Below are 55,906 nucleotides of genomic sequence, written 5' to 3'. Positions count from 1 at the left end.
ACCTTGATCGGCGTGCCGGTGGCGGGGTGGTCGGCCGACAGGCTGAGCGCGTTGATGTTGTACCGCTGTTTGATCTGCGCGTAGGTGGTGTCGAGTTGGTACAGGGTGACGTCGGTGTCGGTCATCGTCGCGTACGAGACCTTGACCGCGCGCAGGGTGGCGACCTTGCCCGCGGTGGAGTTGAGCAGGCTGAACGTGCGGCTGGACGGCCGGTCGGTGATGACCTCGCCGGCGTCCGGCATGCCGGTCTCCAGACAGTGGCCGTTGGTCATCACCAGGGCGGGGTCGGTGTCGGTGGAGCTGGGCATGCGGATCAGCGATCCGGAGCAGTTGCTGAGCGCGACGGTGCCCGCGAAGTCGACGGCCTTGGGTCTGGCCTTGGCGGCCGCCTGGGGCGCGGCCGTGGCGGTGCCGGCACCGGCCACGGTCGCGCCGGTGAGGAGCAGCGTCGCGAGCGCGCCGACGAGAGGTCGTCTCATGGGGGGTGGTTCCTCTCGGATGGGGGGTGGGTCGCCTCGGAACCGAAGCATCCCTTCAGTTTTGACATGTGCATTGTTGGTGCCGGTGTGGGTGCGCGCAATCAATCGGCCGGGAGAGGAAGGGAAGTTGGCTTGTTCCGCCCTTCGTTCGAGCATTGACGTGCGCATGCCATCTCTCGACACTGGCCACACGCACACCCCCCACTCACCCCCACCTCTCTCCCCCACTCGTCGCACGACCGGAACCCCCCAGGAGACCGCATGCGACTGCGATCCCACGGCAGATGGGGCACCGCCCTGGCCGCCGTCCTCACCCTCGCTCTCGCCGTTCCCGCCGCCTCCCGCGGTGAGGAGCGGAGCTCGCACACGTACGAGGTCACCGGCCCTCGTACCGCCGCCGAGCGCACCGCCGTGGCCGCGACCGGCGCGGCCATCGACGCCGTCCGGAACGGCTCCGTCGTCATCACCGCCGACGCCGCGCAGGCCGAGCGCATCCGCCTGCTCGGCTACCGGGTACGAGCCCTCCCCGGGCCCCCGGACCGCTCGGACGGCAAGGCCGCCAAACCGTTCGACTTCCCGCCGGCCGACGCGAAGTACCACAACTACGCGGAGGCCATGGCCGAGATCGACGCCGGCGTCGCCGCGCACCCGGCCATCATGAGCAAGAAGGTCATCGGCAAGTCCTACGAGGGCCGCGACATCGTCGCCGTGAAGATCAGCAAGAACGTGGCCGCGGACGAGAACGAGCCCGAGGTGCTCTTCACCGCCCACCAGCACGCGCGCGAGCACCTGACCGTGGAGATGGCGCTCTACCTGCTCAAGGAGTTCGGCTCCAAATACGGCACCGACCCGCGCGTGACCAAGATGGTCGACAGCCGTGAGATCTGGGTCGTGCCCGACGTCAACCCCGACGGCGGCGAGTACGACATCGCGAGCGGCTCGTACCGCAGCTGGCGCAAGAACCGCCAGCCCAACGCGGGATCCAGTAGCCGAGGCACCGACCTGAACCGCAACTGGAACTTCAAGTGGGGCTGCTGCAACGGCTCCTCCGGCAGCACCGGGTCCGAGACCTATCGCGGCACGGCCCCCGAGTCCGCGCCCGAGGTGAAGGTCGTCGCCGACTTCGTCCGCGGCCGCGTCGTCGGCGGGAAGCAGCAGATCAAGTCCGCGATCGACTTCCACACCTACAGCGAGCTGGTGCTGTGGCCGTTCGGCTACACGTACAACGACACCGGCCCGGGCATGACGCAGGACGAGCACGACGTCTACGCCACCATCGGCAAGTCCATGGCCGCCAGCAACCACTACACCCCCGAGCAGTCCAGCGACCTCTACATCACCGACGGGACGATCGACGACTGGCTGTGGGGCAACCAGAAGATCTTCGCCTACACCTTCGAGATGTACCCGGGTGAGAACGGCGCGGGCGGCGGCTTCTACCCGCCCGACGAGGTGATCGACCGGGAGACGGCGCGCAACCGCGACGCGGTGCTCCAGCTCCTGGAGAACTCCGACTGCATGTACCGGGCGATCGGCAAGGAGCAGCAGTACTGCACGTGACGTCTTACGGGAGGCGGCCCCGCCCGATCAGCGGATCCGGCGGGGCCGCGCTCCCGCGCGTGCCGACGCGCGTCAGTCGAGGACGGCGAGCGCGTCCATCTCGATCAGCAGGTCATCGGGCAGGCCGACATAGACGGTCGTACGGGCCGACGGGACCTCCTTGAGGTCGGCGAAGTAGTCGTTGTAGAGGGTGTTCAGCTCGGCGAAGTGCGCGGGGTCGGTGAGGTAGACGCGGAGCATCACCACGTCCTCCCACGTCGCGCCGCCCGCTTCCAGGACGGCCCGGACGTTGGCGAGGGTCTGGAGGGTCTGCTCGCGCAGGGTCGGTCCGGCGACGGTGGGTGCCCCGCCCGGCTCGGCGGGCAGGAAGCCGACCTGGCCGGCGACCTGGAGGATGTTGCCCTTGCGTACACCGTGCGAGAACTTGGCGGGCGGTGCGGTGTGGCCGACGGGGGTGACGGCGGTCTTCCGAGTCATGGCGCTGCCTTCGTGGGTGTCGTGGGTGAGGTGGTGCCGGAGTACTCCGCGCTGATGGCGTCGGCGGTGCGGCGCAGCAGCGGCAGGAGGGCGATGAGTTCCTCGGCGGTGACGACGACATTGGGCGCGGAGATCGAGCAGGCGGCGACGGTGCGCCCGTCCGCGCCGCGAATGGGCGCCCCGACGCAGTTGATGGACTCCTCGTGGCCGCCGAGGTCGGTGGCCCAGCCCCGCTCGCGCACGGTCGCCAGCTCCTTGAGGAAGGCGGCGGCGTTCGGCGTCGAGCGGGCGGTGTAGGCCGGGTAGTCGAGCCGCTCGGCGACGGCCCGCCGCTCGGCCTCGGGCAGATCGGCGAGGAGCAGCTTGGCGACGGCCGCGACGGTGATCGCGACAGGCTTGCCGATGCGGGAGTACATCCGTACGGGGTAGCGGCTCTCGACCTTGTCGATGTAGAGCACCTCGTTCTCCTCGTACACGGCGAGGTGCACGGTGTGTCCGCAGCTCTCGTTGAGCGCGACGAGGTGGGGGTGGGCGATCTCCCGTACGTCGAGGCTCTCGACGGCCTGCTGGGCGAGGGCGAACAGGCGGGCGCCGAGGCGGTACCGCTGGTCCTGCTGGCGGTAGACGAAGCCGTGTTCGTGCAGGGTGCGCAGCAGGCGCAGCGCGGTCGACTTGTGGACGCCGAGTCGGTTCGCCACCTGTTCGAGGTTGGCGGGGCCCTCGGCGAGGAGCGGCAGGATGCTCAGGGCCCGGTCGACGGTCTGGCTCATGGGAGGGGTCTCGCTTCTGGTGCGTGGGGCGTGGTTCATGAGGTGCGGGACCGCCCGGCGGTGTCGGCGCGCCCGGTCCAGCCCCGGCCGAGCCGCAGCCTCCCCCACGCGCCGTCGTCGAGGGCCACGAGCCGGTCGGCGTGCTCCCGCGAGGGCGGCCCGGCGAGGTCACCGGGCGCGGTGAGCACGGCGGCGGCCATGAGATGCCCGTGCCGCAGCCGCTCCACCACGGGCAGCCCGCGCAGCGTCCCGGACAGGAACCCGGCGGCGAAGGCGTCCCCGGCACCGACGGGCGCGACGACGTCGACGCGGGGCGCGGGGGCGGAGACTACGTGGTCGGCGGGGGGCCCTGGGACGGCGGTGATCCCAAAGGCAGGCGGGGCTCCGGGCGGGGGCGCGACGGCGTCGGTCGACGCCGCGAGAGCGAGGTCGGCCGGGGTTCGTGGAGGCAGCGGCCCGAGGCCGGTCCCAGAGGTCCACGCGTCGGCGCCGGACTCGCGGACGTACGCCGTGGCGCCCGCCGCGCCCCGCTTGACGACCAGGATCCCCGGTTCGGGCAGCGCCGCCCGGATCGCGTCGGCGCCGCGCAGCCCCCACGCCGCCTCCGCCTCGTCCTCACCGACGAGGACGAGGTCGCAGCGGCGCGCGAGCTCGGCGAGGACGTCCGCGCCGCCGTCGGCCCCCTGCCAGAGTCCGACGCGGTAGTTGACGTCGAAGGAGATGAAGGGCCGGCCGGCACCGCGCCCGGTCAGCTCACGGAGCAGCGCGAGGCAGTCGGCGGAGAGCGCGGCCGTGATGCCGGTGAGGTGCAGGACGCGGCCCGCCCACGCCGTCGCGCGCGGGATCAGCGCGGGCGACATGGCCGAGGCGGCCGAACAGGCACGGTAATAGGCCACTTCGGCGAGGGGTGCGGGGGCGCTCGGGACCGGGAAGGGCGCGGGCGCCGTGCCCTCGGGCGCGGGCCGGTCCGCCGCGCCCGCGTACGGCGTCACGCCGGGCGCGTCCTCTCCACCCCACGCCTCCCGCTCCGCGATTCCGCCCCCGCCCGCGTCCGTGACCCGCCGCTCCCCCGCCGTGCGGAAGTAGATGCCCGTGGGCCGCCGCGGATCGCGCCGCACCGCCGAGACGTCCACCCCGTACGCGGCGATCGTCTCCACCACGTGGTCGCCGAAGCCGTCCGTACCGACCCGCCCGATCCACCGGGTCCGGTGCCCGGCCGCCGCGAGGACACAGGCGACGTTCGATTCCGCTCCCCCGATGCCCCGGTCGAAGGACGGCACCTCGGCGAGGCGCCCGGGCCGTGAGGGGCGGAAGGTGACCATGGACTCGCCGAGGCACACGACGTCGATGTCCGACGCGACGTCCGACGGACGCGGATGCGGACACGAACACGGACTCGGACTCGGGTCGCTGGCGGTCACGGTCGGCTCTCGCTCCTTGATCGACGCATCCTTGCTCGACGCATCCTGGTCGGCGTGCCCTTGCTCGACGCATCCTTGTTCAACGCGTCCTCGCTCGACGAACCCTTGCTCGACGCATCCTGATCGGCCGGCCCATCCCGACCAGTGGTTCCTTGATCTGCGCTTTATGCGGTTTGTGTGACGGTCTCCCGGACGGCCTTCCGGGAAGCCCGGAGGACCGTTGACCCGGCCCCAGCCGGGATGTTAGACAGCGCTGAGCGTTATATGCAATGAGCGTTGCGCATACTGCAACTCTATTTTCTGGAGACTCCATGGCCGCCGAACTCTTCGACGAAGCCGCGGTCGCCCGCCTCGCCGAGGACCGTCTCGACCACCGCTTCAAGGGCCTGCCGCCCGACGCGGAGGGCCTGACCGTCGGCGAACTGGCCGCCGAGCGCCGCTCGCTGTTCACCGGCGGCTTCACCACCCCCGTGCTCGCCCTCTCCGCCGAGGCGCTCGATCACAACCTCGCCCTCATGGAGCGCTGGTCCGCCGGGCACGGCCTCGCCTTCGCCCCGCACGGCAAGACCTCCATGGCCCCGTGGCTGTTCGCGCGTCAGCTCGACCACGGCGCCTGGGGGATCACCGCCGCGACCCCCGCCCAGGTCCGCGTCTACCGCGCCTTCGGCATCCGGCGGATCTTCCTCGCCAACGAGGTCGTGGACGCCGCCGCCCTGCGCCTGCTCGCCGCCGAGCTCGCCGCCGATCCGGACTTCCGGCTCATCACCTACGTCGACTCCGTGCGCGGCGTGGAGCTGATGGACGCCGCCCTGCGCGAGGCGGGCGCCCCCCGCCCCCTCGACGTCGTCGTCGAGCTGGGCGCCGATGGCGGCCGTACGGGCGTGCGCACCGAGGCCGAGTGCGTGGCCGTCGCCGACGCGGTGGCCGCCGCGAGCACTCTGCGTCTGGTGGGCGTCGGCGGCTACGAGGCGGAGATCCCGGACGCCGACGGCGAGCTCGTACGGGCCTGGCTGCGGCGACTGACCGGGCTCGCGGTCGAGTTCGACAAGGCGGGACGGTTCGCTGACGTCGAGGAGATCGTCGTCAGCGCGGGCGGCAGCGCGTGGTTCGACGCGGTCGCCGAGGTCTTCGCGGAGCTTCCCGCGCTGTCCGCGCCGGTGCTCAAGCTGCTGCGCTCCGGCGCGTACGTCACCCATGACGACGGCACGTACCGCCACAAGACCCCCTTCAACCGCCACCCCGACGAGGGTGTCCTGCGCCCCGCCTTCCGGCTGTGGGCCCAGGTCGTGTCGCGGCCGGAGCCGGGCCAGGCCTTCCTCAACGCGGGCAAGCGCGACGCCCCGTACGACCTCGGCCTGCCCGAGCCCCAGGTCGTACGCTCCGCCCGCGACGGCTCCCTGCGCCCGGCCGAGGGCATGACCGTCACCCGGCTGGCCGACCAGCACGCGTTCGTGGAGCTCGAAGGCGGCGCGGGTACGGAGCTGGAGGTCGGGGACTGGGTGGGGCTGGGGCTGTCGCACCCGTGCACGGTGTTCGACAAGTGGCAGCTGATTCCCCTGGTGACGGAGGACGGCACGGTCACGGATTACGTCCGCACGTTCTTCTAGACCCGGCCGTCGATGGGCCGGACGGGGTCGACGACCGAGCCCGTCCGGCGATCGGGGACAGCCTTCGAGTCTTCGACGGATTCGAGTCTTCGACAGACAGGCATCCACATGGACTTGGTCATCCGCGACGCCCACGTCATCGACGGCACAGCAGGCCCCGCCTACCGGGCGGACATCGGCCTGACCGGCGGCCGGATCGCCGAGATCCGACGCGAAGGCGACGGCCCCCGCCCGACCGCCCGACGCACCGTGGACGCCGACGGCCTCGCCCTGGCCCCCGGGTTCATCGACATGCACGCCCACAGCGACCTCGCCCTCCTCACCGACCCCTCCCACGAGGCGAAGGCCGCGCAGGGGGTGACCCTGGAGGTCATCGGCCAGGACGGCCTGTCGTACGCGCCCGTCGACGACCGGACCCTCGCCGAGGTCCGCACGCAGATCACCGGGTGGAACGGCGACGGCTCCGGCGTCGACTTCACCTGGCGGAGCGTCGGGGAGTACCTCGACCGTCTCGACCACGGCTTCGGCGGCGAGGGGATCGCCGTCAACGCCGCCTATCTCGTCCCGCAGGGCACCGTGCGGATGCTCGCCGTCGGCTGGGATGACCGCGCGGCCACGGACGGCGAACTCGCGCGCATGCGGCGGCTGGTCGCCGAAGGGATGGAACAGGGCGCCGTCGGGATGTCGTCCGGGCTCACCTATACGCCCGGCATGTACGCCGGTGACGCCGAGCTGACCGAGCTGTGCCGGGTCGTGGCGGCGTACGGCGGCTACTACTGCCCGCACCACCGCTCGTACGGGGCGGGCGCGCTCGCGGCGTACGAGGAGATGGTCGCCCTGACCCGCGAGGCCGGCTGCGCGCTGCACCTGGCGCACGCGGTGCTGAACTTCGGCATGAACAAGGGCCGCGCCCCCGAGCTGCTGGCCCTCCTCGACGCCGCGCTCGCGGACGGCGCCGACATATCCCTGGACACCTATCCGTACACGCCGGGCTGCACCACGCTCGTCGCCGTGCTGCCGAGCTGGGCGACCGAGGGCGGCCCGGAGGCGACCCTGGCACGGCTGCGGGACGACGCGGCGGCCGAGCGGATCCGGCGGGTGCTGGAGGTCGAGGGCGCGGACGGCTGCCACGGCGTGCCGATCGACTGGGACACCGTCGAGATCTCCGGCGTCGCGCACCCGGAGCAGGCGGAACACGTGGGCAGGACCGTCGCCGCCACCGCGCGCGAGCGCCGCGAGGAGCCGTGGGACACGGCGCGCAGGCTGCTGCTCGCCGACCGGCTGGGGACGACGATCCTCCAGCACGTCGGCCACGAGGAGAACGTACGGGCGATCATGCGGCACCGGGCGCACACCGGCGGCAGCGACGGCATCCTCCAGGGCGCCAAACCGCACCCGCGCGCGTACGGAACGTTTCCGCGGTACCTGGGCCGCTACGCCCGTGAGCTGGGCGTGCTTCATCTGGAGGAGTGCGTGGCGCATCTCACGTCCCGGCCCGCGGCCCGGCTGAGGCTGCCGGACCGGGGGTTCGTACGCGAGGGATACCGCGCCGACCTGGTGCTCTTCGATCCCGAGACGGTGGCCTCGGGTGCCACTTTCGAAGCCCCTCGGACGCTTCCGACCGGCATTCCTTATGTCCTGATTGCCGGACGCTTTGTGATGGAAGACGGGCACCGGACGGACGCCCTCGCCGGGCGGACGGTGCGGCGCGCCCCGGTGGGCTGATCCACCCGGAGCGAGCTCTTCCGGTGTGACGGGAAACCCCGCGCGACGACTCCGGCGCGCCCGTATGGTGGCCGTCATGCAGGTGATCCAGTCAACGAAGCTCGCCAATGTCTGCTACGAAATCCGTGGCCCGGTGCTCGAGGAGGCGATGCGGCTGGAAGCGGCAGGTCACCGCATCCTCAAGCTCAACACGGGCAACCCCGCGACGTTCGGTTTCGAGTGCCCGCCCGAGATCCTCGAGGACATGCTGCGCAACGTCGGTGACGCGCACGGCTACGGCGACGCCAAGGGCCTGCCGTCCGCCCGGCGCGCGGTGGTGCAGCACTACGAGACCAAGGGCATCGAGCTGTCCGTCGAGGACGTCTACCTCGGCAACGGCGTCTCGGAGCTGATCCAGATGTCGATGCAGGCGCTCCTCGACGACGGCGACGAGGTCCTCGTCCCGGCGCCGGACTATCCGCTGTGGACGGCGTCGGTGTCCCTCGCGGGCGGCACGGCCGTGCACTACCGCTGTGACGAGCAGGCGGACTGGATGCCGGACCTGGCCGACATCGAGCGCAAGGTCACCGACCGCACCAAGGCCATCGTCATCATCAACCCCAACAACCCCACGGGTGCGGTCTACGACGACGAGATGCTGCGCGGCCTGACGGAGATCGCCCGCCGCCACAACCTGATCGTCTGCTCCGACGAGATCTACGACAAGATCCTCTACGACGGCGTGACGCACACCCCGACCGCCGCCATCGCCCCGGACCTGCTGACGCTCACCTTCAACGGCCTGTCGAAGTCCTACCGGGTCGCGGGCTACCGCAGCGGCTGGATGGCGGTCTGCGGTCCGAAGGCGCACGCCGACAGCTACATCGAGGGTCTGACGATCCTCGCCAACATGCGCCTGTGCGCGAACATGCCGGCGCAGCACGCGGTGGCCACCGCCCTCGGCGGCCGGCAGTCGATCAACGACCTGGTGCTGCCGGGCGGGCGGCTGCGGGAGCAGCGCGACGTCGCGTACGAGCTGCTGACCCAGATCCCGGGCGTGAGCTGCGTGAAGCCCAAGGGCGCGCTGTACGCCTTCCCGAAGCTCGACCCGAAGGTCTACAAGATCAAGGACGACCGGCAGATGGTGCTGGACCTGCTGCGCGCCGAGAAGATCATGGTGGTGCACGGCACGGGCTTCAACTGGCCGGAGCCGGACCACTTCCGCCTGGTCACGCTGCCCAGCACCAAGGATCTGGCGGACGCCGTGACGCGCATCGGGACGTTCCTGGACGGCTACAGCCAGCCCTGAGCCGGCCCCCGCGGTGCCTCCGACCAAGATCTGATTTGTAAGCAAAACAACTTTAGACGCCGTCTAAGTTAGGATGGCCTTCTCAGTCATTGCAGGAGGCCATCCATGTACGAGCCGATCCGCACGAAATCGGTCCACACCATGGCCGAGCCGGGACGCGGGGGCCGCGGACCGCACCGCTCCCGCGAGGAGGAGCTGGACATCCGGCTCGCCGGACATCTCACCGCGCTGCTGACCGTCACCGACGAGCTGCGCGCCCTGGCACCCGACCCCGATCTGGACCAGGCCGCGCAGCGCCTGGCGGACCGGGTCGCCGCCCTGAACGACGGTCGCTCGCCCCTGAGGGCCACCCCCACCACGACGGGCGCCGGCCCGGACCGCGTCACCGCCCTCCACCAGCGCGCCCACACCCTGGCCGGTCAGGCGCTGGTCGTGGCCACGTCCCGCGCGGACGAGACGGGCACGAAACTGGCGGCCGAGCGCCTGCGCTCCCACGCGGGCGCCCTCGGCATCCCGGACGCGGCGTGATCTGAAACCGCCGAGGCGCGGCCCCCCTGTCCCGGGGACGAGGGGGCCGCGCACGCTCCGCCCGCTCAGTAGCGGAGGTCGACCCGCACCGTGGCCGTCGCCGACGAGCCCTCGTGCGCGTCGTCACCGTTCCAGCTGACGGTGTACGTCGTGGGGCCGCCCGCCCGGGGGGTGTCGACGACGTGGAACGTACCGTCGGCTGCCAGCATGCAGGGGCCACGCGCCTTCTGGTGAGGCGTCAGACTCCGTGCGGGGCCGGGCACATGGGGAGCCGGTGCCCGCCCCGGGGAGCCGGGGCGGGCCGGGCGGGAACGGTCAGCCCAGGCGCTTGATCAGCGCGCGGTACTCGTCCCACAGCTCCTTCGGCGTGTGGTCTCCGAAGGTGTTGAGGTGCTCGGGGATCAGCGACGCCTCCTCGCGCCACACGTCCTTGTCGACGGTGAGCAGGAAGTCGAGCTCGCTGTCGGTCAGGTCGAGACCGGCGGTGTCGAGCGCCTCCTTCGTCGGCAGGATGCCGATGGGGGTCTCGACACCCTCGGCCTTGCCGTCGAGGCGGTCGACGATCCACTTCAGCACGCGGCTGTTCTCGCCGAAGCCCGGCCACACGAACCGGCCCTCGGCGTCCTTGCGGAACCAGTTGACGTAGTAGATCTTCGGCAGCTTGGCCTGGTCCTTGCTCTTGCCGACCTCCAGCCAGTGGCCCATGTAGTCGCCCATGTTGTAGCCGCAGAACGGCAGCATGGCGAAGGGGTCGCGGCGCAGCTCGCCGACCTTGCCCTCGGCGGCGGCGGTCTTCTCGGAGGCGACGTTGGCACCGAGGAAGACTCCGTGCTGCCAGTCGAAGGACTCGGTCACCAGCGGCACGGCCGAGGCGCGGCGGCCGCCGAAGAGGATCGCCGAGATCGGCACGCCCTTGGGGTCCTCCCACTCGGGCGCGATGATCGGGCACTGCGAGGCGGGGACGGTGAAGCGGGCGTTGGGGTGGGCGGCGGGGGTCCCGGACGCCGGGGTCCAGTCGTTGCCCTTCCAGTCGGTCAGGTGCGCGGGCTGCTCCTCGGTCATGCCCTCCCACCACACGTCGCCGTCGTCGGTGAGGGCGACGTTGGTGAAGACGGAGTTGCCCCACATGGTCTTCATGGCGTTGGCGTTGGTGTGCTCGCCGGTGCCGGGCGCGACGCCGAAGAAGCCGGCCTCGGGGTTGATGGCGTAGAGGCGGCCGTCCTCGCCGAAGCGCATCCAGGCGATGTCGTCGCCGATGGTCTCCACCGTCCAGCCGGAGATGGTGGGCTCCAGCATCGCGAGGTTGGTCTTGCCGCAGGCGGACGGGAAGGCGGCCGCGACGTACCGCGACTCGCCCTGCGGCGGCGTGAGCTTGAGGATGAGCATGTGCTCGGCGAGCCAGCCGTTGTCGCGGGCCATCACGGACGCGATGCGCAGCGCGTAGCACTTCTTGCCCAGCAGGGCGTTGCCGCCGTAGCCGGAGCCGTAGGACCAGATCTCGCGGTCCTCGGGGAAGTGCGAGATGTACTTGGTGGTGTTGCACGGCCAGGGAACGTCGGCCTCGCCCTCGGCGAGCGGGGCGCCGAGGGTGTGGACGGCCTTGACGAAGAAGCCGTCGGTGCCGAGCTCGTCGAGGACGGCCTGGCCCATGCGGGTCATGGTGCGCATCGACACGGCGACGTAGGCCGAGTCGGTGATCTCCACACCGATGGCGGACAGCGGCGAGCCGACCGGGCCCATGCAGAAGGGCACGACGTACAGGGTGCGGCCGCGCATCGAGCCGCGGAAGATGCCGCCCTGACCGTCCTTGCCCGCGAAGATCTCCCGCATCTCGGCGGGGGCCTTCCAGTGGTTGGTCGGGCCCGCGTCCTCCTCCTTCTCGGAGCAGATGAAGGTGCGGTCCTCGACGCGCGCCACGTCGCTGGGGTCGGAGGCGGCGTAGTAGGAGTTGGGGCGCTTGACCGGGTCCAGCTTCTTGAAGGTGCCCTTGGCGACGAGCTCCTCGCACAGGCGCTCGTACTCGGCCTCGGAACCGTCGCACCAGACGACCTGGTCCGGCTCGGTGAGGGCGGCGATCTCGTCGACCCAGGAGATCAGCTCCTGGTGGTTGGTGAGGGTGGTGGGAGCCGCATTGCTGCGCGCCACGATCGCTCCGTCCCGCCGGAAACCACGCTGCCCCGGCGTCAGATGTTGAGGGTTGCCGAACCTCGCCGTTTCGCCCGCTCGGTCCGCTGCTGGAAGGTGCCCCTTGGGGGCTGCGACCCAGACGCTTCGTGACCGCTCATCCGGTGCCGCCCGCACTCATTTGATCATCCGACTCCATTCCGGTTCTGTCCAGGGGGCGCTCCCGTGACCATCGCCACGTGATACTGATCCGTAACTTACGGTGCCGTAGGTACCATGGCCGCCATGACTTCCGCGCCCGACGCAGCGCTTCCCGCGCAGCCCGCTCCCGCCGGCGCCGCGGCCGCCGCCCTCGACGCCGCCTCGCATCCCGACCCGTCGACGCCCGTCAAGCCGCGACTGCGCGGCTGGCTGCACGCCGGGATGTTCCCCGCCGTAGTGATCGCCGGCATCTTCCTCACCGCCCTCGCGGACAGCACCCGCGGCCGGATCGCGTGCGCGGTCTACGTGCTCTCGGCCTGCCTGCTGTTCGGCATCAGCGCCCTCTACCACCGGGGCGACTGGAGCCCACGCGTCAACGCCGTGCTCCGTCGGCTCGATCACGCCAATATCTTCCTGATCATCGCCGGCACCTATACCCCGCTGACCATGCTGCTCGTCCCCGGCGGCCGGGGGCAGGTGCTGCTGTGGGCCGTCTGGGGCGCCGCCATCGCGGGGATCGCCTTCCGCGTCTTCTGGGTCGGCGCGCCGCGCTGGCTCTACACCCCCTGCTACATCGCCATGGGCTGGGCCGCGGTCTTCTTCCTCCCGGACTTCATGCGCAAGGGCGGCGTCGCCGTGCTCGTCCTGGTGATCGTCGGCGGCCTGCTCTACAGCGCGGGCGGCGTGATCTACGGGATGAAGCGCCCCAACCCCTCGCCGCGGTGGTTCGGCTTCCACGAGGTCTTCCACTCACTGACCCTGGCGGCGTTCATCGTGCATTACGTGGGCATCTCTCTGGTGGCCTATTCGCACGGTTGAGCGGCCCGGCGCCGGGCGCGCCGGAGTGCCCGACACCGACGTCCCCAGTGGCCGTGGCCGTGAGGCCACGGCCACTCGCCATGTCAGGACACCCACACCGGCCAGCACCACCAGCAACACCGCGATCTCCCCCACGACCACGAACCCGCCGATGCTCAGCGCCCCCATCAGCACCGCGACGGCGTTCACCATGGCTCCCATAGCCACCCCCTTCGATCGTCACTGACCGAACCCCTGCCCACCACACAGCGTTACATACTCCACTGACAATCAGCGTCCCATCAAGAACCGGTGCTCGATCGAGGCGGCCGACGCATGGTCACCGAGCGAGTCGTCGCAAGGGCCACGACGTGGTCCCCGAGAAGGCCGATGCCCGAGAATGTCTGTCATGGCCTCCGCAGACACCTCGTCCGCCGTGCCGCCCGAGCCCCGGCTCGGGCTGCGCGAGCGGAAGAAGATCCAGACCCGTCAGGCGATCCGCCGCGCCGCCTACCGGCTTTTCGAGAAGCAGGGATACGACGCGACCCCGGTCGACCAGATCGCCGAGGCCGCCGACGTCTCCCCCAGTACCGTCTTCCGCTACTTCCCCACCAAGGAGGACATCGTCCTCACGGACGAGTACGACCCGGTGCTGGCGGCGGCGATCCGGGCCCGGCCGGCGAGCGAGTCACCGGTCGAGGCCATCCGTCAGGGGGTCCTGGCCTCCATGCGCCACGTCATCGACCACGATGTAGTCGAGCTCAAGCAGCGCACCAAACTCGTCCGCGAGGTGCCGTCCCTGCGCGGTCGGCAGGCCGAGGGCATGGGCGAGTCGGCCCGCACGCTGTGCGCCGTCGTGGCCGAGCGCACCGGCCGGCCGGCCGACGACATCGAGCTGCGGGTCGTCATCGCCGCCGTCCTCGCGGGGATGCAGGAAGCGCTGATGCACTGGGTCGAGCGGGGCCAGAACGAGGACCTCGTCGAGGTCATCGGCCGCGCCCTGGACGTACTGGCCCGGGGACTCACTCTCTGAGCCACCCGAATCAAGGGGTCCATCGGCCCGGCGCACGGGGTGGCTCGCCCAGGCGCCGGGCGAGCCGCTCGATTTGCGCGTCGGGGTCGTCCGTCCGCGCCGGATGACTACCTCACCGGGCCCGGCTCGGCGTCACTCGCCACCCTTCAAGCTGTCCGCGAGCGCCTCGGGATCGGCCGTCGGAGCCTGGCAGGTGAAGTTCCGGCAGACGTACGCGGCCGGCCGGGCGTCGAGGAGGGGGCGGTCCGCGAGCAGCGGCACCTCGTCGGATCCCGGCTCGCCCACGGCGACGGCGAGGCCGGGGGCGGTGGACAGCAGTGCGGTGCGGTGCAGTTCACGGGTGGCCGGGTGGTCCTGCGGGCCGACGACGGCGACCTCGCGGGGCCCGTCGAGCAGCGCCTCGGTGACCGCCAGCCCCCAGCTGATGAAGCGCGGCGCCTTGGGGCCGAGCACCCGTACGACGGCGAGGGCGCGCTCCGCCGCCTCGCGGTGGGGGGAGCTGCCGGTGTAGGCGGCGTACGTCAGGAGGGCGCCGCACGCCGCGGTCCAGCCGGACGGGGTGGCGGTGTCGGTGGGGTCCTGCGGGCGGCGGATCAGGGTCTCGGCGTCGTCGGCGGTGTCGAAGAGGCTGCCGTCCGCGCCCCGGAAGTGGACCAGGACGGAGTCCAGGAGCAGCCCCGCGAAGTCCGTCCAGACCCCCTCGCCGGTGACCGCGGTGAGCGCCAGGAACCCCTCGGCGACATCCGCGTAGTCCTCCAGGACACCCGCGTGCGAGCCCGCCGCACCGTCCAGGGAGGTGCGGAACAGCCGCGCGTGCCAGTCCATATGGGTGCGTACGAGCAGGTCGGCGGCGTCGGTGGCGGCCTGGATCAGGTCCGGGCGGTCGAAGTAGGCGCCGGTCTCGGCGAGCGCGGCGATGGCCAGGCCGTTCCAGGCGGCCACGACCTTGTCGTCGCGGCCGGGCCGGGGCCGCTCCTCGCGCGCCGCCAGCAGCTTCCGGCGCACGGAGGCGAGCTTGCTCGCGTCGAGGAGGAGCGCGGTGTCGGGCAGTTGGAGGACGGAGGCGCCCTCCTCGAAGGTGCCGTCCTCGGTGACGCCGAAGTGGGCCGCCGCGAGCGCCGCGTCCTCCGCGCCCAGGACGTCCTGCAGCTGATCGGGCGTCCAGACGTAATAGGCGCCCTCGGTGTGCCGGCCCGTGCCGTCGTCACTGTCCGCGTCCAGCGCGGACGCGAAGCCGCCCTGCTCGGTGCGCATCTCGCGGATCAGGAAGTCGGCCGTCTCCAGCGCGACCCGGCGGGCGAGGTCGGAGCCGGTGGCCCGCCACAGGTGCGCGTAGACCCGGCACAGCAGGGCGTTGTCGTACAGCATCTTCTCGAAGTGCGGCACGGTCCAGGTGGCGTCCACGGCGTACCGGGCGAAGCCGCCGCCCAGCTGGTCGTAGATCCCGCCGCGGGCCATGGCCTCGCACGTGGCCTGCACCATTTGCAGCGCGGCCTCGGAGCCCGTACGGGCGTGGTGGCGGAGCAGGAACTCCAAGGTCATGGACGGCGGGAACTTCGGCGCCCCGCCGAAACCGCCGCGCACGGCGTCGAATTCCCGGGTCAGCCCCATCAGCGCCTGGTGGACGTCCTCGGCGGCGGGCGGTCGGGGGGCGGCCTCCTCGCCCTCCTTCGCCGGGGGCAGGCCGAGCACGAGAGTGCGCTCGGACAGGTCCCGCACGATCCGGCCGGCGACCTCCCCGACCTCCTCGCGGCGGTCCGCCCAGGCGGCCCGTACGCCCTCCAGGATCTGTGGGAAGGACGCCGTGCCGTGCCGGGGCGCGGGCGGGAAGTACGTGCCGAAGTAGAAGGGCTCGGCGTCGGGGGTGAGGAAGACGGTCATGGGCCAGCCGCCGTGGCCGGTCGCGGCCTGCACGGCTTCCATGTACACGGCGTCGATGTCGGGCCGCTCCTCGCGGTCGACCTTGACCGAGACGAAGTGCTCGTTGAGGTAGTCGGCGGTCGACCGGTCCTCGAAGGACTCATGGGCCATCACATGGCACCAGTGGCAACTCGAATACCCGACGCTCAGCAGCACGGGCACATCGCGGCGCCGGGCCTCGTCGAATGCCTCGGGCGACCACGGCCACCAGTCGACCGGGTTCTCGGCGTGCTGGAGGAGGTAGGGGGACGTCTCATGCGCCAGGCGGTTCGGCATGGCCCCCATCCTTCCCCAACCGGGCCCGATGATGAGTTATCCACAGGCCTGCCGGAAATCTCGCCGAGCCGTAAGACTTGGGACACACGGCAATCGCTGGTGGAGGGGGAACCATGGCGGGAGCGCGGACGGAGCTGCGGGTCGGTCACCGTACGGAAGTCGAGGGTCTGCTGGGGCGCGCGGCGGAGGAGGAGTTGCGCCGTTCGGGTGGTTCGGCCGATGGCGCGGCGCTGCTGCGCCGGGCGCGTGCGGAGCTGGACGCCATAGCGGCCACGGCCGCCGAGGAGTACGCCGCGTATGTGCTGGCCCTGGATGAGGAGGCGGCGGCCCGGCGGCCTCTGTCGACCCGCCTCAACCGCTCCTCGCTCGCGACTCCTTCGCTGGTCACGGCCGTGGCGGCGGCCGCGGCGTTCGGCGCGGACCTCGGCTTCGGCACCTCCGCCGGCACGGCCCTGGGCGCCGGGTTCGTGGTGGCCGTGGCGGGTTCGGCGGCCGCGGTGGCGAAGCTGACGGCCGCTCACTGGCCGGCGGCGCACCGGCGGGCCGGTCTGCGGGGGCAGCCCGGCGGTGCGGAGCAGTTGCGGCTGGCGTGGCTGACGGCCCTGGAGGTGCGGGGTGTACGGCCGTTCCTCGATCAGCAGCGGATGCTGTCGGCGGCCACGCGCGCCAATGGCACGGCCTCGGCGCGCGGCGCGGGCCCGGACCGCACGATCCGGGCCGCCCCGCTGCGGGGGCGGGACCGCAGTGCCGCGGCCCGGCGGCGCAGCGTGCTGGAGCAGTCCTTCGACCACATCCCGGAGGCGGCGGACCCGTTCGCGGGCCGCAGGGAGCACCTGACCCGGATCGCCCAGTGGGTGCACCAGGCGCGGGCGAGCACGGAGAGCAAGCCGACGGTGGTGGTGCTGCACGGCCCGCCCGGCTCGGGGCGCTCCACACTCGCGGTGCGGGCGGCACACCATCTGCGCGACCAGTTCCGTGGCGCGTGCGTGGTGGATCTGCGCGGCGAGTCGGAGGGCGACCCACCGCTGCCGACGCGGGACGCGCTGCTGCATCTGCTCAACCGCCTCGGGGCACCGCGCGACCAGCTGCTGTTCCGGGAGCGGTCCTCGCAGGAGCAGCACCTCAGAAGGCTGTCCGAGCTGTACCGCCAGCACCTCACGGGACTGCCGGTGACGGTGGTGCTGGACGACGCCTCGGACGTGGAGCAGGTCCGCGCGCTGATCCCGGAGCGGTCCGAGAGCCTGGTGCTGGTCACGGCACGGACCCCGCTGTCCCTGCCACCCGATCTGGTGGCCTGGGTGCACGAGCTGCCGGTCGGCCCGCTTGACGAGGCGGGCGCGGAGGAGCTGCTGCGCGAGGCCGCCGAGGAGCCGCAGCCGGAGCCGTACGACGAGAAGGCGCTGGCGCGGGTGCGGGAGCTGTGCGGCGGGCTGCCGCTGGCGCTGCGGGTGGCGGGTTCCTCCCTGGGGGCACGCGCCGCGCACACGCTGGCCGCGGAGCTGGCGGCGGCCGGCCAGGACGACCCGATCGGGCGGGCGCTGTGGCTGCGCTATCTCGACCAGGGCGACGACGCCCGCCGGCTGCTGCGCCGGCTGGCGCTGGCGGGCCGGGCCTCGCTGGGCGCGGCCGCGGCGGCGGCGCTGCTTGCCGAGGGCGAGCAGCCGGCGGCCAGGGAGCTGGCGGCGCTGGCTCGGGCGGGCCTGATCGAGCCGGTCCGGCCCGGCCGGTATCGCATGCACGACCTGGTGCGGGCGTTCGCGCACGCCCGGCTGCACGAGGAGGAGGAGCCCGGCGAGCGGGGCGCGGCGCAGGAGCGGCTGATCCGCAGCTATGCCGAGCTCGCCGACTCGGTGATCCGGATGGTGGACGGCAAGACGTCGACGCGGGCGGGGGCGTTCGCCGGCGGCCATGGCTTCACCTCGCTGGACGCGGCGCTGCGCTGGCTGGACGACGAGTCGAGCTTCATCACGGCGGCGCTGCGGCACACCGAGGGCGTGGACCAGTCGGCGGTGCTGCACCTGCTGGGTGCCCTGTGCGACTACTGCCTGCTGCGCGGCGACCTCTACCGGCTGGGTGAGCTGAGCGAGCTGACCCAGGCCACGGACCGGGGGCTGCTCGTGCGCTCGGTGCAGTGGCGGACCGGTGTCGCGGCCCGGCAGCTGGGCGAGCTGGACACCTCGCGCACGACGCTGTCGTCGGTGGTCGACCTGTATTTCGACGCCCAGCACCCGGCGGGTGCCGCCCGGGCGCTGCGGGACCTGGGCGTCACCCTGCAGCACCAGGGCAATCTCCGGGAAGCCTCGGGCAAGCTGCGGGAGGCGCTCGTGCTCCAGGGCGCCCGGGAGCTCAGCGGCGACCGGGCCTGGACGCTGCACGCCCTGGGCGCCGTCGAGCGGGACCGGGGGCGGATAGCGGAGGCGCTGGAGCTGCTGGCCGAGGCGCTGGAGCTGCACCGGGAGAGCGAGAGCCTGCACGGCCAGGCGTGGGCGCACTTCCAGCTCGGCCAGGTGCGGCTGCGGATGGGCATGGTCGCCCCGGCGGAGGCGGAGCTGCGCGAGGCCCTGGAGCTGTACGGGCGCACCCAGGACGGGCGCGGCGAGGCGTGGGCGCTGACCCAGCTGGCGCGGGCCCGGCTGGTGGCCGGGGACGCCGCCACGGCGGAGGAGGAGCTGCACCGCGCCCTGGCCCGGCACCGGGAGAACGAGGACGCGCGCGGCGAGGCGTGGTCGCTGTACTACCTGGGCCAGTCGCTGGAGGAGCGCGGTGATCCGGCGGCGGCGGTGCGGGCGCTGGAGCGGGCCAGGACGATGTTCAACCGCATGCGGGATGTCTACGGGCTGGCCTGTGCCCGGCATCACGCGGCGCGGGTCACCCGTGACCTGCGGGCGGCGCAGACGGGGTCCCTGCGCAACAGCGGCTTCGCCCGGCAGCTGCTGCAGGACGCGCGGACGGACTTCCGCCGACTGGACGTGGCGCACGGCGAGGCGTGGTCCTGTGTGGAGCTGGCCGTCGTCGACGCGGGCAACGGCCGGTCCGCCCCGGCGCTGGAGCTGCTGGAGGAGGCGGAGCGCCTCTTCACGGGCTACGGCGACCGGCGCGGCGCGTCCTGGGCGCGCTTCCTGCGCTGCACGCTGCTGCCGTTCGCCTCACCGGGCGGCTCGGTGGTGGGGTCGGCGGTGGCCGAGGAGGAGCTGGGCCGGCTGCTGCTGGAGCTGCGCTCCGCCGACTGGTCGACCGACCCGCCGCTGGAGGACTGCGTCGAGACGTACGCCTTGATGCTGGAGCGCGGCATAGAACCGGAGGCGGGATGGCAGGCATGGCGACTCGGCATGATCCCGAGCCGCCGTGCCCGTCAGGTCATGGCGGTGCTCCCCCGCGGCGGCTGAGCCGTAGGGGCCTGCCAAGGGCCCACCACGGCGCCACCACCGGGCCACAGCAGCCACCAGCAGCCACCGGCAGGGGGGCCGGACCGGCCCGGTCGGGCCGGGGTGGCGTCAGCTCTTGGTGGCGCTGCCGGCCTTGGTCGTGGAGGCGACCGCCGGCTCCGCCTCGGGCTCCTCCTCGAAGTCCACCCGCTTCATGTGCTTGTTCATGCTCTTCATCAGCAGCCAGACGGCCCCGCCGATGACGGCGAAGACGAGGAAGCCGAGCACACCGGGCGTGACCTTGTTCTTGTCCAGTTCCTCGGCGGCGAACGGCACGAGGTGGGTGGCGGCGAGGGAAGCAGTCGCGCTCATCATGGGGTCAATTGTTGCGGATGCCCGCGAAGAGGTCGTCCTCGGGGAGGGAAGTTCCGACGAGGGACTTCGCCAGTTCGTACTCCTCGGTCGGCCAGACCTCCCGCTGGAGGTCCAGCGGCACCCGGAACCAGCCGCCGTCCGGGTCGATCTGCGTGGCGTGCGCGATCAGCGCCTTGTCGCGGATCTCGAAGAAGTCGCCGCACGGCACGTAGGTGGTCAGGGTGCGCTCGCGGCCCAGGGTGTGCCAGCGCTCCAGCCACTCCCCGTACGGGGACTCCATGCCGCGGGCCAGCAGCGCCTCGTGCAGGGCGAGCGTGCGCGGCCGGTTGAAGCCCTGGTTGTAGTAGAGCTTGAGCGGCTGCCAGGGCTCGCCGGCCTCGGGGAAGCGGGACGGGTCGCCGGCCGCCTCGAAGGCCACCATGGAGATCTTGTGGGTCATGATGTGGTCGGGGTGGGGGTAGCCGCCGTTCTCGTCGTACGTGGTGACCACGTGCGGACGGAACTCACGGATCAGCCGAACCAACGCCTCGGCTGCTTCATCAACGTTCTGGAGCGCGAAGCAGCCCTCGGGCAGCGGCGGCAGCGGGTCGCCCTCGGGCAGCCCGGAGTCGACGAAGCCCAGCCACTCCTGCTTCACCCCGAGGATGTCGCGCGCCTCGTCCATCTCCTTGGCGCGGACCTCGTGGATGTGCTCCTCGATGTAGGGGTCACCCTGGAGCTTGGGGTTGAGGATGGAGCCACGCTCACCACCCGTGCAGGTCGCGACCAGCACGTCCACCCCCTCGGACACGTACTTCGCCATCGTGGCCGCGCCCTTGCTCGACTCGTCGTCGGGGTGGGCATGCACGGCCATCAGTCGCAGCTGCTCAGTCAAGGCTCGATCCTCAGTCACTGGTCATGGCCCGTCTTATCGGTGTGTCGGGGCGCCTCCTATAGTGACCGAAGCGGGACTCGATTCATTCCGGTTCTCAACGACCGGTCCCCGACCAGGAGGAAGATCATGGCTGCGGCACGCGAAGGGCTGCCCGAGGGTCGTTACGGCCGCTCGGCGGACGAGCGCGCCGACCGCAAGCTGAAGATCGTCGGCGCGGTGCTGGGCGCCGGCCTGGTCGGGGTGATCGCCTGGTCCGGGATCCACTACATCACCAAGACGGACGTCAGCGGCCAGCTCGTCCGGTCCAAGACGATCTCGGACGACAGCGTTCAGGCGGTCCTGGAGATCCGCAAGGAGAAGGACGCGACCGGCGTCTGCACCCTGCGCTCGCTGGGCGGCGACGGCTCCGAGGTCGCCCGCAAGGACGTCACGTTCGACCGCCGCGAGACCCACTTCACCGAGCTGGTCACGCTCCGTACCACGGGCCACGCCGCCGCCACGGAGCTTGAGGGATGCCGGGCCGCGTCACGCGGCTGACCAGCCCTGACGCGTTTCTTGCACGATTCGTCCCGCTCGCTGCTTCCCCCTTTACGGACGTAATTGTTAGGCTCGTGGTTTCGCCCACCTTTGAAGGCGCACCCTTCTGAGTAGGGCGTTCATTTGTATCCCCTCTGTATCCCCAAGTTTTTCCCCAGTACCGACGAGGAGCACCTGTGACCCAGACCAGCGACAACGTCACCTGGCTGACTCAGGAGGCGTACGACCAGCTCAAGGCCGAGCTGGAGTACCTGTCTGGTCCCGCTCGCACCGAGATCGCGATGAAGATCGCGGCGGCCCGCGAGGAGGGTGACCTGCGAGAGAACGGCGGGTACCACGCGGCCAAGGAGGAGCAGGGCAAGCAGGAGCTCCGTGTGCGCCAGCTCACGCAGCTGCTGGAGAACGCGAAGGTCGGCGAGGCACCGGCCGCGACCGGCATCGTCGCGCCCGGCATGGTCGTCACCATCGCCTTCGACGGCGACACCGACGACACGCTGGACTTCCTGCTCGCCTCCCGTGAGTACGCGAGCTCGGACATCGAGACGTACTCCCCCCAGTCCCCGCTGGGCACCGGCGTCAACGGCAAGAAGATCGGCGAGGACGCCGAGTACGAGCTGCCGAACGGCAAGAAGGCCAAGGTCCGCATCCTGGAGGCCAAGCCCTACCAGGCGTGAGCCCCCCGGAGCAGCCCTGGGAAGAGCCCCGGACCCCCACGGGTCCGGGGCTCTTCCGCTGCCCGTACGGGAGGGCTCAGCCGCCCGTAGGGGTGGCTCAGGCCGTCGCCGACCGGTACTTCCGCACCGCCAGCGTCCGGAAGACCACGATGATCACCACCGACCAGATCAGCGACGCCCACACCGGATGCTGCATCGGCCAGGCTGCCGGCACCGGATAACCGTCCGGCAGATTGCCGAAGAGCTGCCGCGCCGCCTGCACCGTGGCGCTGAAGGGGTTCCACTCGGCGATGTTGCGCAGCACCGTCGGCATGTTGTCGGACGGGACGAAGGCGTTCGAGATGAACGTCAGCGGGAAGAGCCAGATCAGCCCGCCCGAGGTGGCCGCCTCCGGGGTCCGCACGGTCAGCCCGATCAGCGCGCCGATCCACGAGAAGGCGTAGCCGAGCAGGAGCAGCAGGGCGAAGCCCGCCAGCGCCTTGGGGATGCCCGCATGCGTTCGCCACCCCACGATCACCGCGACGACCGCCAGCACCACCAGTGTCAGCGCGGTCTGCACGAGGTCGGCGAGGGTCCGGCCCGTGAGCACGGCCCCGCGCGCCATGGGCAGCGACCGGAACCGGTCGATGAGCCCCTTGTGCATGTCGTCGGCGATGCCCGCGCCCGCGCCGGCCGTGGCGAAGGTGACGGTCTGCGCGAAGATGCCCGCCATCAGGAACTGGCGGTACGTGGAGGGGTCGGTGTTGCCGTCGACGGCAATCGAGCCGCCGAAGACATAACTGAACAGCACCACGAACATGATCGGCTGGATCAGCCCGAAGATGACCATCTCCGGGATGCGGGCCATGCGGATCAGATTGCGCTTGGCGACGACCAGGGAGTCGCGCACGGACTGGCCGACGCCGCCGTACGCCCGGAGGGGCGCGGTGGGCGTGGAGCCGCTGATGGAGGTCATGAGCCCGCCTCCCTCGGCTCGGACCGCTCGGAAATCCCTTCGGACCGCTCGGAAATCCCCTCGGACCTGCTCTCGGACGAACCGGCCCTGCCCGGCCTCTCCGCCCCCTTCCGCGCAGGCCCACCCTCCGGCTCCCCTTCCTCCTCCGCCGCCTCGGCCGCGTGCCCGGTCAGCGATATGAAGACGTCGTCCAGCGTCGGCCTGCGCAGCCCGATGTCGTCGATCTCGATGCCCCGCGCGTCCAACTCCCTGATGACCTCGGCGAGCAGCTTCGCGCCGCCGGAGACGGGGACGGTGACCTTGCGGGTGTGTTCCTCGATCTTCGACTCGCCCTTGCCGAAGCCGCGCAGGACCTCGACGGCGGGCGCGATCTGCCCGGCTTCATGGACGACGACCTCCACCCGCTCCCCGCCCGTACGGGCCTTGAGCTGGTCGGAGGTGCCGCGCGCGATGACCTTGCCGTGGTCGACCACCGCGATGTCGTGCGCGAGGTGGTCGGCCTCCTCCAGGTACTGGGTGGTGAGGAGCAGGGTCGTACCGCCGGCGACCAGTTCCTGGATGACCTCCCACAACTGCTGCCGGTTGCGGGGGTCGAGCCCGGTGGTCGGCTCGTCCATGAACATCACGGGCGGGCTGACGACGAGGGCGGCGGCGAGGTCGAGGCGGCGGCGCATGCCGCCGGAGTACGTCTTGGCGGTGCGGTCCGCGGCGTCGCCGAGGTGGAAGCGCTCCAGCAGCTCGCCCGCCCGCACCTTGGCGTCACGGGCGCTCATCTGGTAGAGCTGACCAACCATCTGGAGATTCTCACGGCCCGTCAGATATTCGTCCACGGCGGCGAATTGGCCGGAGAGGCCGATGGCACGGCGGACCTCGTTGGGTTTCTTCAGGACGTCGATGCCCGCCACGACGGCCCTGCCGCGGTCGGGCCTGATGAGGGTGGTGAGTACGCGTACGGCTGTGGTCTTGCCGGCGCCGTTGGGGCCGAGCAGTCCTAGAACGGTTCCTTCCGGAACGTCGAGATCGACGCCGTCCAGAGCCCTGACATCGCCGAAAGTCTTGACCAGGCCTTCGGCAAAAATGGCGCCTGGCATGGAGGTTCTCCCCGCGTGGGTTGACGTATCACAGGATTTTACGGTTGTCGTAGCCGTCGCGCCCTGTGAATGAACCTCCCGACGCCCTCAGCTCATCACGAGATAGCCCGCCTCGCGCAGCGCCGCTCCCACCTCCGCGCAGTGCTCCGGCCCCTTGGTCTCCAGATGCAGCTCGACCTCCGCCTCCGTCAACCCGAGCCGCGGATCGGTCCGTACGTGGCTCACGTCGAGGACGTTGGCGTCGACCTCCGACAGCACCTCCAGGAGCGCCGCCAGCGCCCCGGGCCGGTCCGTCAGCCGCAACCGCAGCGACAGATAGCGGCCCGCCGCCGCCATGCCGTGCCGCAGGATGCGCTGCATCAGCAGCGGGTCGACATTGCCGCCCGACAACACCGCGACGACCGGTCCCTCGAACGAGTCGGGCGCGGAGAGCAGGGCCGCAACCGGGCTCGCGCCCGCCGGCTCCACCACCAGTTTCGCCCGCTCCAGGCAGAGCAGCAGCGCGCTGGAGAGCTCGTCCTCGGAGACCGTACGCACCTCGTCCACCAGCGCGTCGATGATCCGGAACGGTACGTCGCCGGGGCGGCCCACCTTGATGCCGTCGGCCATCGTCGCCGGCGCCTCTATGGCCACCGGGTGCCCGGCCGCCAGCGACGGCGGATAGGCGGCCGCGCCCGCCGCCTGCACGCCCACGATCCGCACGTCGGGCCGCAGCGACTTGACCGCGACCGCGATACCGGCCGCCAGCCCACCGCCGCCGATGCCCACCACGATGGTGCGCACCTCGGGGCACTGCTCCAGGATCTCCAGGCCGACCGTGCCCTGACCGGCGATGATGTCGGGGTGGTCGAAGGGGTGGATGAACACCGCCCCGGTCTCGTCGGCGTACTGCCGGGCGGCCCGCATCGTCTCGTCCACGATCTGCCCGGACAGCCGCACCTCGGCGCCGTACTCACGCGTCGCCGCGACCTTGGGCAGGGGCGCGCCCTCCGGCATGAACACCGTGGAGCGCACGCCCAGGAGCGAGGCCGCGAGCGCCACGCCCTGCGCGTGGTTGCCCGCGCTGGCGGCCACGACCCCGGCCGCGCGCTCCCGCTCCGAAAGGCCCGCGATCCGCACATACGCGCCGCGCACCTTGAAGGAGCCGGTCCGCTGGAGGTTCTCGCACTTCAGGTGCACCGGGGCGCCGACCAGCCCGGACAGATGACGGCTGCCCTCCAGGACGGTCGTACGGGAGACCCCGGAGAGCATCTTCTGGGCGCTGCGCACCTCGTCGAGAGATACAGGCAAGGACATCCCGGACATCGACGGAGACATCTCGGGCAGGGGGGACGTACCGCTTCCGCCCGTGTCATCAACTCGTGCAGCCATGCCGCCAGTCTCGCAGCTCGTGTCCGGGAACCCCCGGTTCGCGCCCCCGAACTCGCAGCTCGCATCCGCGACGACCGCCACAGGACGTACACATCCGCGCATACCGGTGCAGGCCCAGAAGAAGGCATACCGTGCGGTTTGCGCAGCACCCGTACGGCCGCGCGCCGGGCCGCGTACTCTGTCCCCCAATCCTCAGCGATTCCCTGCCCGCCGCACGAAGTGAGCCCCAGGCCATGCCCACCCATCCGGACATGACGACCGACCTCGCACCAGGCGTCCTCGACGCTCTCCAGCACGAGGTGGCCGTCTTCGCACGCCGCGCCGAGCAGACCCGGCTCGGCGGTGTCGGCCAGGTCCGCAATTCCATGGACCGCGCCGCATATCTCCTGCTCAACCGCCTCGACCAGGAAGGCCCGATGGGCGTCAAGGCGCTCGCCGCGGGCATGGGAATCGACTCCTCCACCGTCACCCGCCAGGTGGCGCCGCTCGTCGACACCGGCCTTGTGAAGCGCACCTCGCACCCCGAGGACGGCCGGGCCGTCGTCCTTCAGCTGTCACCGCGCGGCAAGGCCCGCCTGGAGGAGGTGCGCGCCTCGCGCCGCGAGCTCATGGCGCTGGTGACGGAGGGCTGGACCGAGGACGAGCGGGACGCCTTCTGCACCCTGCTCACCCGCTTCAACTCCGCCCTCTCCGAGGTGCACAACGCCCTTCCCCCGGTCGCGCCGACCTCTTGACCCGGCCGCGCCGCCTGCCCTCTCCTGGTGCGTACGACAGGAGCGCGGAGGCGCGGTGCGAGAGCGGCAGGCGGCCAGGGAGCGCCGTCGCGCCCGGGAGTTCGAGGCATTCGTCGGGGGCGCGGGCGGCCGGCTGCTGCACGCCGCCGTGCTGCTCACCGGCGAGACCGGCCGGCGTACGGGCGAGGGGCCGGGCGCGGACCGCGGCGCCGCCGAAAGGCTGTTGACGGCCGCGCTGGCCGTCACCTACGCCGACTGGGACCGGCTGGGCGGCGAGGATCCCTACGACCGCACGCGGCGGGAGCTCGCGGCCCGTTTCGCGCGCTCCGCCCGCCGCCACCGCCGCCCCCACGGGGGCGTCCTCGCCCGGCTCGCCCCGCGCGAGCGCCTGGTGCTCGTCCTGCGGCTGTACGAAGGCGTCGCCGAGGAGCAGACCGCGGCGTGCCTGGGCCTGTCCGTGGAGCGCGTACGGACGATCTGCACGCGCGCGGTCACCACGCTGCGCGCCCGGCCGGAGCCGGCCCGGCGATGAGCGGGCACGACCGCGCGGAGGAGGAGGTCCGGCGGCTGCTGGACGTCCCGCGTGCGCCGGTCCCGCCCCGCCTGGCCGCCCGCGCGGCCGAGCGCGGCCGCCGCGTCCTGCGCCGGCGCCGGGCCGTACGGGCCGTGGCATGGGCGCTGCTGCTGACGGCCGTCGTGGCGTTCTGCGTGTGGGCGGCCGTCGTCGAGCCGTGGATGGCGCCGCCCCAGAAGACGGCGCCACCACTGCGGGGCCGGTGACGGCCCGGGGAACCCCTAGCCCAGCGCCTGGGTGAGGTCGGCGACCAGGTCGTCCACGGCCTCGATGCCCACCGACAGGCGGACCAGGTCGGCCGGGACCTCCAGGGCCGAGCCGGCCGTCGAGGCGTGCGTCATCCGGCCCGGGTGCTCGATCAGCGACTCGACGCCGCCGAGGGACTCGCCGAGGGTGAACAGCTCGGCGCGGTTGCAGACCTCGACCGCCGCCTCCTCGCCGCCCGCGACGCGGAAGGAGATCATGCCGCCGAAGGCGCGCATCTGCTTGGCGGCGACCTCGTGGAGGGGGTGCTCGGGCAGGCCCGGGTAGTAGACCTGGGTCACCTTGGGGTGCGAGACCAGCAGCTCGGCGATGCGCGTGGCGTTGGCGCTGTGGCGGTCCATGCGCACCGCGAGCGTCTTGATGCCGCGCATCGTCAGCCAGGCGTCGAAGGGACCGGCGACGGCGCCCATCGCGTTCTGGTGGAAGGCCAGCTCGTCGGCCAGGCCCGTGTCGGCCGTGACGAGCGCGCCGCCGACGACGTCGGAGTGGCCGCCGACGTACTTGGTGGTGGAGTGCACGACGACGTCCGCGCCGAGCGAGAGGGGCTGCTGGAGGTAGGGGCTGGCGAAGGTGTTGTCGACCACCAGCCGCGCCCCGGCCGTGCGGGCCACGTCGGCGACGGCGGCGATGTCGGTGATGCCGAGCAGCGGGTTGGACGGCGTCTCGACCCAGATGACCTTCGTACGGGGCCGGATCGCGGCCCGGACGGCGGCCGCGTCGGAGGTGTTGGCCACCGACCATTCGACGCCCCAGCGCTCGACGACCTTGGCGAAGAGGCGGAACGTTCCGCCGTAGGCGTCGTTCGGGATGACGACGTGGTCGCCGGGCGACAGGAGCGTACGCAGCAGGCAGTCCTCGGCCGCCAGGCCCGACGCGAAGGCGAGGCCGCGGCGGCCGCCCTCCAGCGCCGCCAGGTTCTCCTCCAGCGCGGTACGCGTGGGGTTGGCGCTGCGGCTGTACTCATAGCCGCCCCGCAGGCCGCCGACGCCGTCCTGCTTGTAGGTGGAGACCTGATAAATGGGCGGGACGACGGCCCCGGTCAGCGGGTCCGGCTCCTGACCTGCGTGGATGGCGAGGGTTTCGAAAGAGTGCTGGTCGCTCATGCCCCGAGCGTAGTACCCCGACTACATGAACACTCCTGTTCACTTGTAACCGGAGGATGAACGATCCGCGAGGCTGCCACGTTGTCACGGCGTGGGCGGCGGCCGTCCACCGAGGTCACGCACCGAAAATTCACCACTTCTCTCTCATTTCCGTCAGGACAGCTCATGGAGTTTCTGTTCATCCTGCTCGCCATCGTCATCGTCTGCGGTGTCCTCATCGGGCCCGCGATGCGCCGCCGACGCGCCGGGCAGGACGCGCTGCGGGGGCACATGACGGCGGTCGATCCGGTCGGCGCGTACGGCTTCGTCCCCGCCGAGCGGCTCGACGTGCGGCTGCCCGGCCCGGACCCGGAGCTGCTGGCTGCCGTCGAGGAGGCGCGCCGCACCCAGGACTGGAAGCCCGCCGCCGAGCTGCTGGCCCGCACGGACGCCAAGGCTGCCGCGGAGCTGCGCTGGCAGCGCGTGCACACGCTGGCGGGCGCGGCGGCCCAGGAGCTGGCCGAGACGCCCGGCACCGGCGGGATGTGGCTGCGGCACTGGCGGGTGGTGGCCCCCAAGGACGCGGGCGGCGCGGCCGTGCAGGCCGAGTTCCTGGTCCAGCAGGCGCTGCGCGACCCCGCCTCGCAGGACTACCGGATGATCCTGGAGGAGGCCCGTACGGTCTGCGAGGAGGCGGCGCTGCTGGCGCCGGGCGACCCCGTCCCGTACATCGTCCAGCTGGGCATCGCCCGGGGCCTGGGCGCGAGCGAGGCGGAGTTCCAGTCGCTCTGGGAGACGGTCCAGGCCCGCGCCCCGCACCACATGGGGGCGCACCTGACGGCACTGCGCTACTGGAGCGCGCGGTGGCACGGCTCCCAGGAGCGGGCCGACGCGTTCGCCCAGAGCGCGGCGGCCGCCGCGCCGCGGGGCAGCCTGCTGCCGGCGCTGCCGCTCTTCGCCGTCCACGACCACCTGCCGGACATCGACCTCGTGCCGGGTGTGTATCGGGGCGTGGTCGTGTCGCAGGCGGTCGAGGCCGCGCAGTTCGCCGTGACGAACGCGCCCGCCGATCACCCGGTGCTGCCGCACGTACGCCACCTGCTGGTGTGGTTCCTGGTGCGCGCCGAGCGCTACCCGGAGGCGATGGAGCAGCTGCGGGCGGTCGACGGGCACATCGGCGCGGTGCCGTGGTCGTACGAGCCGGATCCGGTGGCGGCGTACGCGACGTACCGGGCGCTGGCCGTGACGGGCTGGGAGCGGTCGAGGCAGGGCTGAGACGGCGGCGGGGAATCCCGGCCGCTCACCGCACGTTGACGGGGAAACGAACGCGCCCTCTCCCCTGGAGCCGCAATGCTCTTCTCCCGCCATGAGACCCGTCTCCCCACCCCCGAGGAAGCGCTGAAGGGCCGCCCGGCACCGGAATTCCCCCTCCCGGAGCGCCACACGGTCCTCGGCAACCCGCTGGCGGGCCCCTACCCCGAGGGCCTGGCCGTGGCGGACTTCGGCCTGGGCTGCTTCTGGGGCGCCGAGCGCAAGTTCTGGCAGGCCCCGGGCGTCTGGACGACCCTGGTCGGCTATCAGGGCGGCCACACGCCCCACCCCGCGTACGAGGAGGTCTGCAGCGGCCTCACCGGCCACACGGAGGCGGTTCGCGTCGTCTACGACCCGGCCCTCACCTCCTACGAAGCCCTCCTGAAGCTCTTCTGGGAGTCCCACGACCCCACCCAGGGCTTCCGCCAGGGCAACGACCGCGGCACGCAGTACCGCTCGGCGATCTACACCCACTCCCCCGCCCAGCAGTCGACGGCGGAATCCTCCCGCGAGGCGTACCAGTCGGTCCTCCGCGCCTCGGGCTACGCCACCATCACCACAGAAATCCTCCCGGCGGGCCCGTTCTACTACGCGGAACCCCACCACCAGCAGTACCTGGACAAGAACCCGGGCGGTTATTGCGGCATCGGGGGGACGGGCCTGAGCTGCCCGATCGGGGTCGCCCCGGCCAACGGCGGTGCCTGAAGCCGGATCCAGGCGCCCGAGCACGGGCGCCCCCTCAGCCGGAGGCGCCCGGCGCTAACGCAGTTTCGCCGTGTCCGCCGCTTCCTCGCCGCGCGCCCAGCCCTCCGCGTCGCGGCCCTTGAGCCGGTGCGAGGTCATGGCCGGGAAGAGGCGTTCGGTGGATTCGCCGACGGCCACGTCGCGCGCCGCCAGCACCGGCAGCACCTCCGCCGCCGTCTCCGCTCCCTGGGCCACCACCGCCTCCGCGGCGGTCGTCAGCCGGTCGCGGATCCGGGCCGCGTAGGCGATCAGGAAGGACTGGCGGAAGTCACGCGTGCGGCGCGAGCGGCCCCGGGCGTGGTGGTCGTCGCCGGCGCGCCGCATCGCCGTGGTGGCCTGGACCAGCAGCGACGTGTACATCAGCTCCACCAGCTCCAGGTCACCCTCGAAGCCGACGACGGTGGAGAAGTCGTACTCGCTCGTCCACACCGCCCGGCAGTGGTTCGCCTCGGCCACCGCGCCCAGGAGCAGGGCCTTGGCCGACTCGTACGGGCCCTCGACGCCGATCCGGCAGGTCGCCGGGGCGTCGACGGGCTCCGCCGAGTGGGCCGCGAGGAGCGCCTCGTCCATCGAGTACCGCGCCATGAGCTCCTGCGCCTTCGCCGACAGCGCCTCGGCCTCCTCCGCGAACTCCGTCGACTCCGCCTTGGCCAGCAGCGCCCGGATCCTCGTGAGCATCCGCGGCTCGACGGCGACGGCGGGCCGCGCGTGGGCGGCCCCGGGCAGCGGCCCCGCCGCGCCGATCCTCGGCAGCCCGCCGATCAGCCGCAGCGCGCCGAGCGCGCACGCGGCCGTCTCGAAGCGGCTCAGCCGCTCCCGCCCCGCGAAGCCCTCCAGGAACGCCTCGTCGCCCTCCCACCACACCCGCGCGTCCAGCTCCCGCAGCTGCGCCGCCCAGCGCGCGCCGAGCGTCTCCGGCGCGTACCGCCGGGCCTCCGCCGCGACGGCGTCGATGGCGAACCGCACCTCGGTGGCGGTCAGCTCCCGCCGTACGAGCCGGATGACGTCAGCGGGCTGCCAGCCGCCCTCCCAGCACCGCCGCAGGGCCCGCTCGCCGGCGCGCAGCACGGCGCGGCTCACGGCCTCCGGGCCGGCCGGGGCGGCGGCCAGGGACGAGGCCGCGGCGTAGACGGCGTCGTCGAGCGCGTCCGGGCCCTGGGCGCGCAGGGAGGCCAGCGCCGTCTCGACGGTCGCCAGCAGCTCGGCGTCCTCGGGACGCTCCTGCCGCCTCTTGCTGCGCTTGGCCACGGGGCTCTCTTCCTCGGAAAGTAGGGGCGGGCGCGTCCGCGCGAGGGCGGCGGACGGCCGGAAGGTGTACGCCCCATTCTCCTGGAAGCGGGAAGCCCACGGCTTCACCCGAACGGCATCCGCGCCTCGTAGACGCCGACCGACCGTTCCGGGCGATAGCCGAGCATCTTGTTGACGGCGCGCATCGGGCCGTTGTCGTCGGCGACGGTCGTGGCGATCTCCCGTACCGCCGGTCCCCGCTCCCGCAGCAGCCCCAGCATGCGCAGCTTGACCGCGCGGCCCAGGCCCCGGCCACGGTGGGCGGGGAGGACGGCGGTGTCGTACTGGACGGCGCGTACGTCGTCCGGGGAGCGCAGCACCAGCTCCGTCCAGCCCGCGTACGTACCGTCCGGGGCCACCGCGACGACCGTGAGGGGGACGCCGCCGCGGTCGATGACGGTGCGCTCCCTGTCCCATCGGAGGGCGGGGCGGCCGTGGCGGTCACCCGGCGCGGTCCCGCCCATCGCCGCGCGGGCGGCCGCGAAGGGCGGCGCGAGTGCGGCGGGGGCGGCACCGGTCCACTCCAGGAAGCGGTAGCCGGCGGGCAGGACGGGTTCGGCGGTCTCGTCGGCGACCCGCTGGACGTACCGCACAAGCGGCAGCGCGCGGGTGAAGCCATGCGCCTCGGCGAACCTCTCGCCCGCCCCGCCGATGTCGGCGCGGCCGGACACCGCCGTGCGCCGCTCCCGTTCGAGCACCGCCCTGATCTCCTCCCACAGCCGGGTGCCGACGCCGCGGCGGCGGTGGTCCGGGTGGACGGTGAGCCGGCCGATCCGGGCGTACGAGCGGTCGGCCCCGTCGTCGAAGAGCCGCAGCCGGGCGACTCCGGCGTACGCGCCGGGCGGCCCGCCGGGCAGCGGCACGGCCAGCTGTACGTACCGGCTCCGCGGGGCGGGTACGCGCAGCAGACCGGCCTCCTCGGTGCGGCCGGGCGGGGGGACGGCGGCGGATATGTCGTGGGTGTGCGCGGCGGTGACGACGGTGTGCCAGGCGTCGATCTCGGCCTCGGTGGGGGGCGCGCTCAGTCGCGGCAGATCGCTCATCCTGCGGACGGTATGCCGTGCCGGCAGCCCTGTCCTGCGGTTTTCCGGGCGGTCCCGGGCACCCCGGACAACGAGAATCGCCGGGCGGGCCCGGGAATCGGGCCCGCCCGGCGATCCGGGACGAGAGTGTCGCTACCTGGGGCGGCGGTACCGCTTACGCGCCGGTGGCGCTGCCCGCGACCCAGGCGTTCCAGTCCATGTTCCAGCCGTTGAGGCCGTTCTCCGGAGCGATGGTCTTGTCGTTGGAGTTCTTGACCTCGACGACGTCACCGAGCTGGGAGTTGGAGAAGAACCAGGCACCCGAGGTGTTCGGGTCGTCCGCGCCCTGCTTGTCCTCCAGGCCGATGCAGCCGTGGCTGGTGTTGGCGGTGCCGAAGATGCCGCCGCCCCAGTAGTTGCCGTGGATGAACGTGCCCGACTGGGACAGGCGCATGGCGTGCGGCACGTCCTTGATGTCGTACTCGCCCTTGCCGTCGCCCTTGGTGAAGCCGACGGTGGAGCCGTCCATCCGGGTCTCCTTGAACTTCTCGGAGATCACCATCTTGCCGTTGTACGTCGGGTTCTCCGGGCTGCCGGCGGAGATCGGGATGGTCTTGAGCTCCTTGCCGTCGCGCATGACCGTCATCTTGTGGGTCTTCACGTCGACCGTGGAGACCTGGGAGTGACCGATCTTGAAGGAGACCGTCTTCTTCTGCACGCCCTTGAGGCCGGGAGCGCCCTCGACACCGTCGAGGTCCAGCTTCAGGGTGACGTCGGAATTGGCCTTCCAGTACTCCTGCGGGCGGAAGTCGATGCGCTGGTCACCGAACCAGTGGCCGACGACCTTCTGGCCGCTGCTGGAGTTGACCGAGATGGCCGACTGGACGGCCTTGCGGTCCTTGATCGGCTTGTCGAAGTTGATCGACACGGGCATGCCGACGCCGACGGTCGAGCCGTCCTCCGGCGTGAAGGAGCCGATGAAGCTGTTGGTGGGCGAAACGGTGGAGAACGAGGAGTTCTCCGTCGCCTTGCGACCCTCGGAGTCCTTGGCCTCGACGACGACCTTGTACTTGGTCGAGCGCTCCAGCGGCTTGGCCGGCTGCCAGGACTTCTTGTCCGGCGATATCGTGCCCTCGACCGGGGTGCCCTTGTCGGTCGTCATCTTGACGCTGGTGAGCTCGCCGTCACTGACGGTGACCTTGGCGGCGTCGGTGGTGATCCCGGCGTTGGTCGAGCCGTCCTTCTGCGCGATCTTGATCTGCGCCTTGGAGGCTTCCTTGGCCGCGGCGGCGTCCACCTTGTTCTGGGACTTGCCACCGCTGGAGCCGCTCTTGCCGTTGTCGTCCCCGCCACCACAGGCGGCGAGGGTCAGCACACCACCGAGCAGAGCGGCCGCGGCCACCAGGCCCTTGCGGCGCTTGCCGTCCGTCATCACACGCTTCTCCATTGCTCCTGGACCCCGAAATCCCCGAGCCGAATCGTGGGGCAACACGTATCCCGGCTACTACTTGAGGAACGCCTGCACCGATACGTCCGTTCCACTCCTCGGGAAAATGTGGGGAAGACCACCCCAGTAAAGCCCTTCACGGGGCCGACATGGTAGCCGGGACGCTGGTACAAGTCCGGTTTCCATGGTGCGGTCGGGGCGGGTGTGGCTGCCAGGGTCATGGTGCCCTTGACTTTTGCCCACAGATGCTCGTTTTACGTCTACTTGACGAACGTACGACGTCGACTTCGCGCCGATCTCGGCGGCGGGGCGCGCACGGGAACCTCACCCGAAGCGCCTCCGGCTTCGCCCCGACTTCCCCCGGCCCGTTCGTATCACTAACATTCGGTCAGCTGGGACCCGCCGAAGCGCGGTGGGGCCCCAATCTCCGCCGCCCCGAGGGGGATTCGTTTCCGTGACCGCACACCGCCCGCTGCTGACCGCCGTCGCCGCAGGTGCGCTGCTGTGTGCGGTGTGGTTCGTACCGACGGCGAACGCCACTCCCGAGCACCCGCCGTCCGGGCAGCACGCCGCCGCGCCCCGGGAGGCCGCGGCGTCCCAGCGGTCCGCCGCCGCGACACAGGAGTTGTCCCTGGCGGACTCGGGCAGCATCGACACCACGCCGTACGTCTTCGGCGGTGTCGCGTTCGTCGCGGCGGGCGGCGCGCTGGTCACCGCCGCCGTGCGCAGGTCGCGCACGGCGGCTCGGTAAGGCCCTTCCGTCAGGCCAGCTTTCCGGTCACCGACTCGACCGCCTCGACCAGCTTTCCGGACCGTACGAACGCCTCGGCGGCCGCCAGGTCGGGGGCGAGGAAACGGTCCGCCCCGGGGCCTTCGACACCCGCCTCGCGGACCGCCCGTACGACCTCACGGGTGGCCGGAGCCGCCGTCAGGCCCTCGCGCAGCTCGATCGCGCGGGTCGCCGCGACGAGCTCCACGGCGATGACCTTGGCCAGCGCGTCCATGGCCGTACGCAGCTTGCGCGCCGCCGACCAGCCCATGGAGACGTGGTCCTCCTGCATCGCGGAGGACGGGATCGAGTCCACGGACGCGGGCACGGCGAGCCGCTTCATCTCGCTGACCAGGGCGGCCTGGGTGTACTGCGCGATCATCAGGCCGGAGTCGACGCCCGGGTCACCGGCCAGGAACGGCGGCAGCCCGTGCGAACGGTTCTTGTCCAGCAGCCGGTCGGTGCGGCGCTCGGCGATGGAGCCGAGGTCGGCGGCGGCGATGGCGAGGAAGTCCAGGACGTACGCGACCGGGGCGCCGTGGAAGTTGCCGTTGGACTCCACCCGGCCGTCGCGCAGGACGACGGGGTTGTCGACGGCGGAGGCCAGCTCGCGGTCGGCGACCAGCAGGGCGTGCGCCAGGGTGTCCCGGCCGGCGCCGGCGACCTGCGGCGCGCAGCGGATGGAGTACGCGTCCTGGACGCGCGGCGCGTCGTCCTGGTGGTGCCCGGTGAGCCCGGAACCGGCCAGTACGCGCAGCATGTTGCCGGCGCTGGACCCCTGGCCGGGGTGCGGGCGGATCGCGTGCAGCTCGGGGGCGAGGACCTTCTCGGAACCGAGCAGGGCCTCCAGGGAGAGCGCGGCCGTGATGTCGGCGGAGGTGATCAGGCGGGAGAGGTCCGCACAGGCCATGACCAGCATGCCGAGCATGCCGTCGGTGCCGTTGAGGAGCGCGAGGCCCTCCTTCTCCCGCAGCTCGACCGGCTCGATGCCGTGTTCGGCCAGCAGCTCGCCGGCCGGGCGCAGCTCGCCGTCGGGGCCCTCCGCGTCTCCCTCGCCCATGAGGGTGAGCGCGCAGTGGGAAAGCGGCGCGAGGTCGCCGGAGCAGCCGAGGGAGCCGTACTCGTGCACGACGGGGGTGATGCCCGCGTTGAGGATCGCGGCCATGGTCTCGACGACGAGCGGGCGTACGCCCGTGTGGCCGGAGGCGAGGGTCTTCAGGCGCAGGAACATCAGCGCGCGGACGACCTCGCGCTCCACGCGCGGGCCCATGCCGGCGGCGTGCGAGCGGACGATGTTGCGCTGGAGCTGGGCGCGCAGCTCGGTGCTGATGTGGCGGACGGCGAGGGCGCCGAATCCGGTGGAGACGCCGTAGACGGGGTCGGGCTTGGCGGCGAGGTCGTCGATGACCTGCCGCGCGGCGGCGACGGCGGCCAGCGCTTCTTCCGACACGACGACGCGCGCACCGTCGCGCGCCACGGAGATCACGTCTTCCGCGGTCGTCCCGGCCGTCCCCACCACCACAGTGTGCATATCCATATTCAGGCACCCTAGAGACTGAATCGCTGCCTGTCACCATCTGTCTGCCGACGGCTTTGCGGGGTGTCCTCCGGACGGGGCCTGATTCCCGGGCGCGGCCCGGCGTCGGGGTGTCCTCAATCGCCGGACGGGCTTGATTTGGCTGAGGCCCGCTGACGTCCGGCGCCGGACGGACTCGATTTGGCTGAGGCCCACTGGCCTCAAGCACCGGACGGGCTTGATTTGGCTGACGTCCGCTGGCCTCAAGCGCCCGACGCGCTCGATCCGGCTGACGCCCACCGGCCTCAAGCGCCGGACCGGCTCGCTCCGGCCGGAGGTCGCCGTCACGGTCTCCGGCCCCGGAAGCGGCGGCGTTCCGCCGTCGGGGGGGCCGGGGGGTGGTCGGCCAGGCGGATGATCGGGTCGCGGGCGCCGCCGTCGCGGCCGGCGACCACGGGGCTGACCGCGCGGGCCGCCTTCGCCCGGTACTGGGCCGCGTCCGCGAGGCGGAACAGGCGGCGGGCCGTGCCGACGGCGCCGATCGGGTCACCCGTGGAGGCGACTCCGCACGCGACGCCCTCGCCGAGTTCCAACTCGGCGGCCCGGCGGCACAGTTCGTCGGCGACGCGGACCACCTCGTCCGCCGGCGGACCCACTGTCAGCAGGCAGAACTCGTCCCCGCCCAGCCGCGCGGCCAGCGTGCCCGGCAGCATCGCCCCGCACAGGGACAGCACCGAGCCGAAGCGTTCCAGGAGCCGGTCGCCGACCGCGTGGCCCAGGGTGTCGTTGACCCTCTTGAGGCCGTTGAGGTCGCAGACCACCAGGCTGACGACCACGCCGTCGGCCAGATGCCGCTCCACCGCCTCGTCCAGGCGGGCGTCGACCGCGCGGCGGTTGCCCAGGCCCGTGAGGGGGTCGGTGAAGGCGAGCCGCCGGACCTCCTCCAGGCGCTCGGTCTGCGCGATCCCGGCCGCCGCCACGGCGGCCAGGACGGTCGCGAAGTCCGCGTCCGTACGGTCGAAGGCGGCCGCGCCCGGCGCCCGGGCCACGTACAGCTCGCCCCACGCCCGCCCGTGCAGCACGATCGGCGCGACGACGCAGCTGCCGCGACCGCGCCGGAGCAGTGCGGCCACCCGCTGTTGGCGGCGGGCGTCGGAGCCGCCGTCGCAGGTCTCCACCCACGCGTGCGGCTGCCCGCCGACCCAGCGCTCGTGCAGGAACTCCGTGATCTCGGGGAAGTCGTGCACGGGGTAGGACTCGTCCTCGGGGAAGCGCTCCTCCCCCTCCGTCCGCTCCCCCGCGTTCACCAGCACCCGCAGGCGACCGCGCTCGCGCTCCCACACCGAGATCGCGGCGAACGTGCCGTCCAGCGCGCGCCGCGCGCCCTCCGCCGCGGCCTCCACGCTCTCCAGCGGGGTGTGCGCCGCCGCCATGGCCTGTGCCAGCTCCACCACGGCACGCAGGCGGTCGTCGCACTCCCCGTCAGCTGCCACCCGAGCCTCACATTCCGTCACTGCGTGCAGATCTTGCACTCCAGCGTATGAATGTCGGGCCCATTCCGCCCCACGACCGGCTCGTCGACCGGTTTTGGGCGGGATCAGCCGAGCCGGGCCGTCACGCGCGCGCCGCCGTCACTCCCCCGGCCACTCCGGCGTCCGCTTCTCGTTGAAGGCCGCGACGCCCTCGGCCCGGTCGCCGGAGAAGGCCACCGTGCGCCACGCGGCGTCCTCGATCTCCAGGCCCGCCCGCAGGTCCTGTCCGTGCCCCAGCCGCAGCGCGCGCTTGGCGGCGCGCAGGCCCACCGGGGAGTTCGCGGCCATCCGCGCGGCAAGGGCCAGCGCCTCCGCGCGGTCCTCGCCCTCGTCCACGAGCAGGTCGACCAGACCCAGCTCGCGCGCCTCCTCGGCGGGCACCCGCCGCGCCGTGAAGATCAGCTCGGCGGCGCGGGCGGCGCCGACGCGGCGCGGCAGCAGCTGGGTGCCACCGCCGCCGGGGATCACCCCGACCGACACCTCGGGCAGACCCACCACGGCGGTGCCGTCGGCCACGATCACATCGCAGGACAGCGCCAGCTCGAACCCGCCGCCGAGGGCGAAGCCGTGCACGGCGGCGATGGTGGGCATCGGCAGCTCCAGCACGCCGGTGTACGCGGCGCGGGCGTGCGGGCGCTGGCGGCCGAGGTCGGCATCGGTGAAGGAGTTGCGCTCCTTGAGGTCGGCGCCGACGCAGAACGCGCGCTCGTGGGTGGAGGTGAGCACGACGACGCGTACGGAGGGGTCGTCGGCGAGGGCGCGGGTGGCCTCGGCGATGCGGCGGCCCATCTCGGTCGAGACGGCGTTCATGGCCTTGGGTCGGTCGAGGACGAGCTCGGCGACATGGCCGTCGCCGGGCCGGCGGACGGCGATCCATTCCCCGAAGCGCTGCTCACTCACGTGACCTCCCGATGACGTTAACGACCGTGAACCTGCCGCGACGGATCATCGCACCGGCGAGGGATCTCCTCAACCTCCCCCAGCTACCGCTGGGAGGTGCCCCAGGGGCTTGATTTTTCCGGCCGCCCGGTGTCGGCCTCCCGGCGGGGAGCGGACGTCAGCTCGATCTCCGGCTCAGCAGCCACGGCTCCACCACGCCGAGACCTCGCACCGGCCGCTGCCACATCGGCTGCAGCGCGAACCGGTACTTCTCCGCCTCCTCGGCGGACGCCGAAGCCGCGGCCTCCACCTCGGACTTCGGCGCGTCGCCGTTGCGGGCCAGCTCCTCCGCGAAGGCCCCGTCGACCAGGACGGCGTCCTTCGGCGCTATCGACGTCAGGCGGGACGCCAGATTCACCGTCGTGCCGAAGACGTCGCCCATGCGGGTCGTGACCGTGCCGAAGGCGAGCCCGACGCGCAGCTCCGGCATCGTCTCGTCGTGGGTCATGGTCTCGATCAGCCGCAGGCCGATCTCGGCCGCCGTGCCCGCGTCGTCCGCCGAGTACAGCACCTCGTCGCCGAGGGTCTTGATGAGCCGGCCGCCGTGCGCGGCGACCAGGTCGGCGGCGGTCGTCTCGAAGGCCTCGACCAGCTCGCCGAGCTCCTCCTCCTCCAGACGGCGGGTCAGGCGCGTGAAGCCGACCAGGTCGGCGAAGCCGACGGCCAGCCGGCGGTCGACCATCTCCGCGTCGTCCTGCGCCTGGACGACGCGGCCGGTGGCGGCGGCCAGCTGGCGCCGCCAGACGTAGATGAGGAACTCCTCCAGCTCCGGCAGCAACAGCTCGACCAGCGGATACGTGATCTCCGTGCGGGTCATGCCCGGCTCCTGAGGCTCGGTCAGGCCCTCCAGGAAGGAGTCGATCTGCCAGTCGGCGAGCCGGGCCGTGGTCTGGCCCGTGGAGCGGGCGACCTGTACGGCCATGGGCTCGCTGAGCAGCCCGGCCTCGACCAGCCCGGCGAGCCGGCGCAGCGCCAGGACGTCCGCCTCGGTCAGCGCGCGGGCCTGGCCGATGTCCGCGAAGCCCATGGCGCGCCAGAAGCGGGAGGCCAGGTCCATGGAGACGCCGGCCGCGCGGGCGGCCTGGAAGGGGGTGTAGCGGCGCTCGGCGCCGAGGATCAGCGCCTCCAGCCGCAGCGCGATGGGGTCGCCGCCCTCGTCGCCGTAGTCCTCGTCGACGCTCTTGGCGGGCCGGCCGGAGTCGTCGCCTCCGTCGCGCGCGCCACGGGGGCCGACGTTCTCGGCGTCCCCGTGCGCGGCGCCGTCCTCGCCCGTAGCCTCCACGGCACGGGGGGTACCCCCACCGTCGGCGGTCACCGCCCGCCCCCTGTCCGATCCGTGCGCACTGCCCTGCCGATCACTGCTCGCTTAGGTTCTGGGCACAACGATACGACAGGTGTGCCGTAGCTCACTCTTCCGACGGGGCGGGCCGTAGATGAACGATGTCTCCGGCGCCCACCGGCCGCTGCACTCCGTCGGCCGTCGCCAGCACCAACCGGCCGTCGCCGTCGACGGCCACGGCCTCCCCGACCAGGTCACGGCCGCCGGGAAGTTCGGCGCGCACGGTGCGCCCGAGGGTCGCGCACCCGGCGGCATACGCCTCCTGGAGCTGGCACGCGCCGGGGTCGCCTCCGGCGCGTCGCCACATCCCGTACCACTCCTCCAGCGACCGCAGGACGGCTCGCAGCAGGGGGTCGCGGTCGACGACGCGGGCACCGGCCAGCGCCAGGGAGCCCGCCGTCGGCACGGGCAGCTCCTCGGCGCGCAGCGAGACGTTCAGGCCGATGCCGACGACCACGCCGTCCCCGGCCCGTTCGGCGAGGATCCCGCCGGCCTTGCGCTCGGCGCCGTCGACGGTCACCAGCAGGTCGTTGGGCCACTTCAGGGCCGTGTCCACGCCGGCCGCCCGGGACAGCGCGGACGCCGTCGCCACCCCGGCGAGCAGCGGCAGCCAGCCCCACCGCTCGACGGGCACGCCGGGCCCCGGCGTGAGCAGGACGGAGAAGAAGAGCCCGGAGCGCGGCGGCGCCGACCAGGTGCGGTCCAGCCGCCCGCGCCCGGCCGACTGCCCCTCGGCGACGAGCACCGCGCCCTCCGTCGCCTTCCCGGCGGCGGCGTCCGCGACCAGGTCGGAGTTGGTGGACCCGGTCGCGGTGACCACGTCCAGGGAGGTCCACAGGCCGTCGGGGCGCAGCAGCGCGCGCCGGAGCGCGGTGGTGTTCAGCGGCGGGCGGTCGAGATCGGACCAGCGGTTGCCAGGGGCGTCGGAGGGCGTCATAAGAGCCACCATAGGAGGGGATTCGGACGGAACAGCGGCAAAAAGGTGTGGCCAACGACGCACTGCCGCAGCGCACCCGCGCGGATACGCTACGAACCGGTAGCCCAGTCAGCCCACCCCTCAGGACGAGCAGGAGCCGCATCCCGTGTCCGAGCCGGAATACGACATCCATACGACCGCGGGAAAGCTCGCGGACCTGCAGCGCCGGATCGAAGAGGCCACGCACGCGGGGTCCGCGCGAGCGGTGGAGAAGCAGCACGCCAAGGGCAAGTTGACGGCCCGTGAGCGCGTCGAGCTGCTGCTGGACGAGGATTCCTTCGTCGAGCTGGACGAGTTCGCGCGGCACCGCTCGACCGACTTCGGCATGGAGAAGAACCGACCCTACGGCGATGGCGTGGTCACCGGCTACGGCACGGTCGACGGCCGGCCGGTCGCGGTGTTCTCGCAGGACTTCACGGTCCTCGGCGGCTCGCTCGGCGAGGTCTTCGGACAGAAGATCATGAAGGTCATGGACTTCGCGCTGAAGACCGGCTGCCCGGTCGTCGGCATCAACGACTCCGGCGGCGCCCGCATCCAGGAGGGCGTCATGGCCCTCGGCATGTACGGCGAGATCTTCCGGCGCAATGTGCACGCGTCGGGCGTGATCCCGCAGATCTCGCTCATCGTCGGCCCGTGCGCCGGCGGCGCGGTCTACTCCCCCGCGATCACCGACTTCACGGTGATGGTCGACCAGACCTCGCACATGTTCATCACCGGACCGGACGTCATCAAGACCGTCACCGGTGAGGACGTGGGCTTCGAGGAGCTGGGCGGCGCCCGCACCCACAACTCCACCTCGGGCGTGGCCCACCACATGGCCGGGGACGAGAAGGACGCGATCGAGTACGTCAAGTCGCTGCTCTCGTACCTGCCTTCGAACAACCTGTCGGAGCCGCCGGCCTTCCCGGAGGAGGCCGACCTGGAGGCGTCGGACACCGACCTGGAGCTCGACACCCTCATCCCCGACAGCGCGAACCAGCCGTACGACATGCACACCGTCATCGAGCACGTGCTGGACGACGGCGAGTTCCTGGAGACCCAGGCGCTGTTCGCGCCGAACATCCTGACCGGCTTCGGCCGCGTCGAGGGCCACCCGGTGGGTGTCGTGGCCAACCAGCCGATGCAGTTCGCCGGCTGCCTCGACATCAACGCCTCCGAGAAGGCGGCGCGCTTCGTGCGGACGTGCGACGCCTTCAACATCCCGGTGCTGACCTTCGTGGACGTCCCGGGCTTCCTGCCGGGCACCGACCAGGAGTACAACGGAATCATCCGGCGGGGCGCCAAGCTGATCTACGCGTACGCCGAGGCCACCGTCCCGCTCATCACCGTCATCACCCGCAAGGCCTTCGGCGGCGCGTACGACGTCATGGGCTCCAAGCACCTCGGCGCGGACCTCAACCTGGCCTGGCCGACCTCCCAGATCGCGGTCATGGGCGCGCAGGGCGCGGTGAACATCCTGCACCGCCGGACCATCGCCGCCGCCGAGGACCAGGAGGCGACCCGCGCCGAGCTGATCGCCGACTACGAGGACACCCTGCTCAACCCGTACGTCGCGGCCGAGCGCGGCTACGTCGACGCGGTGATCATGCCGTCCGACACCCGTGCGCACATCGTGAAGGGCCTGCGCCAGCTGCGGACCAAGCGCGAGGCGCTGCCGCCGAAGAAGCACGGCAACATCCCGCTCTAAGGGCGGCATCGCCGCAGAGGAATCGCTTCGTCTTCGCTTCGAGGAGCTGACGTGATCAAGGTCGTACGGGGCAACCCGACCCCGGAGGAGCTGGCCGCCGCACTGGCGGTGGTCCAGGCCCGCGCGGCGGCCCGCGCCACCGCCGCGCCGGGCGAGGGCGGCGGCCCGGCCCGCCCGGAGTGGTCGGCTCCGGCCCGCCGCCTGGCGGCCATCCGCATCCCGCCAGCGGGCCCCCGCGCCTGGCGCACCACGTACTGGCCGGCGTAAGAGAGCAAGGCCCGGAGGCTCAGCCACTCTCTTCACTTCGGCGCACCGAACCGCCTCGTAGAGGACGGGAAGGGCGGAGGGACAGTTACCCTCCGCCCTTCCCGTCCGTTCAGCAACTCGCCATGAGGTCAGCGACCAGCCGCCCTGGCAGAGCGATACACGCCGTGCGAGCGCTCACAAGCGGGCTACTTGGGCCCAGGAACCAGCGTGTATTCCCTTCCCAGTCCACTGCTGGACGTGTTGCCGTACATGCTCACCTCGCCGTCCGACCAACGGATGACCAGATCGTCCTGCCAAGAGTTGTTCCCGTACTCGCCTACTGCCGCGACCTGAGCATGGGTCCAGAGACTATTCGCAGCCAGCAGTTTCTTCTCGCTGTTAAGCTTCTTGTGTCCGATGTCCTCATATATGGACACACTTCCGTTCACCCATCGCACGAACAAATCAAAATCGTCCGGTTCGCCATCGAAGTCACCCACGGTCATCACCGTCGCATTGGTCATGACATTGTTAGGGTCAGCGAGCTTGGTTTCCGAGTGAACACCCGACCCGTCAAAATCAGGATAGAGAGTCATTTCTCCGTCGGACCAGCGCACTACGAGATCATCGGGCCACTTGTTGTTCCCGTCTCCGAAACGCCCCGTACCGAACGAAAGCGCATGCGTCCAGTGCGTATTAGGGTTTTCAAGGGTTATCTCTGTACCGAGCTTCCATTTTTCATTCACATCCTGATAGATGGTGAGCTCTCCATCGGACCACCGGACCAAGAGATCGAATGTGTTTGCCCCCGTGAAGTCCCCGGCGGTTATCACGTCGGCATGGGTCCAGGTGCCGTTGGGGCCGACGATCTGGAACTCCTTGTCGAATCCGTTGTTCTGGTCCCCTTGGTACAAGGTGAGTTCGCCGTCGTCCCAACGCACGATCATGTCGTCAGTTCCGTTTTTTACCGACTCGGTGGAGAACATGCCGGAAGTCATGACAGCAGCGTGCTTCCAGGTTCCAGGGCCTCCCAGCGCGCTACCCTTGTCCGGCGGGTAATCGTTCACGGCCTGCGTATAGAGCCTATTCACGTCGGCATCGAATTGTGAGGCAAAGGAGGTATTGTCTTCCTTTCCTCCGGTGAGGTAGCCACCGATGACGCCGACGATGTTCCCTCGGTCGCCGTCAAACTTTTCCAGGAACGGGCCGCCGGAGACGCCAGGCTTGAACCCGTCGCACTCGATGCGCATGAAACGACCCTTGAACTCGTGCGTGTCGTTTTGACAGACGAGGGGAGTTTTATCCCCACCTGGATATCCGATCAGCGTCACATCTTTGCGTGACAGGTTCGCGGAGTGGACGAAGGTCAGCTCGTTGCCCATACCTACGGCGTTTTCCAGGAAAACGCCGCTGGAATTAGGCCCCACCCTCATAAACGCGAAGTCCAGGTCGTCGGCCTTGACCGGACCATCCGTCAGATAGGCTCCACTGATCCAAACCTTACCTTTCTTCATGGGGAAAATACCGTACGGTCGCTCCCCCAACTGCCCGGGTTTACTCGATCCAGCTCTGTACCCGGGAGCGAATGAGACTTTCCTGAATCGGTCACTGTCGTTGAGGCAGTGCGCCGCCGTTATCACCAAACTCTTGTTGGGTGATGCGACAGAGCTTGCGGTGCAGAATTGATCGGGCTTCTCCGGCTCGTCATCGTTGCGGACGAGGAAGACTCCGACCGTCTTGACGCCCTTGCCCTCGGGATGACTGGGCGCCTTCAGCCCGTTGCCCTGGGCAGACCCAGGAGCTTTGGGGTCATCCATGGGGACTGCCTTGGCGATGCGTTCAGGAGTCCAATATCGCTCGGCCTCCTGGGCTTCGCGGATCTCTTCGGGTGTGGCTGTGAAGGAAGGTGGTGAAGGCTTGGACGAAGGTGCAGGAGAAGAGGAAGGATCAGTAGGAAAAGATTGCCTTGTCGGCGGCGCTGACGGGCCCTCACTGGGCAAGCGGCCGTCGCCGGGATTCGACCCTTTGGAGGGAGGCATGATGGGTATGGCGCTTTGCCCCCGTTCGGGCCTGGACGTACGTGGCTGTGTACGCCCCTGCTCCGGATCTGCGGGCAGGATCTGCCCGCGAGATGGACTAGGCGCCGGAGTAGCCGCGGCGGCCGGCACTGCCCACGCAATCGTCACGCATATGCCCATGACGGCAGAGCGTAACCATCTACTTTTTGCCTTTTTCATGCGCCCACTTCCCTGTGGAGAGATTCGATGAGAGCCTTGACGCGATAGGACTGGCCGCATCCACTGCAAGCCGATCGGGGTATGACGTGAAATTCTGCTCACCGTCGCTATTTATCACTTCCCTCGCTCTGGTCCTAGTAGCGGCCCCATCGGCTCTGGCCGACAGCCCAGCCAAGGGTTATGAAATATCCGTCAATGGGGCTCGGAATCTTCGACAATGCACGACTGCGGACGTTAAAATCTCCCTCCCTAGGGGCATGGCCAAAGACGCCGAGCTGAACATCGAGTCCAAGGCCATCAGGAAGGGCGGAATCACCCTCATGAACGAGGAAGACGGCCTGGATCCCAATGATGACGGGCAATTGGATACCACGTTCTACGTCTACGGAGAGCCTGGCTCCTACTCGCTGCAATTGAATGACCAGAAGGGTCAGGTGCTGGCCCGCACGGAAGTCACGATAGTCGGGAAAAGCGCAGAAACAGAGCCGATTGATTACCCGCCTTCTGCCACTTTGTCGATCGCCAAGGCCCAAGTACAGAAAGGAGAGGAAATCGATGTTGAGTGGCTGGACGAGTGGATGGACGACGAAGAGAAGACCGTAGTCCTCAGGTCCCCGGCTTTCGAAAAATCGGCCGCATTGGCCTTCCAGGGGCGCCAATACTCGGGGAAGGCGAGGATCAGGCGGGACGCCAAGCCAGGCCCGCAGGAGGTCACACTCACGAGCCACCGAGGCTGCGGTGAATTCACAAGGACATTCACCGTCATAAGCAAGGATGGCGGGGAACCGAGTGGCGGAACAGCCGGGGGTGACAAGAACTCCTGGCTGTGTGCCCCTGTGCTAGCTGCCGGCGGCGCAGCGATTACTATCGCTATTGGGGCTGTCGCTGTCGTCAGGCGGAAGCGCCCGAATTCCTGACCATTCCCTCTGGCACCGACATACAGGCTGCCAGCGGTAACGGGGGGTCTAGGTCACGCTTCCCTGAGCGTCGAACATCCGCTTGACAGCCATATCAAAGCGCGGGCTTTGATTTCGGCCACTGCTGTCAGTTGCCCCTATAGAGCCACTTACGTACCCCAGGCCGGTGGCGTCCAGACGATGCAGCCACGGCGCGCCACTGGCTCCGTCGCCAAAGGCGCATTTGATACCTTCCACAGGTGAAGGTGAACTGCCGAGCAACCCCTTGCACCACCACTGGGTTTGACCCTCGTCCTTGTTTTCGGGGTACCCGAGAACGGTGATGCGCTGCGAAGATGGGTGGTTCCAGCTGAGTCCGTGGCCACCGGCGAGCTCGACAAGCTTCTGGCCACCCCTAGGCCAAGTGGTCACCATGGCCACATCACGTGAGCTATTGCTTTGCTCAGTCCACCCGACGAATGTCCTGAATTCTTTTGCCGGAAAAATACCGAGCGGAGTTCTGCCATCTCGATAGCGGGGGGCATAAGCCCAGTTGCGCATCCATGTCCCCCCGACCCCTTCGTGGGTACAGCGGCCCGAGGTGAGCACCATTTGCTTCGATGGGGTGTTGACGGAACTTGCTGAGCAGACGTAATCCCGTCCGTCCGTGGGGCTAGTGAAGAACACCTTCCCCACAGCATCCGATTCAGTGGTATCGAGCGCTGCTGATGCCGGAACCTTCGCCTTTATCGGCGGAGTTGATCCTTCCGCTCTGCTGAGCTCTTCGCCTCCGCTCGCAGGACCATCAGAAACGATGCCCGTAGCAACAGGAATCGCGCGCCGCATGCGTTCCTGGTTCCAGTAGCGTGCCACCTCGCCGGAAGATGCCATATCGACATCCGTGCCCGTAGCGAGCTTTGCCGGAGACTTTACCGTGGCAGCTGGATCATTCACATTTCCCGCCTGCGCCGAAGCAGAACCAACCGTTCCAATGCCGACCAGCACAGCCATAGCAGCGGCCAAGGGTAAGTGTCGCCTTCGTTGCACCTATTCACCTCTTCGACTGTGCGCTCACGGGAGGTCGAGCTGCCGCATTACGCAAGATTGAATTGACATTCACATACTCCCCATCACCATCAACTGGCGCAAGGGGATTATCTCTTCACGTCTGAAAATGGAGCCCTGCCAGCCGCATAGCCTGGCCTAGAAACACAGTCCAGCGGCAGCGAATCGGAGGAGTAGCGATGGCCTGGATATCGACTACGCGGGCAGGTAGGAGGGCCAAGCGGAATCTTCTCGTGACAGGAGAGGCAACCAGGGGTCGAGCATCCCGATGAGGCTTATATAGCCTTTTGGGGTGATGTACTGGAACGGCTGGATCCGAGAGGCGCGAGCCGTACCGCTCATGCCGCGAGCGGCCGATCGCGGCATGATCTCTCTCCCTCAGAGGCACGCTGATCCGCTTGCTTGTCCAACGACTTTGCAGCGAAGCGCTAACCAACGACTTGATCAAGGTGCCGGCCCACGGCGTACCTCTACTCGCCTTGGCCCCATGCTGAGTATGCGTACTCAGGCGCCGGTGATGCGTACCCGGCAGCATGGGGAGCGATGCTGTGGTCGGATCCACCCGAGGAACCGCCCGAGGAGCTGCGCGAAGCGCAGGCGATGCTCCGCCGGGCGGGTTTCGTGCTCGCCATCGGCATGGTGATCGCCTTCATCCTGCTCGGCCTGCGCTGACAGGCCGGCAGTGCGGATGGGGCGTACAGGTGGGGTGTGGGGCGGCGCCGGAGGCGAGTGCGCCCAGGTGGTCACGCCCCGCGACTACGCCGACTCCGGCGGCCGCACCGTCCGCATCGCGTCTCCCGGATCACCGCCATCACCCATGCCTGCTTCCCCAGGTACCTCCGGACCGACCGACACCGCGCTGACCCGTAGCGGCATCATCAGCACCCTCGCGCGACCTCCGCACCGTTCCTGCGTGCCTGCCTCCTGCGCCCCGAGCAGTTCGCCGCCATAGAGTCCACGGTCCCCGCCCCCGGCTGCATCCGACCCCCGGTGTCCGCTAAAGCCTGGGCATCGCCCGGCGCCCCGCCCCAGGAGACCTCCAGGGCATCTGATTCCTTGGCGGCACCCACCTGGACGGTCTCGGAGGAGACCGCCGTCACCCCGGACGGCAGTCGTGCGACGCGGCAGCGATCTTCACCCCTCCCACGTCCGAGAAACCTACGAGACCCAGACCTGGCCTTCCTGACCTTGATCAACGACGCCCGCGGCTCCCGCGCCGCGCTCCGGCCTGCCCGATTCCGGACCTGACTCGTCCCGGCCGCAACCAGAATCTCCCCATTCACGTCATCACCAGTGAAATGCCCGCGAACCGGGGAGTGCGTCTCACCATGAACAGGCCCGTCCGGCACATATCCGCCTTCGTCGGGGTGCTGGTGCTCGCCCTGCTGGTCCAGGCCACCTGGGTCCAGTTCGTCCGCGGTGACGAGCTCTCCGGTCACAAAGAGAACAAGCGAGTCCGCTTCGCGAGCTTCGCCCAGCCCCGCGGCGACATCATCGTCGGCGGCAAGCCGGTCACCGGCTCCGAGGAGACCAAGGACAGCGACTTCAGGTACAAGCGCACGTTCACGGACGGCGAGCTGTACGCCCCGGTCACGGGCTACTCCTCCCAGAGCTATGGCAGCAGCCAGCTCGAGAATCTCAACAACAAGCTGCTCAGCGGCACGGACGACAGGCTCTTCCTGCAGCGCACCACCGACGTCCTCACCGGCGGGAAGCCGCGCGGCGGCGACGTGGTCACCACGATCGACCCCAAGGCGCAGAAGGCCGCCTTCGAGGGCCTGGGCACGTACAAGGGCGCCGTCGTCGCACTCGATCCGCGCACCGGCAAGGTGCTCGCCCTCGCCTCCACCCCCTCGTACGACCCCTCGCTCTTCGCCGGGGACCGCAACAAGGACAAGGCGGCCTGGGACCGGCTTCAGGCCGACAAGAACAAGCCGATGGTCAACCGGGCGCTCAAGGAGCGTTACCCCCCGGGCTCGACCTTCAAGATCCTCACCGCGGCGGCGGCCCTGGAGCACGGCGTCGTCTCGGACATCGACGCCAAGGGCAGCGCCCCGGTCCCGTACAAGCTCCCTCTGAGCTCCACCACGGTCCGCAACGACGTGCAGACCTCGGAGTGCGTCAACGGCTCGCTGAAGGCCGGCCTCCAGTGGTCGTGCAACAACGTCTTCCTCGACCTGGCCGACAAGCTGGGCACGGACAAGATGCGCGAGACCGCCGAGAAGTTCGGCTTCAACGACAAGAAGGTGGACATCCCGGTGCGCGCCGCCGAGAGCGTCTACCCCCGGAAGCTCGACCGCCCCCAGACCGCGCTGACGGGCATGGGCCAGGGCAGCCTGGACAGCACCCCGCTCCAGATCGCCATGATGACCGCCGGCCTCGCCAACGACGGCAAGGTGATGAAGCCGTACATGGTCGACGAGTTGCGCGGCCCCGACCTCGGCACTCTGGAGAAGCACGAGCCCGAGGTCATGTCGCAGGCCGTCTCCGCCGACACGGCGAAGAAGGTGCAGACCATGATGGAGAACACCGCCCGGAACGGCACCGGCAAGAAGGCGCTGATCGACGGCGTCACGGTCGGCGCCAAGACGGGCACGGCCCAGCACGGCGTCAACAACGAGAAGTTGCCCTACGCCTGGTTCGTGTCGTACGCCAAGCAGGGCGACGGCTCGCCGGTCGCGGTCGCCGTCTTCATCGACCCCGAGGGCTCGGGCATCGACCGCGAGGAGATCTCCGGCGGCGGGCTCGCGGGACCGATCGCCAAGAAGGTCATGGAGGCCGTGATCAGCAAGTGACGCAAGGGGAAACGGGGGCCGAATCGTACGGGAGATGTCAGCATCGATCCGGGTAAGTCGGCCCCCGCACCTGTTCGTTCGAGATTTTCGGCCTACTGTGAGGAATTAACCGCCACGCAATCGAATCGACCGGACGCGGTCACGAGGTATGGCTAGAATCGATCACCACATCACTCGAACGGGGGAGGTCGAGCCGTGACACGTTCACGATTCGCCGGCATCGCCGGTGTGCTCCTCACCCTTGTTCTCGCCATGCTGCTGACGACGCGCACGGCGGATGCCGGGGACGCCCAGGCGTCCCCCTCCTCGCTCAGCCAGTCGGTACGGACCGCGACCGCGGCGGAGACCGACTGCGAGCACCCCGGTGATGCCAAGGACGGCGACGGCTGGAACCGCCACGCCCGTACGGGCCACCGCTCCGGCACGTCCCAGCCCCGGCAGCCCCTCACCCTCGCGGTCGCGGGCAACGCCGCGGCCGCCGAGGACACCGCGCCCTCCACGGGACACTCCGACGGCCGGACACCCGCGCCCGCCCGGGCGTCGCATCACCAACGCGGCGCCGTTCTCCAGGTCTTCAGGCACTGATCCCGGCCCTTCGGGCACCGGTCCGCCTCAGGACCTGACCGTTTTCAGCCACTGATCCGACGGGCGTACGCCGCCCGCCGGCAGCCGGCCGTACCCACCGCACCGCACCCCCGCGACCCGCGCCGACACCAACGACGCTCCGGCACAGGCGGGTTGCGGGCCTTCGCGGCCTTCGCGGCATCACATCCCTTCCCAGACGTCCCGACGACGCAACGTCTTCGATGTCCGACCGACAACGACTACCTCCAGGAGGTCAGCCGTTCATGCAGTCCCTCATCGACCACGCCCGCGCATTCTCCACCCGCGCGCACCAATCCGCCGGGGAGCTCAGCGGCCTCGAACTCGGCCAGTCCCCCGAAGCCATGTTCATCACCTGTTCCGACTCCCGTGTCGTCCCCACGCTCATCACCGGCACCCGCCCGGGTGACCTGTTCGAGCTGCGTACGGCCGGCAACATCGTTCCCGAGTACAGCACCGATCACCCCTCCGGCGAGACGGCCACCATCGAATACGCCGTACGGGTCCTCGGCGTGCGGGACATCATCGTCTGCGGCCACTCCCACTGCGGGGCCGTCGGCGCGGTCGTACGCGAGGAGGACCTCACCGGCCTCCCCGCCGTCCGCGGCTGGCTGGAGCGCGGGGCCTCCGCCGGGCTCAAGGGCGACGGCGGCGAAGCGCCCGACGTGGCCGAGCCGGTGCAGCGCCACGCGCTCGCCCAGCTCGACCGGCTGCGCGGCTATCCGTGCGTCGCCGAAGCCCTCGACGAGGGCCGCCTCGGGCTGCACGCCTGGTACTACGAGGTCCACACCGGGACCGTCCTGGCCCACCGGACCACCGGCGACGAGGCCGCTTTCCTGCCGCTGTGACCACCACACCCCAGGTCACCCCGGCTCGCCTTCCCCACCCTCACGTGAGGAATCCATGCTCACCACACCCCGTCCCGCCGTGCTGCGGCGGGACTTCACCGCTTCGCTCGTCGTCTTCCTGGTCGCCCTCCCGCTGTGCGTCGGCGTCGCCGTCGCCTCGGGCGTGCCCGCCGAACTCGGCCTGATCACCGGCATCGTCGGCGGCCTCGTCGTCGGCATGCTGCCCGGCAGTTCCCTCCAGGTCAGCGGGCCCGCCGCCGGCCTGACCGTGCTCGTGTACGAAGCCGTCCAGACCCATGGCCTCGGCACCCTCGGAGTGATCGTCCTGGCCGCCGGCGCACTCCAACTGGCGCTCGGCGCCCTCGGCTTCGGACGCTGGTTCCGCGCCATCTCGGTGGCCGTCGTCCAGGGCATGCTCGCCGGCATCGGACTCGTCCTGATCTTCGGACAGGCCTACGCGATGGCCGACCTCAAGGCCCCCAGCAGCGGCCTCGACAAGCTCGCCGGACTGCCGGGGCTCGCCGCCGACATCGCCGCGGACGGCGGGTCGCTGACGGCCTTCGCCATCGGCGCCGGCACCGTGGCCGTCCTGGTGCTCTGGAAGCGCCTGCCCGCCCGCGTCTCCACCGTGGTGCCCGCGCCCCTGGTGGCGGTGGCGCTCGCCACCGCCGTGACGGCCGGCTTCTCCCTGTCCGTCGCCAAGGTGCAGGTCAAGGGGCTCTTCGAGTCGATTCAGCCGCCCGGCCTCGACGGCTTCACCGAGCTCGGCGACGTGGCCCTGCTCGGCACCGTCCTGGCGTTCACCCTCATCGCCTCCGCCGAGAGCCTCTTCAGCGCGGCGGCGGTGGACCGCCTGCACGACGGGCCGCGCACCGACTACAACAAGGAGCTGATGGCCCAGGGCGTCGGCAACACCGTCTGCGGGCTGCTCGGTGCGCTGCCCATGACCGCGGTCATCGTGCGCAGCGCCGCGAACGTCCAGGCGGGCGCCCGCACCAAGGTCTCGCGGGTCCTGCACGGCGCGTGGCTACTGATCTTCGCCGCGCTGTTCCCGGCGGCGCTCGGCGTGATCCCGGTCGCCGCGCTCGCCGGAGTGCTGGTGCACGCCGGCTGCAAGCTCGTCCCGCTCCGCGACCTGCGGCCGCTGTGGCGCGACCACCGCGGCGAGGCGGTGGTCCTGGGCGTCACCGCCGTCGCCATCGTCACCACGAACATGTTCGAGGGCGTCCTGGCCGGCCTGCTGCTGGCCGTGGCCAAGACCGCGTGGGAGACCTCGCACGTCCAGACGAACGTCAAGGACAGCGGCGGCGACCCCATCCACGTCCGGCTGACCGGCAACGCCACCTTCCTGCGGCTGCCGCACATCCTCGACACCCTGGAGGCGCTGCCGAAGGACCGGCCGATCGAGCTGGACCTCTCGGGGCTGCGCCACCTCGACCACGCCTGCCGCACGGCCTTGACGAACTGGGCCGACCGGCACAACGCGGAGGGCACCGAGCCGGTGCGGATGCGGGGTGAGGTCATGGTCGCGGCGGGCTGAACGCCCCCGGGCGGGGACCGGCGGGGCTCCGCCCCGGGGGCCGACCTCATAGGCTGACCCGTATGAACGACAGCTCCGCACGCCGCCGCCTGGTCCTCGCCTCCCAGTCCCCCGCCCGCCTCGGCCTGCTCCGCGCCGCGGGCCTCGCGCCCGAGGTGATCGTCAGCGGGGTGGACGAGGACGCGATCACCGCCCCGACCCCCTCCGAGCTGGCCCGGGTGCTCGCCGAGGCGAAGGCCGAGGCCGTCGCCGTACGGGCCGAGGCGGCCGGCGCGCTGGTCATCGGCTGCGACTCGGTGCTGGAGCTGGACGGCCGGGCGCTGGGCAAGCCGGCCGACGCGGAGGACGCGACGGCCCGCTGGAAGACGATGCGTGGCCGGTCCGGGATCCTCCGGACCGGCCACTGCGTGATCGACACGGCCGCCGGCCGCCGCGTCTCCGCGACCGCCTCCACGACCGTCCGGTTCGGCGAACCGACCGACGCCGAGATCGCCGCGTACGTCGCCACCGGCGAACCCCTCCACGTGGCGGGCGCCTTCACCCTCGACGGCCGGTCCGCTCCCTTCGTCGACGGCATCGACGGGGATCACGGCAATGTCGTCGGCCTGTCGCTCCCCCTGCTCCGCGGCCTCCTCGCCGAGCTGGAGGTGTCGATCACCGACCTGTGGGTGTGAGGGCGCCCGGCGCCGCCTAGACCGGCAGCACCCCGGCGACCGGGGCGAGGATCCCGAGCACGGGGTCCAGGGCCTGCGTGACCTGGCCGAGCTGGTCCAGCTGGTTCAGTTTGCCGAGCTCGTTGGTGGCGCCGGGGTAGAGGCTCATGTCCTTGTTGGACGGCGGGTCGACCTTCGGCGGGGCGACGACGTGGCCCGCGTTCGAGCTGGGCGGTTGCGGCATGGGCGCGGCCGAGGCGGCGGTGGCGGTCATGGTGAGTGCGGCGCCGGTGAGAGCGGCGGCGGCTGCGATGCGCTTGATCATGACCCGCCCAACGATGTCATGGCGCCTCGGTCACCATTCCTTGCGCCACTCGGGGACGCCCACCCCAGAAATGCGCGCGCGGTGACCGGGTACGCCGAGTAACTCCCCCAACGGCCCACCGCCGATGCGCAATCGAGCCACCGGGGCGAGTTTCCTCGCGGATCACGCGGCGCATATTCCGGTATAGCCGACTCCCGAGGAGAACCAGCCATGCCGAAGATCCTCATCACGACCGGCGACGCCGCCGAGGACCTGGAGGTGATGTACCCCTACCAGCGGTTGCTGGAGGAGGGGTACGAGGTCGACATAGCCGCGCCGACCGTCAAACAGCTCCAGTTCGTCATCCATGACTTCGTCTCCAGCTTCGACACCTACACCGAAAAGCTCGGCCACTCCTGGCCGGCCGACATCGCGCTCGCGGACGTGAATACCGCCGACTACGCGGCCGTGGTCATCCCCGGCGGCCGTGCCCCCGAGTTCCTGCGGATGAATCCCGACTTCCAGCGGATCATCAAATCGTTCTTCGCCGATAACAAGCCTGTCGCACACATCTGTCACGCCGCCGTGGCCCTCGCGCCCCTCGGTGTCCTCAAGGGCCGGCGCACCGCCGCCTGGCCCGCCTGCGCCCCCGACGTCCAGCTGGCGGGCGGCACCTTCGTGGACGCGGAGGCCGTGGTCGACGGCAATCTGGTCTCCGCGCGCGCCTGGAACGACCAGCCGGCGTGGATGCGGGCCTTCGTCGAGCTGCTGCGCGAGCACGCGCCGGTCGAGCGCTGAGCGGAGCCGGGCGTCTCCGGGGGCTGTGCGAAGCTGGTGGGTCCGCCCGCCGGCTCGTACCGCCGTCCCGAAGGAGCCTTTCGCCATGCCGCAGTCCGTGGACCGCGCCCTCGACGTCCTCGACGCCGTCGCGGCCTCCGACGGACCCCTGACCGCCAAGGCCCTCGCCCGGCGGACGGGCTGCGCGCTGTCCACGGTGTACGAGCTGCTGGGCGCCCTCACCGCGCGCGGGCACGTCGTACGCACCACCGGCGGCTACACCCTCGGCTATCGGGTCCCCGCCCTGCACCGCGCCTTCCAGCGCCAGATGCGGGTGGCCGACGAGGTGCACGGGCTGCTGCTCACGGCACGGCGGGCGGTGGGCGCGGACACCTATTTCAGCGCCTACCGCGACGGTGACATCGCCGTGCTCGCCGGAGCCGCCGGCTCCGGCTCTCCCACCGGCGGCTTCTCCGTCGGCCAGGACGCCGACGGGCACGCCACCGCGCACGGCAAGGTGCTGCTGTCGGCCCTCCCCCGCGCCGCCCGTCTGCGCTATCTGACCGGCACGGGCATGCGCGCGATCACGCCGCGGACGATCACCTCGCCGGAGCGGCTCGATGTGGAGCTCAGGCGGGTGCGGCGGGAGGGCGTCGCGGTGGAGGTCGAGGAGTGCGCGCCGGGTGTGGCCTGTGTGGCCGTGCCGGTGCCGGCGGCCGGCGCGGGCGGCGTGCGCACGGCGGTGTCGGCCGCGCTGCCGCTGGAGGAGTTCCTCGCCCGTGGGCACCGGGTGACGGAGATGCTGCGCCATGTGGCGGCCGAGGCCGGGCGGTTGGCCGTTCCGGGTGCCGAGGTCCCTACTGGCGGGTAAGCCCACAGGTACGGGGTCCGCTGTCCACCGTGACAGTCCGGCGAACGCGCAAACTTTGTGCCACCCCTTCGTAGGGACTCGACAAAGAAAGAGCACCACCGCTCATGAACGATCGTCGAGACCTTGACCACACGAAAGGATCACCTGCGGCCCTTAAACCCGGCGTACCGTGGGATAACTGGGGACTTACGCGTGCGCACGCCCAGGTCTTCACCCTCCGTGTGGGCAAGCTCACCCCGGGAGTCGGGTCGGCACAGAGTGTTGCCGGTACCTAAACTCACCTTGTTTCAAGGAGGGAGCCATCGTGCGCAAGGTGCTCATCGCCAACCGTGGCGAAATCGCTGTCCGCGTTGCTCGTGCATGCCGTGATGCGGGGATCGGGAGTGTGGCGGTCTACGC

Annotated in this window: 52 protein-coding genes (1 of these 52 cut by a window edge); 28 read left to right on the top strand and 24 right to left on the bottom strand. The window is 70.8% G+C overall.

The features are described from left to right. Nucleotides 1-479, bottom strand: the 5' portion of a protein-coding gene (locus tag ACZ303_RS18935) for a trypsin-like serine peptidase (RefSeq protein ID WP_467340305.1). The gene continues 385 nt to the left of window position 1, outside the view; only the first 479 of its 864 coding nucleotides appear in the window; it begins with the start codon at nucleotides 477-479; its stop codon lies off the left edge, out of view. Nucleotides 480-740: 261 nt separating this feature from the next. Here ACZ303_RS18935 and ACZ303_RS18930 point away from each other — a divergent pair, with 261 nt between their 5' ends. Further along, nucleotides 741-2,039 carry a M14 family metallopeptidase gene (locus ACZ303_RS18930; RefSeq protein WP_467340303.1) on the top strand — a complete coding sequence of 433 codons (1,299 nt, stop codon included), beginning with the start codon at nucleotides 741-743 and terminating at the stop codon, nucleotides 2,037-2,039. Nucleotides 2,040-2,111: 72 nt separating this feature from the next. On the opposite strand, the gene ACZ303_RS18925 is transcribed toward ACZ303_RS18930, so the two are convergent. From ACZ303_RS18925 to ACZ303_RS18915, 3 genes are read right to left on the bottom strand one after another with little or no spacing between them, the layout of a single operon-like run. Beyond that, nucleotides 2,112-2,516: a RidA family protein gene (locus tag ACZ303_RS18925; RefSeq protein WP_467340301.1), complete on the bottom strand. Its 405-nt coding sequence runs from the start codon at nucleotides 2,514-2,516 to the stop codon at nucleotides 2,112-2,114. Then, a complete protein-coding gene (locus tag ACZ303_RS18920) occupies nucleotides 2,513-3,286 on the bottom strand; it encodes an IclR family transcriptional regulator (RefSeq protein ID WP_467340299.1) in 774 nt (257 codons plus the stop codon). Before ACZ303_RS18920 ends, ACZ303_RS18925 begins: the two co-directional genes overlap by 4 nt. A gap of 35 nt (nucleotides 3,287-3,321) precedes the next feature. Further along, nucleotides 3,322-4,635 carry a sugar kinase gene (locus ACZ303_RS18915; protein ID WP_467340782.1) on the bottom strand — a complete coding sequence of 438 codons (1,314 nt, stop codon included), beginning with the start codon at nucleotides 4,633-4,635 and terminating at the stop codon, nucleotides 3,322-3,324. Nucleotides 4,636-5,018: 383 nt separating this feature from the next. Here ACZ303_RS18915 and ACZ303_RS18910 point away from each other — a divergent pair, with 383 nt between their 5' ends. The 4 genes from ACZ303_RS18910 (at nucleotide 5,019) to ACZ303_RS18895 (ending at nucleotide 9,855) form a co-directional block, all read left to right on the top strand. Continuing rightward, a complete protein-coding gene (locus tag ACZ303_RS18910; protein ID WP_467340297.1) occupies nucleotides 5,019-6,314 on the top strand; it encodes an alanine racemase in 1,296 nt (431 codons plus the stop codon). Between the two features lie 108 nt (nucleotides 6,315-6,422). Beyond that, nucleotides 6,423-8,039, top strand: coding sequence for an N-acyl-D-amino-acid deacylase family protein (locus tag ACZ303_RS18905; RefSeq protein ID WP_467340295.1), 1,617 nt, complete (start codon nucleotides 6,423-6,425; stop codon nucleotides 8,037-8,039). 76 nt (nucleotides 8,040-8,115) lie between these two features. Continuing rightward, nucleotides 8,116-9,327: a pyridoxal phosphate-dependent aminotransferase gene (locus tag ACZ303_RS18900; RefSeq protein ID WP_467340293.1), complete on the top strand. Its 1,212-nt coding sequence runs from the start codon at nucleotides 8,116-8,118 to the stop codon at nucleotides 9,325-9,327. Nucleotides 9,328-9,432: 105 nt separating this feature from the next. Continuing rightward, on the top strand, nucleotides 9,433-9,855 hold the full coding sequence (locus ACZ303_RS18895; RefSeq protein WP_467340291.1) for an SCO4983 family protein: 423 nt from the start codon (nucleotides 9,433-9,435) through the stop codon (nucleotides 9,853-9,855). A gap of 65 nt (nucleotides 9,856-9,920) precedes the next feature. Here the strand turns inward: ACZ303_RS18895 and ACZ303_RS18890 are convergent, their stop codons facing one another. Then, nucleotides 9,921-10,064, bottom strand: a complete 144-nt coding sequence (locus tag ACZ303_RS18890) for a hypothetical protein (RefSeq protein ID WP_467340289.1) — start codon at nucleotides 10,062-10,064, stop codon at nucleotides 9,921-9,923. Between the two features lie 106 nt (nucleotides 10,065-10,170). After that, nucleotides 10,171-12,000, bottom strand: coding sequence for a phosphoenolpyruvate carboxykinase (GTP) (locus ACZ303_RS18885; protein WP_467340287.1), 1,830 nt, complete (start codon nucleotides 11,998-12,000; stop codon nucleotides 10,171-10,173). Nucleotides 12,001-12,264: 264 nt separating this feature from the next. Between ACZ303_RS18885 and trhA the strand changes: the two genes are divergently transcribed. Next, nucleotides 12,265-12,999 carry a PAQR family membrane homeostasis protein TrhA gene (gene trhA / locus ACZ303_RS18880; RefSeq protein WP_467340285.1) on the top strand — a complete coding sequence of 245 codons (735 nt, stop codon included), beginning with the start codon at nucleotides 12,265-12,267 and terminating at the stop codon, nucleotides 12,997-12,999. A 379-nt stretch (nucleotides 13,000-13,378) separates the two neighbouring features. Next, complete coding sequence (locus ACZ303_RS18875; protein WP_467340283.1) at nucleotides 13,379-14,011, top strand: TetR/AcrR family transcriptional regulator; 633 nt, start codon at nucleotides 13,379-13,381, stop codon at nucleotides 14,009-14,011. 132 nt (nucleotides 14,012-14,143) lie between these two features. Here the strand turns inward: ACZ303_RS18875 and ACZ303_RS18870 are convergent, their stop codons facing one another. Then, the gene (locus tag ACZ303_RS18870) at nucleotides 14,144-16,207 is read right to left on the bottom strand and encodes a thioredoxin domain-containing protein (RefSeq protein ID WP_467340281.1); all 2,064 of its coding nucleotides are present in this window, start codon (nucleotides 16,205-16,207) and stop codon (nucleotides 14,144-14,146) included. Nucleotides 16,208-16,320: 113 nt separating this feature from the next. Here ACZ303_RS18870 and ACZ303_RS18865 point away from each other — a divergent pair, with 113 nt between their 5' ends. After that, nucleotides 16,321-19,593, top strand: a complete 3,273-nt coding sequence (locus ACZ303_RS18865; RefSeq protein ID WP_467340279.1) for a tetratricopeptide repeat protein — start codon at nucleotides 16,321-16,323, stop codon at nucleotides 19,591-19,593. A gap of 108 nt (nucleotides 19,594-19,701) precedes the next feature. Here the strand turns inward: ACZ303_RS18865 and ACZ303_RS18860 are convergent, their stop codons facing one another. Further along, nucleotides 19,702-19,947: an RAMP4 family protein gene (locus ACZ303_RS18860; RefSeq protein ID WP_467340277.1), complete on the bottom strand. Its 246-nt coding sequence runs from the start codon at nucleotides 19,945-19,947 to the stop codon at nucleotides 19,702-19,704. A 4-nt stretch (nucleotides 19,948-19,951) separates the two neighbouring features. Then, the gene (gene mca / locus ACZ303_RS18855) at nucleotides 19,952-20,821 is read right to left on the bottom strand and encodes a mycothiol conjugate amidase Mca (RefSeq protein WP_467340275.1); all 870 of its coding nucleotides are present in this window, start codon (nucleotides 20,819-20,821) and stop codon (nucleotides 19,952-19,954) included. Between the two features lie 126 nt (nucleotides 20,822-20,947). On the opposite strand from mca, the gene ACZ303_RS18850 reads away from it, so the two are divergent. After that, complete coding sequence (locus ACZ303_RS18850) at nucleotides 20,948-21,358, top strand: DUF4307 domain-containing protein (protein ID WP_467340274.1); 411 nt, start codon at nucleotides 20,948-20,950, stop codon at nucleotides 21,356-21,358. Nucleotides 21,359-21,534: 176 nt separating this feature from the next. Next, complete coding sequence (greA, locus tag ACZ303_RS18845; RefSeq protein WP_467340272.1) at nucleotides 21,535-22,032, top strand: transcription elongation factor GreA; 498 nt, start codon at nucleotides 21,535-21,537, stop codon at nucleotides 22,030-22,032. 97 nt (nucleotides 22,033-22,129) lie between these two features. Here greA and ACZ303_RS18840 read toward each other — a convergent pair whose 3' ends face one another. The 3 genes from ACZ303_RS18840 to ilvA form a co-directional block, all read right to left on the bottom strand. Next, complete coding sequence (locus ACZ303_RS18840; protein WP_467340270.1) at nucleotides 22,130-22,987, bottom strand: ABC transporter permease; 858 nt, start codon at nucleotides 22,985-22,987, stop codon at nucleotides 22,130-22,132. Then, a complete protein-coding gene (locus ACZ303_RS18835) occupies nucleotides 22,984-24,078 on the bottom strand; it encodes an ATP-binding cassette domain-containing protein (protein ID WP_467340268.1) in 1,095 nt (364 codons plus the stop codon). The genes ACZ303_RS18840 and ACZ303_RS18835 overlap by 4 nt, the downstream gene beginning before the upstream one ends. A gap of 87 nt (nucleotides 24,079-24,165) precedes the next feature. After that, the gene (gene ilvA, locus ACZ303_RS18830) at nucleotides 24,166-25,383 is read right to left on the bottom strand and encodes a threonine ammonia-lyase (RefSeq protein WP_467340780.1); all 1,218 of its coding nucleotides are present in this window, start codon (nucleotides 25,381-25,383) and stop codon (nucleotides 24,166-24,168) included. Nucleotides 25,384-25,682: 299 nt separating this feature from the next. On the opposite strand from ilvA, the gene ACZ303_RS18825 reads away from it, so the two are divergent. From ACZ303_RS18825 to ACZ303_RS18815, 3 genes are read left to right on the top strand one after another with little or no spacing between them, the layout of a single operon-like run. Then, nucleotides 25,683-26,183 carry a MarR family winged helix-turn-helix transcriptional regulator gene (locus ACZ303_RS18825; RefSeq protein ID WP_467340266.1) on the top strand — a complete coding sequence of 167 codons (501 nt, stop codon included), beginning with the start codon at nucleotides 25,683-25,685 and terminating at the stop codon, nucleotides 26,181-26,183. A 55-nt stretch (nucleotides 26,184-26,238) separates the two neighbouring features. Beyond that, nucleotides 26,239-26,715 carry a sigma factor-like helix-turn-helix DNA-binding protein gene (locus ACZ303_RS18820; protein WP_467340264.1) on the top strand — a complete coding sequence of 159 codons (477 nt, stop codon included), beginning with the start codon at nucleotides 26,239-26,241 and terminating at the stop codon, nucleotides 26,713-26,715. Next, the gene (locus ACZ303_RS18815) at nucleotides 26,712-26,963 is read left to right on the top strand and encodes a hypothetical protein (RefSeq protein WP_467340262.1); all 252 of its coding nucleotides are present in this window, start codon (nucleotides 26,712-26,714) and stop codon (nucleotides 26,961-26,963) included. The genes ACZ303_RS18820 and ACZ303_RS18815 overlap by 4 nt, the downstream gene beginning before the upstream one ends. Before the next feature lie 15 nt (nucleotides 26,964-26,978). On the opposite strand, the gene ACZ303_RS18810 is transcribed toward ACZ303_RS18815, so the two are convergent. Then, a complete protein-coding gene (locus tag ACZ303_RS18810) occupies nucleotides 26,979-28,124 on the bottom strand; it encodes a cystathionine gamma-synthase (protein ID WP_467340260.1) in 1,146 nt (381 codons plus the stop codon). Between the two features lie 165 nt (nucleotides 28,125-28,289). On the opposite strand from ACZ303_RS18810, the gene ACZ303_RS18805 reads away from it, so the two are divergent. Next, nucleotides 28,290-29,378 carry a hypothetical protein gene (locus ACZ303_RS18805; protein ID WP_467340259.1) on the top strand — a complete coding sequence of 363 codons (1,089 nt, stop codon included), beginning with the start codon at nucleotides 28,290-28,292 and terminating at the stop codon, nucleotides 29,376-29,378. Between the two features lie 75 nt (nucleotides 29,379-29,453). Then, nucleotides 29,454-30,119, top strand: coding sequence for a peptide-methionine (S)-S-oxide reductase MsrA (gene msrA, locus ACZ303_RS18800; protein ID WP_467340257.1), 666 nt, complete (start codon nucleotides 29,454-29,456; stop codon nucleotides 30,117-30,119). A 54-nt stretch (nucleotides 30,120-30,173) separates the two neighbouring features. Here msrA and ACZ303_RS18795 read toward each other — a convergent pair whose 3' ends face one another. The 3 genes from ACZ303_RS18795 to ACZ303_RS18785 form a co-directional block, all read right to left on the bottom strand. Continuing rightward, nucleotides 30,174-31,406 (bottom strand): DUF2786 domain-containing protein, encoded by a 1,233-nt coding sequence (locus tag ACZ303_RS18795; protein ID WP_467340255.1) that lies wholly within the window; start codon nucleotides 31,404-31,406, stop codon nucleotides 30,174-30,176. 104 nt (nucleotides 31,407-31,510) lie between these two features. After that, entirely contained in the window at nucleotides 31,511-32,488 is a 978-nt protein-coding gene (locus tag ACZ303_RS18790; protein ID WP_467340253.1) for a GNAT family N-acetyltransferase, read from the bottom strand. 154 nt (nucleotides 32,489-32,642) lie between these two features. Beyond that, nucleotides 32,643-33,914 (bottom strand): L,D-transpeptidase, encoded by a 1,272-nt coding sequence (locus tag ACZ303_RS18785; protein WP_467340251.1) that lies wholly within the window; start codon nucleotides 33,912-33,914, stop codon nucleotides 32,643-32,645. A 454-nt stretch (nucleotides 33,915-34,368) separates the two neighbouring features. Here ACZ303_RS18785 and ACZ303_RS18780 point away from each other — a divergent pair, with 454 nt between their 5' ends. After that, complete coding sequence (locus ACZ303_RS18780; RefSeq protein WP_467340249.1) at nucleotides 34,369-34,665, top strand: hypothetical protein; 297 nt, start codon at nucleotides 34,369-34,371, stop codon at nucleotides 34,663-34,665. Nucleotides 34,666-34,675: 10 nt separating this feature from the next. Here ACZ303_RS18780 and hutH read toward each other — a convergent pair whose 3' ends face one another. The 5 genes from hutH to ACZ303_RS18755 form a co-directional block, all read right to left on the bottom strand. Next, nucleotides 34,676-36,220, bottom strand: coding sequence for a histidine ammonia-lyase (gene hutH / locus ACZ303_RS18775; protein ID WP_467340247.1), 1,545 nt, complete (start codon nucleotides 36,218-36,220; stop codon nucleotides 34,676-34,678). A 323-nt stretch (nucleotides 36,221-36,543) separates the two neighbouring features. Beyond that, the gene (locus tag ACZ303_RS18770) at nucleotides 36,544-37,632 is read right to left on the bottom strand and encodes a GGDEF domain-containing protein (RefSeq protein ID WP_467340778.1); all 1,089 of its coding nucleotides are present in this window, start codon (nucleotides 37,630-37,632) and stop codon (nucleotides 36,544-36,546) included. Between the two features lie 198 nt (nucleotides 37,633-37,830). Then, complete coding sequence (locus ACZ303_RS18765) at nucleotides 37,831-38,631, bottom strand: enoyl-CoA hydratase/isomerase family protein (RefSeq protein ID WP_467340246.1); 801 nt, start codon at nucleotides 38,629-38,631, stop codon at nucleotides 37,831-37,833. Nucleotides 38,632-38,788: 157 nt separating this feature from the next. Further along, on the bottom strand, nucleotides 38,789-39,952 hold the full coding sequence (locus ACZ303_RS18760; RefSeq protein WP_467340244.1) for an adenylate/guanylate cyclase domain-containing protein: 1,164 nt from the start codon (nucleotides 39,950-39,952) through the stop codon (nucleotides 38,789-38,791). Between the two features lie 124 nt (nucleotides 39,953-40,076). Continuing rightward, entirely contained in the window at nucleotides 40,077-40,946 is an 870-nt protein-coding gene (locus ACZ303_RS18755; RefSeq protein WP_467340242.1) for a biotin--[acetyl-CoA-carboxylase] ligase, read from the bottom strand. Between the two features lie 145 nt (nucleotides 40,947-41,091). Here ACZ303_RS18755 and ACZ303_RS18750 point away from each other — a divergent pair, with 145 nt between their 5' ends. After that, a complete protein-coding gene (locus tag ACZ303_RS18750; protein ID WP_467340240.1) occupies nucleotides 41,092-42,672 on the top strand; it encodes an acyl-CoA carboxylase subunit beta in 1,581 nt (526 codons plus the stop codon). 51 nt (nucleotides 42,673-42,723) lie between these two features. Beyond that, the gene (locus tag ACZ303_RS18745) at nucleotides 42,724-42,939 is read left to right on the top strand and encodes an acyl-CoA carboxylase epsilon subunit (RefSeq protein WP_467340238.1); all 216 of its coding nucleotides are present in this window, start codon (nucleotides 42,724-42,726) and stop codon (nucleotides 42,937-42,939) included. A gap of 185 nt (nucleotides 42,940-43,124) precedes the next feature. On the opposite strand, the gene ACZ303_RS18740 is transcribed toward ACZ303_RS18745, so the two are convergent. After that, entirely contained in the window at nucleotides 43,125-44,735 is a 1,611-nt protein-coding gene (locus ACZ303_RS18740; RefSeq protein ID WP_467340236.1) for a trypsin-like serine peptidase, read from the bottom strand. 677 nt (nucleotides 44,736-45,412) lie between these two features. Between ACZ303_RS18740 and ACZ303_RS18735 the strand changes: the two genes are divergently transcribed. After that, nucleotides 45,413-46,072: a hypothetical protein gene (locus tag ACZ303_RS18735; protein ID WP_467340234.1), complete on the top strand. Its 660-nt coding sequence runs from the start codon at nucleotides 45,413-45,415 to the stop codon at nucleotides 46,070-46,072. A gap of 48 nt (nucleotides 46,073-46,120) precedes the next feature. On the opposite strand, the gene ACZ303_RS18730 is transcribed toward ACZ303_RS18735, so the two are convergent. Beyond that, nucleotides 46,121-47,062 carry a trypsin-like serine peptidase gene (locus tag ACZ303_RS18730; protein WP_467340232.1) on the bottom strand — a complete coding sequence of 314 codons (942 nt, stop codon included), beginning with the start codon at nucleotides 47,060-47,062 and terminating at the stop codon, nucleotides 46,121-46,123. Nucleotides 47,063-47,659: 597 nt separating this feature from the next. On the opposite strand from ACZ303_RS18730, the gene mmpB reads away from it, so the two are divergent. The 6 genes from mmpB (at nucleotide 47,660) to ACZ303_RS18700 (ending at nucleotide 53,576) form a co-directional block, all read left to right on the top strand. Then, entirely contained in the window at nucleotides 47,660-47,788 is a 129-nt protein-coding gene (gene mmpB, locus ACZ303_RS18725; RefSeq protein WP_467340230.1) for a morphogenic membrane protein MmpB, read from the top strand. 656 nt (nucleotides 47,789-48,444) lie between these two features. Then, nucleotides 48,445-49,911 carry a peptidoglycan D,D-transpeptidase FtsI family protein gene (locus ACZ303_RS18720; RefSeq protein ID WP_467340228.1) on the top strand — a complete coding sequence of 489 codons (1,467 nt, stop codon included), beginning with the start codon at nucleotides 48,445-48,447 and terminating at the stop codon, nucleotides 49,909-49,911. Nucleotides 49,912-50,106: 195 nt separating this feature from the next. Further along, entirely contained in the window at nucleotides 50,107-50,496 is a 390-nt protein-coding gene (locus ACZ303_RS18715) for a hypothetical protein (RefSeq protein WP_467340226.1), read from the top strand. 263 nt (nucleotides 50,497-50,759) lie between these two features. Beyond that, nucleotides 50,760-51,362 carry a carbonic anhydrase gene (locus ACZ303_RS18710; protein WP_467340224.1) on the top strand — a complete coding sequence of 201 codons (603 nt, stop codon included), beginning with the start codon at nucleotides 50,760-50,762 and terminating at the stop codon, nucleotides 51,360-51,362. Nucleotides 51,363-51,417: 55 nt separating this feature from the next. Further along, entirely contained in the window at nucleotides 51,418-52,902 is a 1,485-nt protein-coding gene (locus tag ACZ303_RS18705) for a SulP family inorganic anion transporter (protein ID WP_467340222.1), read from the top strand. Between the two features lie 62 nt (nucleotides 52,903-52,964). Beyond that, a complete protein-coding gene (locus ACZ303_RS18700; protein WP_467340220.1) occupies nucleotides 52,965-53,576 on the top strand; it encodes a nucleoside triphosphate pyrophosphatase in 612 nt (203 codons plus the stop codon). A gap of 16 nt (nucleotides 53,577-53,592) precedes the next feature. Here the strand turns inward: ACZ303_RS18700 and ACZ303_RS18695 are convergent, their stop codons facing one another. Then, entirely contained in the window at nucleotides 53,593-53,880 is a 288-nt protein-coding gene (locus ACZ303_RS18695; protein WP_467340218.1) for a hypothetical protein, read from the bottom strand. 210 nt (nucleotides 53,881-54,090) lie between these two features. On the opposite strand from ACZ303_RS18695, the gene ACZ303_RS18690 reads away from it, so the two are divergent. From ACZ303_RS18690 to ACZ303_RS18680, 3 genes are all read left to right on the top strand, one after another. Next, the gene (locus ACZ303_RS18690; RefSeq protein ID WP_467340216.1) at nucleotides 54,091-54,657 is read left to right on the top strand and encodes a DJ-1/PfpI family protein; all 567 of its coding nucleotides are present in this window, start codon (nucleotides 54,091-54,093) and stop codon (nucleotides 54,655-54,657) included. A gap of 85 nt (nucleotides 54,658-54,742) precedes the next feature. Then, on the top strand, nucleotides 54,743-55,507 hold the full coding sequence (locus tag ACZ303_RS18685) for an IclR family transcriptional regulator (RefSeq protein WP_467340214.1): 765 nt from the start codon (nucleotides 54,743-54,745) through the stop codon (nucleotides 55,505-55,507). A 304-nt stretch (nucleotides 55,508-55,811) separates the two neighbouring features. Next, nucleotides 55,812-55,906: biotin carboxylase N-terminal domain-containing protein (locus ACZ303_RS18680; RefSeq protein ID WP_281179312.1), on the top strand; the 95-nt coding region annotated here is incomplete at its 3' end.

This window comes from Streptomyces sp. NPDC023527 (assembly GCF_055560115.1).
Note: the sequence above shows the minus strand (reverse complement) of the source record. Positions and strands in the feature narration are given on the sequence as shown.

What these genes read in the sequence shown, in the direction of transcription:
- ACZ303_RS18890 (WP_467340289.1), bottom strand. Translation starts at nt 10,064, where the DNA reads ATGCTGGCAGCCGACGGTACGTTCCACGTCGTCGACACCCCCCGGGCG.
- ACZ303_RS18840 (WP_467340270.1), bottom strand. Translation starts at nt 22,987, where the DNA reads ATGACCTCCATCAGCGGCTCCACGCCCACCGCGCCCCTCCGGGCGTAC.
- msrA (WP_467340257.1), top strand. Translation starts at nt 29,454, where the DNA reads ATGCTCTTCTCCCGCCATGAGACCCGTCTCCCCACCCCCGAGGAAGCG.
- ACZ303_RS18705 (WP_467340222.1), top strand. Translation starts at nt 51,418, where the DNA reads ATGCTCACCACACCCCGTCCCGCCGTGCTGCGGCGGGACTTCACCGCT.
- ACZ303_RS18755 (WP_467340242.1), bottom strand. Translation starts at nt 40,946, where the DNA reads ATGACGCCCTCCGACGCCCCTGGCAACCGCTGGTCCGATCTCGACCGC.
- ACZ303_RS18740 (WP_467340236.1), bottom strand. Translation starts at nt 44,735, where the DNA reads ATGGATGACCCCAAAGCTCCTGGGTCTGCCCAGGGCAACGGGCTGAAG.
- ACZ303_RS18695 (WP_467340218.1), bottom strand. Translation starts at nt 53,880, where the DNA reads ATGATCAAGCGCATCGCAGCCGCCGCCGCTCTCACCGGCGCCGCACTC.
- ACZ303_RS18770 (WP_467340778.1), bottom strand. Translation starts at nt 37,632, where the DNA reads ATGGCGGCGGCGCACACCCCGCTGGAGAGCGTGGAGGCCGCGGCGGAG.
- ACZ303_RS18685 (WP_467340214.1), top strand. Translation starts at nt 54,743, where the DNA reads ATGCCGCAGTCCGTGGACCGCGCCCTCGACGTCCTCGACGCCGTCGCG.
- ACZ303_RS18700 (WP_467340220.1), top strand. Translation starts at nt 52,965, where the DNA reads ATGAACGACAGCTCCGCACGCCGCCGCCTGGTCCTCGCCTCCCAGTCC.
- ACZ303_RS18805 (WP_467340259.1), top strand. Translation starts at nt 28,290, where the DNA reads ATGGAGTTTCTGTTCATCCTGCTCGCCATCGTCATCGTCTGCGGTGTC.
- ACZ303_RS18895 (WP_467340291.1), top strand. Translation starts at nt 9,433, where the DNA reads ATGTACGAGCCGATCCGCACGAAATCGGTCCACACCATGGCCGAGCCG.
- ACZ303_RS18790 (WP_467340253.1), bottom strand. Translation starts at nt 32,488, where the DNA reads ATGAGCGATCTGCCGCGACTGAGCGCGCCCCCCACCGAGGCCGAGATC.
- ACZ303_RS18905 (WP_467340295.1), top strand. Translation starts at nt 6,423, where the DNA reads ATGGACTTGGTCATCCGCGACGCCCACGTCATCGACGGCACAGCAGGC.
- hutH (WP_467340247.1), bottom strand. Translation starts at nt 36,220, where the DNA reads ATGGATATGCACACTGTGGTGGTGGGGACGGCCGGGACGACCGCGGAA.
- ACZ303_RS18810 (WP_467340260.1), bottom strand. Translation starts at nt 28,124, where the DNA reads ATGAGCGACCAGCACTCTTTCGAAACCCTCGCCATCCACGCAGGTCAG.
- ACZ303_RS18690 (WP_467340216.1), top strand. Translation starts at nt 54,091, where the DNA reads ATGCCGAAGATCCTCATCACGACCGGCGACGCCGCCGAGGACCTGGAG.
- ACZ303_RS18900 (WP_467340293.1), top strand. Translation starts at nt 8,116, where the DNA reads ATGCAGGTGATCCAGTCAACGAAGCTCGCCAATGTCTGCTACGAAATC.
- ACZ303_RS18720 (WP_467340228.1), top strand. Translation starts at nt 48,445, where the DNA reads ATGAACAGGCCCGTCCGGCACATATCCGCCTTCGTCGGGGTGCTGGTG.
- mmpB (WP_467340230.1), top strand. Translation starts at nt 47,660, where the DNA reads ATGCTGTGGTCGGATCCACCCGAGGAACCGCCCGAGGAGCTGCGCGAA.
- ACZ303_RS18910 (WP_467340297.1), top strand. Translation starts at nt 5,019, where the DNA reads ATGGCCGCCGAACTCTTCGACGAAGCCGCGGTCGCCCGCCTCGCCGAG.
- ACZ303_RS18785 (WP_467340251.1), bottom strand. Translation starts at nt 33,914, where the DNA reads ATGGAGAAGCGTGTGATGACGGACGGCAAGCGCCGCAAGGGCCTGGTG.
- ACZ303_RS18865 (WP_467340279.1), top strand. Translation starts at nt 16,321, where the DNA reads ATGGCGGGAGCGCGGACGGAGCTGCGGGTCGGTCACCGTACGGAAGTC.
- ACZ303_RS18825 (WP_467340266.1), top strand. Translation starts at nt 25,683, where the DNA reads ATGCCCACCCATCCGGACATGACGACCGACCTCGCACCAGGCGTCCTC.
- ilvA (WP_467340780.1), bottom strand. Translation starts at nt 25,383, where the DNA reads ATGTCCGGGATGTCCTTGCCTGTATCTCTCGACGAGGTGCGCAGCGCC.
- ACZ303_RS18860 (WP_467340277.1), bottom strand. Translation starts at nt 19,947, where the DNA reads ATGATGAGCGCGACTGCTTCCCTCGCCGCCACCCACCTCGTGCCGTTC.
- ACZ303_RS18850 (WP_467340274.1), top strand. Translation starts at nt 20,948, where the DNA reads ATGGCTGCGGCACGCGAAGGGCTGCCCGAGGGTCGTTACGGCCGCTCG.
- ACZ303_RS18835 (WP_467340268.1), bottom strand. Translation starts at nt 24,078, where the DNA reads ATGCCAGGCGCCATTTTTGCCGAAGGCCTGGTCAAGACTTTCGGCGAT.
- ACZ303_RS18815 (WP_467340262.1), top strand. Translation starts at nt 26,712, where the DNA reads ATGAGCGGGCACGACCGCGCGGAGGAGGAGGTCCGGCGGCTGCTGGAC.
- ACZ303_RS18925 (WP_467340301.1), bottom strand. Translation starts at nt 2,516, where the DNA reads ATGACTCGGAAGACCGCCGTCACCCCCGTCGGCCACACCGCACCGCCC.
- ACZ303_RS18870 (WP_467340281.1), bottom strand. Translation starts at nt 16,207, where the DNA reads ATGCCGAACCGCCTGGCGCATGAGACGTCCCCCTACCTCCTCCAGCAC.
- ACZ303_RS18875 (WP_467340283.1), top strand. Translation starts at nt 13,379, where the DNA reads ATGTCTGTCATGGCCTCCGCAGACACCTCGTCCGCCGTGCCGCCCGAG.
- ACZ303_RS18930 (WP_467340303.1), top strand. Translation starts at nt 741, where the DNA reads ATGCGACTGCGATCCCACGGCAGATGGGGCACCGCCCTGGCCGCCGTC.
- trhA (WP_467340285.1), top strand. Translation starts at nt 12,265, where the DNA reads ATGACTTCCGCGCCCGACGCAGCGCTTCCCGCGCAGCCCGCTCCCGCC.
- ACZ303_RS18920 (WP_467340299.1), bottom strand. Translation starts at nt 3,286, where the DNA reads ATGAGCCAGACCGTCGACCGGGCCCTGAGCATCCTGCCGCTCCTCGCC.
- ACZ303_RS18710 (WP_467340224.1), top strand. Translation starts at nt 50,760, where the DNA reads ATGCAGTCCCTCATCGACCACGCCCGCGCATTCTCCACCCGCGCGCAC.
- ACZ303_RS18735 (WP_467340234.1), top strand. Translation starts at nt 45,413, where the DNA reads ATGGCCAAAGACGCCGAGCTGAACATCGAGTCCAAGGCCATCAGGAAG.
- ACZ303_RS18730 (WP_467340232.1), bottom strand. Translation starts at nt 47,062, where the DNA reads ATGGCTGTGCTGGTCGGCATTGGAACGGTTGGTTCTGCTTCGGCGCAG.